The sequence below is a fragment of the Hyphomicrobium facile genome (genome assembly GCF_900116175.1).
GTDB classification, from domain to species: Bacteria; Pseudomonadota; Alphaproteobacteria; order Rhizobiales; family Hyphomicrobiaceae; genus Hyphomicrobium_B; species Hyphomicrobium_B facile.
The window spans coordinates 2,501-60,171 of the sequence record NZ_FPCH01000005.1; the positions used below are offsets into that span (position 1 = coordinate 2,501).

50 protein-coding genes, 1 tRNA gene, 2 rRNA genes and 1 pseudogene (1 of these 54 cut by a window edge) are annotated in these 57,671 nt (G+C 60.5%); 24 read left to right on the top strand and 30 right to left on the bottom strand.

Features of this window, described 5'->3' with window-relative positions; all coding sequences use genetic code 11:
* Nucleotides 1–184: 184 nt before the first annotated feature.
* The 4 genes from BM399_RS19545 to BM399_RS19560 all read left to right on the top strand — a co-directional run bounded on the left by BM399_RS19545 (nt 185) and on the right by BM399_RS19560 (nt 6,285).
* Nucleotides 185–2,977 (top strand): 23S ribosomal RNA (locus BM399_RS19545).
* Nucleotides 2,978–3,103: 126 nt separating this feature from the next.
* A 5S ribosomal RNA gene (rrf, locus tag BM399_RS19550) occupies nt 3,104–3,218 on the top strand.
* Between the two features lie 666 nt (nt 3,219–3,884).
* Entirely contained in the window at nt 3,885–4,769 is an 885-nt protein-coding gene (locus BM399_RS19555; RefSeq protein WP_092869488.1) for an AraC family transcriptional regulator, read from the top strand.
* A 349-nt stretch (nt 4,770–5,118) separates the two neighbouring features.
* Nucleotides 5,119–6,285 (top strand): alpha/beta hydrolase family protein, encoded by a 1,167-nt coding sequence (locus BM399_RS19560; protein WP_092869489.1) that lies wholly within the window; start codon nt 5,119–5,121, stop codon nt 6,283–6,285.
* A 90-nt stretch (nt 6,286–6,375) separates the two neighbouring features.
* Here the strand turns inward: BM399_RS19560 and BM399_RS19565 are convergent.
* The 3 genes and pseudogenes from BM399_RS19565 to BM399_RS19575 form a co-directional block, all read right to left on the bottom strand.
* Nucleotides 6,376–6,501, bottom strand: a pseudogene (locus BM399_RS19565) (3-isopropylmalate dehydratase small subunit); the annotation flags it as partial.
* Nucleotides 6,502–6,805: 304 nt separating this feature from the next.
* Nucleotides 6,806–8,878 carry a type II secretion system secretin GspD gene (gene gspD / locus BM399_RS19570; RefSeq protein WP_244531393.1) on the bottom strand — a complete coding sequence of 691 codons (2,073 nt, stop codon included), beginning with the start codon at nt 8,876–8,878 and terminating at the stop codon, nt 6,806–6,808.
* A gap of 696 nt (nt 8,879–9,574) precedes the next feature.
* On the bottom strand, nt 9,575–10,042 hold the full coding sequence (locus tag BM399_RS19575) for a DUF1801 domain-containing protein (RefSeq protein WP_092869491.1): 468 nt from the start codon (nt 10,040–10,042) through the stop codon (nt 9,575–9,577).
* 704 nt (nt 10,043–10,746) lie between these two features.
* Here BM399_RS19575 and BM399_RS19580 point away from each other — a divergent pair.
* On the top strand, nt 10,747–11,295 hold the full coding sequence (locus BM399_RS19580) for a Spy/CpxP family protein refolding chaperone (protein ID WP_143117877.1): 549 nt from the start codon (nt 10,747–10,749) through the stop codon (nt 11,293–11,295).
* 105 nt (nt 11,296–11,400) lie between these two features.
* On the opposite strand, the gene BM399_RS19585 is transcribed toward BM399_RS19580, so the two are convergent.
* Nucleotides 11,401–11,490: transfer RNA gene (locus BM399_RS19585), tRNA-Ser, on the bottom strand.
* 287 nt (nt 11,491–11,777) lie between these two features.
* Here BM399_RS19585 and BM399_RS19590 point away from each other — a divergent pair.
* The 7 genes from BM399_RS19590 (at nt 11,778) to BM399_RS19620 (ending at nt 19,248) form a co-directional block, all read left to right on the top strand.
* Entirely contained in the window at nt 11,778–12,917 is a 1,140-nt protein-coding gene (locus tag BM399_RS19590) for a septal ring lytic transglycosylase RlpA family protein (protein ID WP_244531394.1), read from the top strand.
* A gap of 115 nt (nt 12,918–13,032) precedes the next feature.
* Nucleotides 13,033–14,217, top strand: a complete 1,185-nt coding sequence (locus BM399_RS19595) for a D-alanyl-D-alanine carboxypeptidase family protein (protein WP_092869494.1) — start codon at nt 13,033–13,035, stop codon at nt 14,215–14,217.
* A 30-nt stretch (nt 14,218–14,247) separates the two neighbouring features.
* Complete coding sequence (gene tmk, locus BM399_RS19600) at nt 14,248–14,877, top strand: dTMP kinase (protein WP_092869495.1); 630 nt, start codon at nt 14,248–14,250, stop codon at nt 14,875–14,877.
* Entirely contained in the window at nt 14,877–15,998 is a 1,122-nt protein-coding gene (locus BM399_RS19605) for a DNA polymerase III subunit delta' (RefSeq protein WP_092869496.1), read from the top strand. The genes tmk and BM399_RS19605 overlap by 1 nt, the downstream gene beginning before the upstream one ends.
* 49 nt (nt 15,999–16,047) lie before the next feature.
* Nucleotides 16,048–17,586: a methionine--tRNA ligase gene (metG, locus tag BM399_RS19610; RefSeq protein WP_092869497.1), complete on the top strand. Its 1,539-nt coding sequence runs from the start codon at nt 16,048–16,050 to the stop codon at nt 17,584–17,586.
* Between the two features lie 52 nt (nt 17,587–17,638).
* Nucleotides 17,639–18,454: a TatD family hydrolase gene (locus BM399_RS19615; protein ID WP_092869498.1), complete on the top strand. Its 816-nt coding sequence runs from the start codon at nt 17,639–17,641 to the stop codon at nt 18,452–18,454.
* Nucleotides 18,451–19,248 (top strand): MBL fold metallo-hydrolase, encoded by a 798-nt coding sequence (locus tag BM399_RS19620; protein WP_092869499.1) that lies wholly within the window; start codon nt 18,451–18,453, stop codon nt 19,246–19,248. Before BM399_RS19615 ends, BM399_RS19620 begins: the two co-directional genes overlap by 4 nt.
* A gap of 14 nt (nt 19,249–19,262) precedes the next feature.
* On the opposite strand, the gene BM399_RS19625 is transcribed toward BM399_RS19620, so the two are convergent.
* From BM399_RS19625 to rpsF, 11 genes are all read right to left on the bottom strand, one after another.
* Entirely contained in the window at nt 19,263–19,655 is a 393-nt protein-coding gene (locus tag BM399_RS19625; protein ID WP_092869500.1) for a DUF930 domain-containing protein, read from the bottom strand.
* A gap of 214 nt (nt 19,656–19,869) precedes the next feature.
* Complete coding sequence (locus BM399_RS19630; RefSeq protein WP_092869501.1) at nt 19,870–20,646, bottom strand: SDR family NAD(P)-dependent oxidoreductase; 777 nt, start codon at nt 20,644–20,646, stop codon at nt 19,870–19,872.
* Nucleotides 20,647–20,688: 42 nt separating this feature from the next.
* Nucleotides 20,689–22,176: an amidophosphoribosyltransferase gene (gene purF / locus BM399_RS19635; protein WP_092869502.1), complete on the bottom strand. Its 1,488-nt coding sequence runs from the start codon at nt 22,174–22,176 to the stop codon at nt 20,689–20,691.
* A gap of 86 nt (nt 22,177–22,262) precedes the next feature.
* Nucleotides 22,263–22,898 (bottom strand): CvpA family protein, encoded by a 636-nt coding sequence (locus BM399_RS19640; RefSeq protein WP_092869503.1) that lies wholly within the window; start codon nt 22,896–22,898, stop codon nt 22,263–22,265.
* 55 nt (nt 22,899–22,953) lie between these two features.
* Complete coding sequence (gene radA, locus BM399_RS19645) at nt 22,954–24,333, bottom strand: DNA repair protein RadA (protein WP_092869504.1); 1,380 nt, start codon at nt 24,331–24,333, stop codon at nt 22,954–22,956.
* 4 nt (nt 24,334–24,337) lie between these two features.
* A complete protein-coding gene (alr, locus tag BM399_RS19650) occupies nt 24,338–25,480 on the bottom strand; it encodes an alanine racemase (protein ID WP_092869505.1) in 1,143 nt (380 codons plus the stop codon).
* A gap of 22 nt (nt 25,481–25,502) precedes the next feature.
* Nucleotides 25,503–27,014, bottom strand: a complete 1,512-nt coding sequence (locus tag BM399_RS19655; protein WP_092869506.1) for a replicative DNA helicase — start codon at nt 27,012–27,014, stop codon at nt 25,503–25,505.
* A 149-nt stretch (nt 27,015–27,163) separates the two neighbouring features.
* A complete protein-coding gene (gene rplI / locus BM399_RS19660) occupies nt 27,164–27,736 on the bottom strand; it encodes a 50S ribosomal protein L9 (protein WP_092869507.1) in 573 nt (190 codons plus the stop codon).
* A gap of 38 nt (nt 27,737–27,774) precedes the next feature.
* Complete coding sequence (locus BM399_RS19665) at nt 27,775–28,728, bottom strand: DUF2232 domain-containing protein (RefSeq protein ID WP_092869508.1); 954 nt, start codon at nt 28,726–28,728, stop codon at nt 27,775–27,777.
* Nucleotides 28,729–28,842: 114 nt separating this feature from the next.
* Nucleotides 28,843–29,097, bottom strand: a complete 255-nt coding sequence (rpsR, locus tag BM399_RS19670) for a 30S ribosomal protein S18 (RefSeq protein ID WP_045836217.1) — start codon at nt 29,095–29,097, stop codon at nt 28,843–28,845.
* A gap of 3 nt (nt 29,098–29,100) precedes the next feature.
* Entirely contained in the window at nt 29,101–29,658 is a 558-nt protein-coding gene (rpsF, locus tag BM399_RS19675) for a 30S ribosomal protein S6 (protein WP_092869509.1), read from the bottom strand.
* Nucleotides 29,659–30,026: 368 nt separating this feature from the next.
* On the opposite strand from rpsF, the gene BM399_RS19680 reads away from it, so the two are divergent.
* The 9 genes from BM399_RS19680 (at nt 30,027) to gmk (ending at nt 38,086) form a co-directional block, all read left to right on the top strand.
* Nucleotides 30,027–30,269 (top strand): hypothetical protein, encoded by a 243-nt coding sequence (locus tag BM399_RS19680; RefSeq protein ID WP_092869510.1) that lies wholly within the window; start codon nt 30,027–30,029, stop codon nt 30,267–30,269.
* Between the two features lie 150 nt (nt 30,270–30,419).
* Complete coding sequence (locus BM399_RS19685) at nt 30,420–30,932, top strand: VOC family protein (protein ID WP_092869511.1); 513 nt, start codon at nt 30,420–30,422, stop codon at nt 30,930–30,932.
* Between the two features lie 238 nt (nt 30,933–31,170).
* Nucleotides 31,171–32,118, top strand: a complete 948-nt coding sequence (gene fabD / locus BM399_RS19690; RefSeq protein WP_092869512.1) for an ACP S-malonyltransferase — start codon at nt 31,171–31,173, stop codon at nt 32,116–32,118.
* 10 nt (nt 32,119–32,128) lie between these two features.
* Nucleotides 32,129–32,875, top strand: a complete 747-nt coding sequence (gene fabG / locus BM399_RS19695) for a 3-oxoacyl-[acyl-carrier-protein] reductase (protein ID WP_092869513.1) — start codon at nt 32,129–32,131, stop codon at nt 32,873–32,875.
* 396 nt (nt 32,876–33,271) lie between these two features.
* Nucleotides 33,272–33,514, top strand: a complete 243-nt coding sequence (locus BM399_RS19700; protein WP_013215676.1) for an acyl carrier protein — start codon at nt 33,272–33,274, stop codon at nt 33,512–33,514.
* A 134-nt stretch (nt 33,515–33,648) separates the two neighbouring features.
* Nucleotides 33,649–34,911: a beta-ketoacyl-ACP synthase II gene (gene fabF / locus BM399_RS19705; RefSeq protein ID WP_092869514.1), complete on the top strand. Its 1,263-nt coding sequence runs from the start codon at nt 33,649–33,651 to the stop codon at nt 34,909–34,911.
* A gap of 281 nt (nt 34,912–35,192) precedes the next feature.
* Nucleotides 35,193–36,413 carry an endolytic transglycosylase MltG gene (mltG, locus tag BM399_RS19710; RefSeq protein WP_244531395.1) on the top strand — a complete coding sequence of 407 codons (1,221 nt, stop codon included), beginning with the start codon at nt 35,193–35,195 and terminating at the stop codon, nt 36,411–36,413.
* A 91-nt stretch (nt 36,414–36,504) separates the two neighbouring features.
* Nucleotides 36,505–37,395 (top strand): YicC/YloC family endoribonuclease, encoded by an 891-nt coding sequence (locus BM399_RS19715; protein ID WP_092869516.1) that lies wholly within the window; start codon nt 36,505–36,507, stop codon nt 37,393–37,395.
* Nucleotide 37,396: 1 nt separating this feature from the next.
* On the top strand, nt 37,397–38,086 hold the full coding sequence (gene gmk, locus BM399_RS19720; RefSeq protein ID WP_092869517.1) for a guanylate kinase: 690 nt from the start codon (nt 37,397–37,399) through the stop codon (nt 38,084–38,086).
* Here the strand turns inward: gmk and rsmA are convergent.
* From rsmA to lptF, 6 genes are all read right to left on the bottom strand, one after another.
* Complete coding sequence (rsmA, locus tag BM399_RS19725) at nt 38,083–38,970, bottom strand: 16S rRNA (adenine(1518)-N(6)/adenine(1519)-N(6))-dimethyltransferase RsmA (protein ID WP_092869518.1); 888 nt, start codon at nt 38,968–38,970, stop codon at nt 38,083–38,085. The genes gmk and rsmA overlap by 4 nt on opposite strands.
* Nucleotides 38,967–39,983 (bottom strand): 4-hydroxythreonine-4-phosphate dehydrogenase PdxA, encoded by a 1,017-nt coding sequence (gene pdxA / locus BM399_RS19730; RefSeq protein WP_244531418.1) that lies wholly within the window; start codon nt 39,981–39,983, stop codon nt 38,967–38,969. Before pdxA ends, rsmA begins: the two co-directional genes overlap by 4 nt.
* A gap of 102 nt (nt 39,984–40,085) precedes the next feature.
* On the bottom strand, nt 40,086–41,420 hold the full coding sequence (locus BM399_RS19735; RefSeq protein ID WP_092869520.1) for a peptidylprolyl isomerase family protein: 1,335 nt from the start codon (nt 41,418–41,420) through the stop codon (nt 40,086–40,088).
* 141 nt (nt 41,421–41,561) lie between these two features.
* The gene (locus tag BM399_RS19740; protein WP_092869708.1) at nt 41,562–44,099 is read right to left on the bottom strand and encodes an LPS-assembly protein LptD; all 2,538 of its coding nucleotides are present in this window, start codon (nt 44,097–44,099) and stop codon (nt 41,562–41,564) included.
* Nucleotides 44,100–44,102: 3 nt separating this feature from the next.
* Nucleotides 44,103–45,197, bottom strand: coding sequence for an LPS export ABC transporter permease LptG (lptG, locus tag BM399_RS19745; protein WP_092869521.1), 1,095 nt, complete (start codon nt 45,195–45,197; stop codon nt 44,103–44,105).
* Nucleotides 45,194–46,384: an LPS export ABC transporter permease LptF gene (gene lptF / locus BM399_RS19750; RefSeq protein ID WP_092869522.1), complete on the bottom strand. Its 1,191-nt coding sequence runs from the start codon at nt 46,382–46,384 to the stop codon at nt 45,194–45,196. Before lptF ends, lptG begins: the two co-directional genes overlap by 4 nt.
* Nucleotides 46,385–46,862: 478 nt before the next feature.
* Here lptF and BM399_RS19755 point away from each other — a divergent pair, with 478 nt between their 5' ends.
* Nucleotides 46,863–48,392, top strand: a complete 1,530-nt coding sequence (locus BM399_RS19755) for a leucyl aminopeptidase (protein WP_092869523.1) — start codon at nt 46,863–46,865, stop codon at nt 48,390–48,392.
* Between the two features lie 185 nt (nt 48,393–48,577).
* Here the strand turns inward: BM399_RS19755 and BM399_RS19760 are convergent, their stop codons facing one another.
* From BM399_RS19760 to BM399_RS19780, 5 genes are all read right to left on the bottom strand, one after another.
* Entirely contained in the window at nt 48,578–49,372 is a 795-nt protein-coding gene (locus BM399_RS19760) for a glycosyltransferase family 25 protein (RefSeq protein WP_092869524.1), read from the bottom strand.
* Nucleotides 49,373–49,536: 164 nt separating this feature from the next.
* Entirely contained in the window at nt 49,537–50,385 is an 849-nt protein-coding gene (locus tag BM399_RS19765; RefSeq protein WP_092869525.1) for a glycosyltransferase family 17 protein, read from the bottom strand.
* 286 nt (nt 50,386–50,671) lie between these two features.
* Complete coding sequence (locus tag BM399_RS19770; RefSeq protein ID WP_092869526.1) at nt 50,672–51,016, bottom strand: putative signal transducing protein; 345 nt, start codon at nt 51,014–51,016, stop codon at nt 50,672–50,674.
* Between the two features lie 20 nt (nt 51,017–51,036).
* The gene (locus BM399_RS19775; protein WP_092869709.1) at nt 51,037–51,765 is read right to left on the bottom strand and encodes a hypothetical protein; all 729 of its coding nucleotides are present in this window, start codon (nt 51,763–51,765) and stop codon (nt 51,037–51,039) included.
* A gap of 82 nt (nt 51,766–51,847) precedes the next feature.
* The gene (locus BM399_RS19780) at nt 51,848–52,441 is read right to left on the bottom strand and encodes a hypothetical protein (RefSeq protein ID WP_244531396.1); all 594 of its coding nucleotides are present in this window, start codon (nt 52,439–52,441) and stop codon (nt 51,848–51,850) included.
* Here BM399_RS19780 and BM399_RS19785 point away from each other — a divergent pair.
* Together BM399_RS19785 and mazG are read left to right on the top strand one after the other, a co-directional pair.
* A complete protein-coding gene (locus BM399_RS19785) occupies nt 52,419–53,024 on the top strand; it encodes a DUF2306 domain-containing protein (protein ID WP_244531397.1) in 606 nt (201 codons plus the stop codon). The genes BM399_RS19780 and BM399_RS19785 overlap by 23 nt on opposite strands.
* An 81-nt stretch (nt 53,025–53,105) precedes the next feature.
* Nucleotides 53,106–54,008, top strand: coding sequence for a nucleoside triphosphate pyrophosphohydrolase (gene mazG / locus BM399_RS19790; protein ID WP_092869527.1), 903 nt, complete (start codon nt 53,106–53,108; stop codon nt 54,006–54,008).
* Here the strand turns inward: mazG and BM399_RS19795 are convergent.
* The 4 genes from BM399_RS19795 to BM399_RS19810 form a co-directional block, all read right to left on the bottom strand.
* Nucleotides 54,005–55,231: an FAD-dependent oxidoreductase gene (locus BM399_RS19795; RefSeq protein ID WP_092869528.1), complete on the bottom strand. Its 1,227-nt coding sequence runs from the start codon at nt 55,229–55,231 to the stop codon at nt 54,005–54,007. The two genes, mazG and BM399_RS19795, sit on opposite strands and share 4 nt — an antisense overlap.
* 10 nt (nt 55,232–55,241) lie before the next feature.
* Complete coding sequence (gene hflX / locus BM399_RS19800) at nt 55,242–56,546, bottom strand: GTPase HflX (protein ID WP_177228232.1); 1,305 nt, start codon at nt 56,544–56,546, stop codon at nt 55,242–55,244.
* Between the two features lie 110 nt (nt 56,547–56,656).
* Nucleotides 56,657–56,905 (bottom strand): RNA chaperone Hfq, encoded by a 249-nt coding sequence (gene hfq / locus BM399_RS19805; RefSeq protein ID WP_092869530.1) that lies wholly within the window; start codon nt 56,903–56,905, stop codon nt 56,657–56,659.
* Nucleotides 56,906–57,090: 185 nt separating this feature from the next.
* Nucleotides 57,091–57,671 carry the 3' portion of a D-amino-acid transaminase gene (locus tag BM399_RS19810; protein ID WP_092869531.1) on the bottom strand. 280 nt of this gene lie beyond the right edge of the window, so 581 of the gene's 861 nt are visible here — the last part of the coding sequence; its start codon lies beyond the right edge, outside the window; it ends in the stop codon at nt 57,091–57,093.

Below are 57,671 nucleotides of genomic sequence, written 5' to 3' on the forward strand. Positions count from 1 at the left end.
TTAGTCTGATTGACTTCTAGGTTCGTTTGGGCGGACCGCATGCATTCTGTGTGTGTGGGCTCGCGCGAATGGACCTGGTCTTTCTGGTCAATGCTTACAGTCGAACATGCTTGGTGATTGGCACTCCTTCTTTGCCGAGGGATTGGTGTTGGAGCCTTGTGTGGTGAGCATTGCAAATGAGAGCGATCAAGTGACTTAAGGGCATCTGGTGGATGCCTTGGCGGTAAGAGGCGATGAAGGACGTGGTACGCTGCGATAAGCTTCGGGAAGGCGCGAACAGCCGTTGATCCGAAGATTTCCGAATGGGGAAACCCACCTTCGACATCTTGAAATTTGCACCTGTGAAAGCGGGTGCGGATTTCAGGGTGTCATCAGAAGGTATTTAGCCCTGAATACATAGGGGTTAAAAGCAAACCCAGGGAACTGAAACATCTCAGTACCTGGAGGAAAGGACATCAACCGAGACTCCGCGAGTAGTGGCGAGCGAAAGCGGACTAGGCCAGTGATAAAGCAATGACAACTGGAACCATCTGGAAAGGTGGGCCTCAGCGGGTGACAGCCCCGTACAGGTAATGCAGAGCTTTATCCTCGAGTAGAACGGGACACGTGCAATCCTGTTTGAACATGGGGGGATCACCCTCCAAGCCTAAGTACTCCTTACCGACCGATAGTGCACCAGTACCGTGAGGGAAAGGTGAAAAGCACCCCGACGAGGGGAGTGAAATAGTACCTGAAACCGGATGCCTACAAACAGTCGGAGCCCGCAAGGGTGACGACGTACCTTTTGTATAATGGGTCTGCGACTTAGTCTGACGAGCAAGCTTAAGGCGATAGCTGTAGGCGTAGCGAAAGCGAGTCTGAACAGGGCGTTCAGTTCGTCGGATTAGACCCGAAACCTGTCGATCTTGCCATGGTCAGGTTGAAAGTGGGGTAACACCCACTGGAGGACCGAACCGGTGTCTGTTGAAAAAGCCTCGGATGAACTGTGGCAAGGGGTGAAAGGCCAATCAAGGCAGGAAATAGCTGGTTCTCCGCGAAATCTATTTAGGTAGAGCCTCAGATGAATACTCCAGGGGGTAGAGCACTACATGGGCTAGGGGCCCCTACAGGGTTACCAAACCTAAGTAAACTCCGAATACCTGGAAGTACTATCTGGGAGACACACGGCGGGTGCTAACGTCCGTCGTGAAGAGGGAAACAACCCTGATCGCCGTCTAAGGTCCCTAAATCACTGCTAAGTGTGAAAGGATGTGGGAATCCCATAACAACCAGGATGTTGGCTTAGAAGCAGCCATCATTTAAAGAAAGCGTAACAGCTCACTGGTCTAAACAAGGGTTCCTGCGCCGAAAATGTAACGGGGCTAAAGCAGTGTACCGAAGACGCGGGTGTGCAGCAATGCACGCGGTAGCGGAGCGTTCCGTAAGCCTGTGAAGGGAGACCCGTGAGGGCTCCTGGAGGTATCGGAAGTGCGAATGCAGACATGAGTAACGAAAGAAGTGTGAGAAACACTTCCGCCGAAAGTCCAAGGGTTCCTGCGTAAAGTTAATCTGCGCAGGGTTAGCCGGCCCCTAAGGCGAGGGCGAAAGCCGTAGTCGATGGGAACCACGTTAATATTCGTGGGCCAGTGGGTGTGTGACGGATGCAGCAAGTTGTTGAGGCTTATTGGATTGCCGAGGCAGCGAATGTGTCCCTGGAAATAGCCCCCACGTAGACCGTACCCGAAACCGACACAGGTGGACTGGTAGAGAATACCAAGGCGCTTGAGCGAAGTGTGCTGAAGGAACTCGGCAAATTACCTGCGTAACTTCGGGAGAAGCAGGCTGTCTTTTCGGGCAACCGGAAGGGCAGGACACAAACTAGGGGGTGGCGACTGTTTACCTAAAACACAGGGCTATGCTAAGTCCAACGACGACGTATATGGCCTGACGCCTGCCCGGTGCTGGAAGGTTAAGAGGAGAGGTGCAAGCCTTGAATCGAAGCCCCAGTAAACGGCGGCCGTAACTATAACGGTCCTAAGGTAGCGAAATTCCTTGTCGGGTAAGTTCCGACCTGCACGAATGGCGTAACGACTTCCCCACTGTCTCCAGCACACACTCAGTGAAATTGAATTCCCCGTGAAGATGCGGGGTTCCTGCGGTTAGACGGAAAGACCCCGTGCACCTTTACTGCAACTTTGCACTGGCAATCGTGACTGCTTGTGTAGGATAGGTGGTAGGCTATGAAACCTGGGCGCTAGCTCGGGCGGAGCCGAAATGTGAAATACCACCCTAGTGATTATGGTTGTCTAACCGCGGTCCGTTATCCGGATCCGGGACAGCGCATGGTGGGCAGTTTGACTGGGGCGGTCGCCTCCTAAATCGTAACGGAGGCGTACGAAGGTTGGCTCAGATTGGTCGGAAATCAATCGTCGAGTGCAATGGCATAAGCCAGCCTGACTGCAAGACTGACAAGTCGAGCAGAGTCGAAAGACGGTCATAGTGATCCGGTGGTTCTTTGTGAGAGGGCCATCGCTCAACGGATAAAAGGTACGCCGGGGATAACAGGCTGATGACGCCCAAGAGTCCATATCGACGGCGTCGTTTGGCACCTCGATGTCGGCTCATCACATCCTGGGGCTGGAGCAGGTCCCAAGGGTATGGCTGTTCGCCATTTAAAGTGGTACGTGAGCTGGGTTCAGAACGTCGCGAGACAGTTCGGTCCCTATCTGCCGTAGGTGTAGGAGAATTGAGAGGATCTGTCCTTAGTACGAGAGGACCGGGATGGACGTACCTCTGGTGGACCTGTTGTCGTGCCAACGGCACAGCAGGGTAGCTATGTACGGACGGGATAACCGCTGAAAGCATCTAAGCGGGAAACCCACCTCAAAACGAGTTCTCCCTCGAGAGTCGTGGAAGACCACCACGTTGATAGGCCGGGTGTGGAAGCGCTGCAAGGCGTGTAGCTTACCGGTACTAATAACTCGATTGGCTTGATTGCTCTCATTTAGCAATGCTCATCGTTTTGCCTTCTTAGGCAGGCGCCGCTCTCACGAGCGCCGCGATGAGCGTAGGCATTTGCATCCAGAAAAGACCAGAAATAGAAGTCATATGACGTCTCCGCTGACCTGGTGATTATGGCGGGGTGGCTGCACCCGATCCCATTCCGAACTCGGCCGTGAAACGCCCCTGCGCCGATGGTACTTCGTCTTAAGACGCGGGAGAGTAGGTCGTTGCCAGGTCTGCCGAGACGTCATGTGAATTTCGAACAAACGAAGTCAATCACCTCTATCGATCGCTTTCAAACGCGTCGCCGTGCCTCGTGCCGGCGGCGCGTTTTTGTTTTTGCGACTTGTCGCGAACGTGTCCCGCGCGAACGAGACAGCGATGTCATGTCATCGACTGGCTACGACCTGCGGGCAGTTGGACCTTCCCAAACTTTGATTTCCTGCTCTGCACGTGGCCGGGTTGCGCACGTGGGGATGATGCCGATAGCGCCTGATCCTGCGCGCAGCGCTTCTTCATGCTGAGCGAAGGACCTCAAGAGCGAATGACCTCACGGTGCTCCGTCAAGGTTTTGCACCGGCGTGCGGATGGGAATTTCGTGTTGCGACAAACCCAAAGCCGGGTGTTCTTGCGGCTCCGACAATCCTAAGCAGGCGATCTTTGCCTTGAAGAAGAGCTATCGCGATTAGAGAGCACACGCCCTAATTTCGAGATGGGAGCGTTGGTGCAAAAATGATTAATTGTGCAGCGCACTCAGCTTAAGTGGCGCGCTGCGAAAGCGTTCTGTTCATTCACTGCCAATTGAGTTCTCGCAGCGCCAAGTCTCGCCGTTCATTTCCTGAAATTCTTCGGCATTCAAGCAAACGAGAAAACATCTCGGCCGTGCTGAACCGGGGAAGCATGTGACCACGTCACGCCTTCAAATGAATACAAATGGGCGTCGCGTTCCGTTCTTCGCGGACCCGGCGCTCAGCAGTGGCGATAGCCCATGGGCCGGCTACTATTTTGAGGAGGCAAACGGCCCTCCCGAGCCCCTTCCGAGCCATTCCTGGTCCAAGACGACGCTCCTGTATGTCACTGGTGGCGGCGGTTCCTTGAATTGGAAGCATCGGGGCATCTGGCACAACGATGCTGTTCGGCGCGGAACCATCTCTATCGTCCGGCGCGATGTGGAAATTCAATCCGCTGTGCCAAGCGATGCTACTCCGATGATGGTGCTCCAACTCGATAACTCCAAATTGCAGCACATCGCCCCCGACAATGTTGTCGCCATCGATAAATTTTTGGAGACAGCGCAGGTCACGAGCGACGCCCGTCTCGCCATGCTGTTGGCGACAATGTGCGAGGAAGTTCGCGAAGGATGCCCCTCCGGCAGACTATTTGGAGAGTCGATCTCGCTCGCCTTGCTCGCGTATCTGGCGGGCAGGTATGCCTCTGCCTCGCATGTAAACAATCGCGCGGCCAACCTATCGCCTGTGCAGAAAAGTTGTCTCGTGGGTTACATTCGAGAGCATCTACCAAGCAACATCTCAGTGACGGAGCTTGCAGGGCTAGTGCAGATGAGCCCTTCTCATTTCGCTCGCATGTTCAAGGCTGCGTTTGGCGTAACGCCCTATAGGTTCGTCATGCGTGAGCGGATTGAAGGGGCGAAGGGCATGCTCGCAACCACAAAGCTATCCGCGAGCCAAATCTCCTCAGCGTACGGCTTTTCGAGTCAGAGCCATTTTGCGAAGGTTTTCCGCGAGGTTACGGGCGTTACTCCCAAGCAATACAAAGCTGGCCTGTAGCTCGTTGCTCGATGAAGCTCGGCGCATGGATGCTCGAGTCCGGGTGACCGGCAAAGTGTTTCGCCGATACTCCCGTGTGATTGCAAAGCAGCATTGATGCCGGCATGAAAGCCGCCTGCGCGATGACGCTCAGGTCAGAGGTCGCGTCGCGGCGGCCACACGCGTATCGCTCGTTCAACATGTCGGCAAGTATTCGCTTCGAGGAGCAGGATTGTGCCGGAATGTGCAGGATCATTGTAGTTCGATTTTTCCTCCGCCTCTATCGTCCGTCTCGACGAGTGCACTTCAGTTTTCGACAAAGATCGAGATGCTCGTTTCAAAAACAAAAACGACGTAAACGGAGGAAGTAATGACAATAAACAAGAAACGATCTGTGCAGTTCAGGCGTGAAGGTTTGCGAAGTTATGGTCCGCTGGCGGCTCTCTTGCTTGTCGCTTCGAGTGGCGGCGCGATGGCCGGTAAAGATATTGTGCTGCAAAAGTCGGGTGGATTCATCATCGGCGGCAAGCACTTCAACGTCCCTCCCGCGTCCGGTCCGATCAACCCGAACCGGACGCTGTCCTGCGACCACGGATATGTCGAGTATTTCATCCCGAAGAAGCCCCGCAAGACGAGCATCGTCCTGTGGCACAGCTCGAGCGCGCAGGTGTGGCAGAACCGTTTTGACGGCGGCGAAGGCTACAAGGACAAGATGCTGCGCAACGACTATCCCACGTACATTTGGGACGGCCCGCGCGTAGGCCGCGCCAACTGGAGCTGCGAGACGATCACCTACACGCCCAGCAACCGGGATCAGGGCAACTTCACCGCCTGGAAATTCGGCCCCGCACAGCCAGTCGGACAAGTGCCGACGAAAGCCGAATTCTACAATCCCACGCAGTTCCCAGTCGACAGCCCGAATATGGAACAGTATTGGTGGGACGCGACCGGCGCTCGCTATGACGAGTTCGATAACGCTTACAATATCGAGCTCGAGACGGATGCTGCTGCCGTCGCGGCAGATTCCGGAAGACTCGGCAATCAGATCGTCTACCTGACGAACTCGGCGGGCGGCCTTCGCGCCGCGAAGACCACTGCGAAGACCACGAAGAACAACATCGCCGGCATCATCACCTACGAGAGCATCGGATACCTGTTCCCCATCGGTGACCCGGAGAGCCCGACGCTCTGCACAGCTCTCACGCCAGCCTGCGCGTTCGGTCCGCTCGGTGTTCCGCTGGAAGACTTCAAGAAGTTGGCGAAGCTCAAGAAGATCCAGTTCGTTTGGGGCGACAACCGTCCTGAAACCGAGCAGCAGGTCATTCTGTCCCGCCTCAGCGCCAAGCTCATCAACAAGTACGGCGGCAATGCCGAAGTTGTGAAGCTTGGCGATTTGGCCGGCTTCAAGGGGGCGACGCACATTCCCTTCATGGACATGTCCAACGACAAGCTCGCCGAGCTGCTCTTCCAGGTTTTCAAGAAGAACAAGCTCGACGAGTATGCGAAGAAAGAGAAAGCGGCTCCGAGCCGCAGATAATTCTGCTCATCGGAACGGTTAAATCTGAAGCTCTGCCCGCCTCGCGCGGGCAGAGTTTTTTTTGGCCGTGTGTGAAGGAAACAAGCGTTCGCGGTACTGCGGTTTGTTCAGGACGAAATCCGGAATTTCATTACCGGCCGTGGGATCGTAGCGCATTTCGTAGAAGAGCGACTTGCCGAGGCCCGTGCGCTTGATCGCTTTCAAGAACTGCTTCGGGCTCCGAAGCCCGTCGACATCGCTTCCGGAGCGAAATCTGGCGGCCTCGCAGCGGATGCAAATTACAAGTCGCCGGTGTAATGGCGATCGCGCGAGCCCAATTCATGCGCGTCTGAGTATTGCTTCTTACCGTGCTCTGCGCGGCTCATAAAATGCCGGCACTGGACGGGCGCGATGACGCCAGTGCCATTCTTCGGTGCTTTCTTCGGCTTGCCATCCGGTGGCGTTTGCGCACGCGCGTTCGTCGCGCGAGTGGAACTCAGTCACTTTGAGTTTTGATGACTAAGACCTAAGTGATCGCTTCTCACTTGATGACGGTTGGCCGGCGGCCGGCACCGCGTTCCTCGACTTCGACATCCCATGCCGTTGGCCTTGGCGCGAGCGATTGCATACCCGCACGCAGCGCTTCAGCAGCGTTGCTCGCATCTTCCGGATTGTGAATGACAGTCGGCCGGATAAAGACGATGAGCTCCGTTCTCACCTTGGAGTTGTTGGTCGCTCCACCGAGAACGTCGCCGATGTAGGGGATTTTGTTGAGCACGGGAATGCTGGATTTCGAGCGATCGACTTCTTCGCGAATGAGCCCGCCGAGGACAACCATCTGGCCGCTCTGGACCGCAATCGTGCTCGACACGCGACGCTGCGAAATCGTCGGCGTGAGCGTGGTCGAGGTCGCATTCGGACCTCCGGGGTTCACAACCGCGCTCACTTCCTGCTGAACCTCCATCGTCACGAGACCGTTGCTGTTGATACGCGGCGTTACATTCAGAATGACGCCGGTGTTCTTGAACGAGATTTCATTGACGGTCGGAGAGTCCGGATTGACCACGCTCTGGGCCTCGCGCGTGATGATCGGGACCTCGTCACCGACTTCCAATGTCGCCGGCTGGTTGTGAAGCACGACGACGGATGGCGATGAAACGACCCTGACGGCCGTCTCCTTTGCCAAAGCATCGAGGATTACGCGCGGATCAGTGCCGACGCTTCCAGCGATCAGATTGAGGCCGGGTGTGACGGGCGAGATGGCAAGCGCATCAGATGTGCTGAATCCGATCGCGCCGGCCTTGCCGTGGTTTTTCTGCAGGTAGAATTGTACGCCATAAGACAGGTTGTTGTTGAGCGTGACCTCAGCGAGCGTCGCGTTGATGAGCACCTGTAGCGGCGGCTGGTCAACGCGCTGGAGGATCTGGAGGATCTTCCGGTAGTTTCGCTCCGATGCCTTGATCAGCAGCTTGTTGTTTCGCTCGTCCGGTGTGATCCGTACCTGGTCGGATGATGAGGAAGAGCCACTGCTGAAGGACTCCGAGCTGTCCTCGCTTGACGAGTCGTCGGGCGCCGACATCGGTGGCGCACTCTTCAACGGACCGCTGCTGTTGCTGCCAGTGGAACTGCCCGGTGTATCGTTGTTAGAAAAACCGGACCCTGTGCCGGCCGAACTGTTGTTGGCGAAGCTGCTTCCGAAGCTACTTCCGCTGCCCCCGCCGGACCCCATCCGGGAAGCGCCGGAAGTCGGTACAACTTCTTTCTCTTCCGCGCCGCGGATGGAACCGCCGCCCGATCCAGAAAACGCCGCCATCAGCAGTCGCGCGAGATCTTTCGCGCGGCCGTTTTCAACCCGATAAACGTAAAAGTTGTTGTCGTCGGCGCCGCCGCGGTCGAGCCGCGATATCCATTCCGCTGCCTTGTCGATCATTTGCGACTTCGGCGCGAGCACGAGGACGGCGTTCAGGCGCGCGATCGGCTGAAACTTGACCAGGCCCTTGCCTTGCCGCTCCGTCTGGAAAACCTGATTCAGTTCCCGGATGACGTCATCGGGCGCTGCGTTGTTGAGCTTGAAGAGCCCCGCGGACTGACCCTTCATCCAATCGACGTCAAACATCGAAACGATGTCGACCACCGATTGGCGGACCTGGCCGGAACCGCGGACGAAGAGAAGGTTGTTGTAAACGCTTGCGCGCAGATCGTCCTGCTTGACCAACAAACCGTCGAGCATGCGCATCATCGCAGCGGTCGACACGTATTTCAGAGCGAAGATGGAGACCCCATAGCCGGGGCCAACCTCGCGGCTTTCCTTGACGTAGTCGAATGCAGTGATGCCCTGCTGGTGCGCGTCGGCTTCCGGAATCACACGGTAGACGTTGTCTTCAATGAGGAGGGCCGCTTTATAGGTCGCGAGCACGCTCTCCAGGATCGAAATGAGCTCGGCGCGCGACACCGGGCCGCCCGTCGACAGGGTGACGCGACCTTCCACGTGCGAATCGAAGACGTACGTAAGTCCGAGCGTATCTTTCAGAACGACTTTTACGAACTCGGATAGCTCGGCATCGTTGAAGTTCAGCTCGTATCCGGCTTTGCTTTGGCTAACTCCTGGGGTCAATTGCCGGGGGGCGCCTGCTACGCGGTCAACGCCGGGATATTTCGCTGAAATAGTCCGCGGATTACCATTGGAATCATACTGGGGTTGGCGATTTGCGGGCCGAGCCGGACCGAGATCTGCGTTCGAAAGCTTTGCCATTTCATCGGGCGGTTCGATAAGCGGCTTATCGAGAGATGAACAGCCTGAAATGCCAAGCGACGCACACAATGCGACGGCTCGAACGAAGCAGCGAAACATAAATGGCCTTCCCCCAGAGATCTCAACTGTACGTCGTTGTTCTTATTTAGACTTTCCGCGTACAGCTGCGGCGAAAGCCAGTTTGTCGTCGGTTTCCCCGCGTCCTCCTGCCGGCAAGATCCAATTTTTGAATCACGTGACAATAACCGATGATCTAGGCCGTAATAATCTTTCGACGCACATTATGTCGTTGAATCTGCACCTGTTGCCGAGACGTAACTTATACTCTTGTCCATCCTCGTGGAGATTTGCATGGGGTGAACTGAATTGGACAAGAGTGCACTTGCTCGTTGCCATTCACTATGTCGGCTGCGTGCCGATGACGGTATCTGTCGCAAAAGGAGATTCGCACCCGTCGGGAAGATCGAAATTCGGGAGCGCACCCCCGAGCCGATGTGGGAGAGCAGGTCGACGCTAGGGGGAACGTGCCACGCTTGCTCCATCCCTGCGAGACGCGTGTCAGGGGCTCTTGGGTTTCTTCGGAGAACGGGCGGGACGGGCGCTAGAGCGAGCCGACGTGTTCAGTTCGACGGCGGCGCGAATGAGCGCCTTCAATGCCTTTTCATCAATCTCGTCGCCTTCGTGGATATCGATGGCGCGCCTCGTGCTGCCTTCGAGGCTGGCGTTGAAGAGGCCTGAAGGGTCGTACAACGCGGCGCCCTTGGCGAAGGTCAACTTCACGACGCTTTTATACGTCTCGCCCGTGCAGATGATGCCGGCGTGTGACCAAACCGGAACCCCTCTCCACTTCCACTCCTCGACGACTTCGGGGTCGGCCTGCTTGATCAGAGTCCGAACTCGAGCAAGCGTCTCACCCCGCCAGTCACTCAGGGTCTTGATTCTCGCATCGATGAGCCGAGAGGGAGAGTCTTCTTGCTCTCCTTTCTTCGGGCGGCGTTGTTCCATCGTGGTTATCGCTTTCTTCATCGCCGTGGCCGGTGGTCTTTTTTGCGACACGCAATTTTGACGACTACGTCTCTACTCTGCGAGGGCGGATGGTTCTCAACGTCTTGCGCGATGGCAACAAACGGGACCCGATGCGCGGTGCATGCTTAAAGAGTTGCGTGCCTTCCGAACGCCGGCCGTATCAATCGCGCCACCGCAGAGCACTTCTAGACATTACACAAACTATTATGCATGTTTGCATTGAACCAACTCTGCACGCCATCAGCAATCTTCGGACGCTCCGAACCGGGCAGTCGTCGCAATTGACCCGAGAGATGGCATGTTGGATAGTGCGCAACAATGCATTGGCCTGATGATACTACGCAGGTCTGATGGGACTAACCGCCATTTCAGTATTTTGGGCGGGCCCAAGGTAACGCAATAAAAATGGACGATAACGCGTGGTTGTCCTCCGTGAGCGCGACCGACATTTAAGATCAGCTCTGCGATCATAAACGACTGCTGACGGCACCTCGCCCGAGGCAAGACTCCAGAACTTCGATATCGATCTATGAAGACGACGCATCGGCCAACCTGCAGCCGGCTTACTCATAGCTTCTAACAATCGCGATAGGAACAGGGAGTTCAACATGTCGAGATTTATCGCGTACGGCTTTGCGGCACTCCTAACCGCCGCTCCATCACTCGCCATTGCGCAAACAGCCCAGCCAATGCAAGGCCAGCCAATGCAAGGCCAGCCGATGCAGGGCATGCCAATGCAAGGAATGCAGGGCATGCAGCCGATGCAAGGGATGCAACGGATGCAGGGAATGCAGGGAATGCAAGGAGGGCGAATCGGTTCCAGGGATGATGTCACCGATAATCGGGTCGACATTGTGAAGGCCGCTCTGCAACTCCGGCCCGATCAGATGCAGTACTGGCCCGCAGTCGAGGAGGCTATCCGTGCACGGGCGGAAGGACGCCGCCAAAGAATTGAGAACATGATGTCTCACATGGAAGAAGGTCAATTGGACCGGAATTTCGTGCAGGTCTTGCAAAATCGAGCTGAAAATCTTTCCGAGCGCGGTGCTGAGCTCAAAAAGCTCGCTGACGCATGGGAACCCCTTTATTCGACTCTAGACAACGCTCAGAAGCGGCGGATGCGCATTCTTGGCGTGCTCGTTCTTCATAGAATGAGAGAAGGCTTGGAAGCCCGACGCGATCAGATGGACGAAGAAGGTGCGGGAGCCATGATGGGCGCCAGTACAGGCGAGGGCGGCATGGGCCGCGAATAGACTCGCTGCGCGTGACGGAAGGCCGGACGTAGAAACGCTTCCGGCTTTCCGAGCCGCTTTTTGGAGAGCGCGGGAACAGCTCGGACGATTTCAAATAAGGGCCGGTGGCGGAAGGGGTGGGATTCGAACCCACGGTGGACTTGCGCCCACGCCGGTTTTCAAGACCGGTGCCTTAAACCACTCGGCCACCCTTCCGGAACTTGGCCGCCAAGACGGCTCCATACAACGTGGAGCGTCAACGGGCTCGGTCCGGAGGCTTCTCCTAGCCGGTTCGGCTTTCGGTCTCAAGGTCCCTAGAGCTTAACCTGATCCTAAGTCGCATTTGCCATCATTCCAGCAAGCTTCGGCCCACCTTTGCGCGCTTGATGGTTCGCGAGGGTGCGCTTGGGCGGGCGTAGCGTATCAAGTGAGTTTGCGTAATGGAGAGGCGTTTCTTCGGCTCGCTGGGGGCGTGCCGACTGATGCTCGCTGCGAGTGCAGGGGTGCTTACAACTGCCTGTTCATCGAATAATCCGTCGCCGGGGTCGCTGACCGGCGTCTCGCGCCCGGCCTTCTCGGAAGACGAATACGGCGTCAAAAGCAGCCCGCGCGTAGTCTCCTCCGATAACGTCCCGAAAGGCGGCGGACATTTCAAGCTCGGTTCGCCATACAAGGTCGCCGGGCGATGGTACGTCCCCCGCGAAGATCCCAATTATCAAGCATCCGGTGTGGCGTCGTGGTACGGCGCAGATTTTCACGGCCGGAGAACCGCTAACGGCGAAGTCTTCGACTCGAAAGCGTTGACTGCGGCCCATCCGACGTTGCCGCTTCCGAGCTATGCCTATGTCACCAATCTCGATAACGGGAAGACGGTGCTCGTCCGGGTGAACGACCGCGGGCCGTACGTGAACGACCGGCTTATCGACATGTCGTACGCCGCAGCAAAACATCTCGGATACATCAACAACGGACGGGCCCGGGTGCAGGTTCGTTTTGCCGGGTTGGCGCCGCTCAGCGGCGACGACAGCCGTGAACGGCAGTTTCTAGCTTCCCAAGAGTCCGGGCAGCGGCCGGGCAATTGGGCACCGCCACCGCCCAAGCGCGCGTATGCTTCGGCCGAGCCCAGATATGAGTCGGACTACCAGTCTGGCTACCAGTCTGGAAATCGGGCCGGGTACCAAGCATTGCCTGCCGACTCATCGGATCGCTGGTCGGCGACGAGCTACCGCGCCGCGCTTGCGGGCAAGCCGGATCGGGCACCGCCTGCCACGTCGCAATTCCAACCGTTCGTCCAGAGGGCAAGTCTGTCCACGCCTTCACGGGGCGATGGCCGCATGTCGCTTTCCTCTTCTTCCTCTCCGCAGCCCTTCGACAAGCCGTTCGACCCGGGTGCCGCTCCGCAGCCTTTCGATAGCGGCCGGACGTACGTCCAGGTCGGCATTTTTCGCGACCGGTCCAACGCCGAGAGATTGCGCCGCGAGCTTGGATCGCTCGGACCGGTGGAAGTGGCGCCGCTACAAGTCGGAACGGGGGCGGAAGCCTACCGTGTGCGCGTCGGGCCATTCTCGGGGGCCGATGCGTCGCGCGCCCAAAGCCGAATTGCGACATATGGCGTCGCCAATACCGCGATCGTCAACGATTGAGACGTAACGGCCGTTAACCTTGCGTTGACCCTGTTACAATGTGACCGGATACTCCTATCTTCATGAGGGAGTGCCCCGCTCTCGAGGCGGCGCTGGGCGAAGCGTGGTTCGATCGATGTCGAAGAAGACTTGCAGCGTGTGGTTCGCGGCGGCCGTTTTGGTCGCGGTATCGCTTTGGGCGCCGTTCGGCGGAGCTATTGCGGCGGAGTCTGCTTTTGCGACGAAAGCACCGCGCGCCATCCTCATGGATGCGGCGACCGGCGCGACCTTGTTCCAACAGAATGCCGATGAACTGGCTCCGCCTGCGAGCATGAGCAAGCTCATGACGCTTGCCGTGCTGTTCAGAGCGATCAAGGAAGGCCGCATCAACAAGACCGACGAATTCGTCATGAGCGTCAACGCGTGGCGGAATGGCGGTGCGCCGTCGGGCACGTCGGCGATGATGGTGCCGGTCAACACCAAGGCGACGGTGGATGAACTCATTCAAGGCGTCGCTGTGCAGTCGGGCAATGACGCGGCCATGTGTATTGCGGAGAGCATGGCCGGCACGGAGGCCGCCTTCGCTCGCATGATGACCGATGAGGCGCGTCGCATCGGTCTTGTCAAATCGACGTTCGCGAATGCAACGGGTCTCGAAGCTCCGAACCATTTGATGACAGCGCGCGAGCTCGCCATGCTCGCGCGTTACCTCGTCAACGAATATCCGGAATTCTACCCGGTCTTCGGCCAAAAAGAATTTCTCTACCGCAAACACAGGTTCATCAATCGCAACCCGCTCTTGTTTCTGAACATCGGCGCCGACGGATTGAAGACGGGGCACACCGCCGCCGCGCGCTATGGCCTCGTCGGGTCTGCGGTGCAGGATGGCAAGCGCCTGATCGTCGTCGTCAGTGGGCTCGAGAAAGCGGACCAGCGCAAGGACGAGGCCGCGAAACTTCTGGACTGGGGTTTCCGGTCGTTCAGCGAAGTCAAAATCTTCGACGATGGTGAAATCGTCGGCAAGGCGCGCGTGTGGGGCGGCAAGGAATGGTACGTGCCGCTTGCTCCCAAGGGCGACGTGATGTTCACGTTGCCGAAATATCCGGCCAACCAAAAACTCTCGGCGGAAATCGTCTATAAGGCGCCGCTGAAACCTCCGGTAAAAAAAGGCGATCAAGTTGCGGTACTTAAAATTACAAGTACCAGCAGCGCTTCGGTCGAAGTGCCGCTCTATGCGTCGGAGGACGTCCTCAACGGCGGGATCGTGCGGCAAGGCGTCGATTCACTTGTTCTGATGGCCTTGCGCCGCTTGGCGCTCTAGATTACGCCCGCCGGCAATAGAGGCGAGCCAATGAAACGCGGAAAATTCATCACATTCGAAGGCGGGGAAGGGGCTGGAAAGTCGACCCAGGCCAAGCGTCTCGCAGAACGCCTGGAGCGCACGGGCATCAGCGTCATCGTCACGCGCGAGCCTGGCGGTACTCCGGTCGGCGAAGACGTGCGCGAACTCATCATGCGCGATCATCCGACAGATCCCGTGACGGAGCTGTTGCTTTTCGCTGCGGCGAGGGCCGAGCACGTGACGTCCGTCATCCGGCCTGCACTGGATGACGGTACGTGGGTCATCTCGGACCGCTTCATGGATTCCACGCGCGTCTATCAGGGCAAGCTCTATGGCCTGGAGCCCGAGTTCATCGCTCAGCTCGAGCGCTTCACGGTTGCGCCCGATTATCCCGATCTCACGTTGATCCTCGACCTGCCGGCGAGCGCCGGTATCGAGCGTGCACAGCTTCGCGGCACGCTTTCGCGCTATGACGCGGAACGCATCGAAACGCACGAGACCCTGCGCGAGGGATTTCTCGAGATTGCCGACGCCGAACCGTTACGCTGTGTGCTGATCGATGCGAGCCTGACGGTATCGAGTGTCGAGACGGCGGTTTGGCAGGCCGTGTCGTCTCACCTGCTTGCCGAGGCCGATTGATGGCGCGGGCGCCGCTTGTCGCGGATGCTGAAGTCCTTCCCGAGGCCGATCGGCTGGACGATTTTCCGCATCCGAGAGAGACCCGGGCGCTCTACGGCCAGGAAGGGCCGCAATCGGTTTTCGCCGAAGCACTCGCGGGCGAGCGCATGCATCATGCGTGGCTGCTTTCGGGACCGGCGGGGACCGGCAAGGCGACACTCGCTTATCAGGTCGCGCGTGCGGCTCTTGCGCAGCCGGAGGAGCGCGACCTTTTCGGCCAGGGCCTCGCGATCGAACCCGACTCGCGAACGGACCGGCAAGTTCGGGCGCTCTCGCATCCGTCGCTGTTGGTGATCAGGCGCCCTTACGACCAAAAGACGAAGCGCTTCCCGCAGTCCATTCCGGTCGACGAGGTCCGCAAGCTCAAAAACTTTCTGTCGCTCAGCTCGATCGGGCAGGGACGGCGCGTCGTCATCGTCGACACGGCCGAAGAGCTCAATCAGAACGCGGCGAATGCGCTGCTCAAATCGCTGGAGGAGCCGCCGGAGCGCACGATCTTCCTGATGATGACATCGTCGCCGGGCCGGTTGCTCGCGACCATCCGGTCGCGGTGCCGGACGATCGCGATGGGGCCGCTTGCCGAGAGCGATGTGAAGCGGGCGGCGGCGCAGGCTCTCACAACGGCCGGGAAAGCCGTGCCGGAAGCCCACGAATGGGAAACGCTCACGCCTCTCGCCGAGGGGAGCGTCGGCCGGGCGCTCGTGCTGCTCGGCGGCGGGGGGCTTGCCCTTCAGTCCCGGATCGATCAGGTGCTGGCGGGCCTTCCGCGGCTGGATCTCAAGACGGTGCATGCACTATCTGACGAGCTGCAGCCCTTGGCGCAGGATCGTAAATTCCAGCTATTCATGGATCTCCTGCAAACGTCGCTGGCGCGGCTGATTTCCGCAGCCGCGACGGGAAAAGGGGCAGAACGGGACGTTAGCCTCGCGAAGCGTCTTATCGGCGACGGCCGCCTTGCCACTTTTGCCGAGCTATGGGAAACACTGGCCCGCGACAAGGCTGATGTCGTTTCCCTCAACCTTGATCGCAAATCGCTCATCCTCGGAACTTTCGCGCGCCTCGAGGCCGCGAGCCGCGGTTGAGGCGAGCGTGGCCGCATCCTGCGACCGGCGATAACGAAAGATACCGAGAGTGGCGGAAAAATATTACATCACGACGCCGATTTTTTACCCCAACGGAAAGCCGCATATCGGTCACGCCTACACGGTGATCGCAAGCGATGCGCTGGCGCGGTTTGCCCGCCTCGACGGGAAGGACGTCTTCTTTCTCTCTGGGACCGACGAGCACGGCCTCAAGATGCAACAGACCGCCGAGAAAGAGGGTGTGCCGACGATCGAGCTGGCAGACCGGAATTCGGCAATCTTCCGCTCGATGATCGAAACGCTCGGCGGCTCGAACGACGAATTCATCCGCACGACGGAGCCGCGCCACTATGCGGCCTGCCAAGCCATCTGGGAGCGGATGGCAGCGAACGGCGACATTTATCTCGCGCGCTACGGCGGCTGGTATTCGGTGCGTCAGGAAGCCTATTTCGACGAGAAGGAAACGACCGTCGGCGAGGATGGCGTGCGCCGCGAGCCGCTCGGCTCGCCGGTCGAATGGAACGAGGAAGAGAGCTACTTCTTCCGCTTGTCGGCGTATCAAGACAAGCTGCTCGCGCTCTATGAAAGCAATCCCGAGTTCGTCGGCCCCGGCGAGCGGCGGAACGAAGTCGCGAGCTTCGTGAAATCGGGTCTCAAGGATCTTTCGATTTCGCGTTCGACGCTTAAGTGGGGCGTGCCTGTTCCCGGCGACGACAAACACGTGATGTACGTGTGGGTCGATGCGTTGACGAACTACATCACCGCTGCGGGCTACCCCGATACGAATGGCGCGAAATGGAAGTATTGGCCTGCCGACGTTCACGTCATCGGCAAGGACATCGTGCGGTTTCACGGCGTCTACTGGCCAGCCTTCCTAATGTCCGCCGGCATCGAGCTTCCGAAGCGCGTTTTCGCGCACGGGTTTTTGTTCAGCCGCGGTGAGAAGATGTCGAAATCGGTCGGCAACGTCGTCGATCCGTTCGATCTCGTGAAGGCCTACGGGCGGGACGCCGTGCGCTATTTCTTCCTGCGCGAAGTGATGTTCGGGCAGGACGGAAACTATTCGTCGGAAGTAATCGTCAATCGGATCAATGCCGATCTCGCCAACAACCTCGGCAATCTCGCGCAGCGCTCGCTGTCGATGATCTTCAAGAATTGCGACGGCGCTATTCCGGCTCCGGCGCAGCTCAGCGAGGCAGATCAGGCAATCCTGTCGGCGACGGACAGTCTCTACGTGATTGCGCGTGCGGAGGTGGAGCGGCAAGCCGTCACCAAGTATCTCGATGCCGTGTGGGCCGTGATCGCCGACGCAAACCGCTATTTTGCGGCGGAAGAGCCGTGGGCGAAAAAGAAGACCGATCCGGCGCGCATGGCGACGATCCTTTACGTGACGGCGGAGGCCGTCCGGCAATTCGCTATTCTCGCTCAGCCGGTGATGCCGGAAAGTGCTGCAAAGCTGCTCGATCTTCTCGGCGTTCCTGAGGACGAACGAACGTTTGCGTACCTTGGCGAAAAGGGCCGTTTGAAGCCGGGCGAGCGCATCCCCGAACCGCAGGGCGTCTTTCCGCGTTACGTGGAACCCGAGTAAGCGGACAACGCGCCGCACCGCCGGAACGAGCCTCTGGAGAGTAAAAGACCTGATGCTTGTCGATCATCATTGTCATCTCGATTTTCCGGAGTTCGCGCCGGAGCTTGATCAGATCGTGGCGCGCGCTCGCGAGGCCGGCGTCGGCACGCTCGTGACGATCTCGACGCGCATTCGCAAGTTCGACGATGTGAAGGCCGTCGCCGAACGGTTCGACGATGTCTTTTGCTCGGTCGGCACGCATCCGCACAACGCGCATGAGGAACTCGACATCCCTGTCGAACGGATCGTCGAACTTTCGCGGCATCCGAAAGTCGTCGCGATCGGCGAAGCCGGACTTGATTATCACTACAAGCATTCGACGCCCGAGGCGCAGGCTGAGGGTTTCCGCCGCCACATTGCGGCCGCGCGCGAAACGGGGCTGCCGCTTGAAATTCACACGCGCGAAGCTGACGCCGATACGATCGCCATTCTCGAGGCCGAACACGCGAAGGGCGCATTTCCGGCCGTGCTCCATTGCTTCACGGGCGGACGAGAACTCGCGATGCGTGCTCTCGATCTCGGCCTCTACGTTTCCTTCAGCGGTGTGATCACCTTCAAGAACTCGGAAGCATTACGCGAGATCGCACGCAACGTGCCGCTCGACCGCGTTCTCGTCGAAACGGATGCGCCGTTCCTGGCGCCCATGCCGTTCCGCGGAAAACGCAACGAGCCTGCGTTCGTCGTTCGCACGGCTGCGGCGCTTGCGTCGATCAAGGGCGTCACTGGCGATGAGATCGCACGAGCGACGACCGAGAATTTCTTCAGGCTCTGCAGCAAAGCGAAGCGGCCGCTCCAGGCCGCCGCAGCCGGCGGGTCCGCCGCGGCATGAGCTACCGGTGCACGATATTGGGATGCGGCTCGTCGGGCGGTGTGCCGCGCATCGGAATGAACTGGGGTTCCTGCGATCCCGACAATCCGAAAAACCGGCGGCTCAGATGTTCCGCGCTCATCGAGCGCACGGGTTCCGGCGGCAGAACGTCCGTGCTGATCGATACGTCGCCCGATTTCCGCGAACAGATTTTGTCGACACGGCTGACGGCCCTCGACGGCGTTTTGTACACGCACGATCATGCCGATCACACGCACGGCATCGACGACCTGCGCATGGTTGCGTTCGCGATGAAGAAGCGCGTGGACGTCTACTTCAACAAGGAAACGGGCGACAGCCTGAAGGCGCGCTTCAAATACTGCTTCGAAACGCCCGCGGGCTCACCCTATATGCCCATGCTCAACGGCTATGAGATCGACGGCCTCAAGCCGATCGCGATCGCGGGCGGCGGCGGCACGATTTCAGCTCAGCCCGTGATCCAATGGCATGGATCGATTCAGTCGCTCGGCTACCGCGTTTCGAACCTCGCGTATTCGCCGGACATCAACGACATCCCACCAGAGTCGATACCGTTGCTCGAGGGGCTGGACGTTTGGATCGTCGACGCCTTGCGTCATACGCCGCATGAGAGCCACTTCAGCGTCAAGCAGGCTCTCGCGTGGGTCGAGCGCTTGAAGCCGAAGCGCACGATCCTGACACATATGACGAGCGAGCTCGATTATGAAACGCTCGTGCGGCAACTGCCCGAGGGTGTCGAGCCGGCATACGACGGCATGATGATTTCGTTCACCTGAGTCCGTGTACGGCCTCATTTCCAGAGGCCGAAATCTTCCCATTTGTTCTCGGGTATTTCGCCGCCGAGTTTGTAATCGAACGAGGTCGCTTTCATCTGGTCGGCACTCACCGCGCAGGTGAAATCCAAAAAGTACCAGTGATTTTTCGCACGCACCGCGCCGCCTTTGGCGATGACGACGTTGTTCTTGAAAATCGCGGGCTTCTGAAGCGTGGTGGTGACGCGATCGACGCCCTTCAGGTGGCTGCCTTTGCGGACCGCATCGAGTCCGCGCAAATTGCAGACTTGATGGGCGCGTTCTTCCGGTTCGAGCTCTTTGAGCACGCGATCCATCGATGCATCGGCCAAAGCCGTCTGCGTGCTGCCCGCCAGAATGAGCAGCAAGACAAGACTTCTCGTTGAGCGCATTCTGTTGTGTTCCCCAAGTCTGCTTGGCCGGCTTCCGCCGGACCAGAACGGCCCCCCGGCCGCGATCGTCAAAGCGCGCGAGGTTGTGTCCGTATTGAGGCGAGGTTGGGGCCAGCAGTTCTCCGCTGCCGTGCGGGAATGGCTGTGTACGCCGTTTCCGAGGCTGGTTTTGTGTCGTGGAACTGTCGTGGCCGGTCTGACGACCGACGGACCGTCAGTTCGTTGAGGCGTCGGACGCCGATCGGATGGACGCGTCTTTCGCAGCCTGCTGTTCGCGCCACTCGCGGAAATTCACCGTTTCGCCGTTTCGTTCGCAAGCGGGCGATGCAAGTTCGACGAAGAGAGGAGCGAGGGCCTCAGGCGGCGGCAGGGTTGCCGCATCTTCGCCCGGGAATGCCTTGGCGCGCATTTGCGTGCGCGTTGCGCCGGGGTTGAGGAGGTTCGCCTTGACCGGAGTATTCACGAGTTCGGCGGCCCAGGTTTTGACCAGGGCTTCGAGGCCTGCCTTGGACGCGGCGTAGGCGCCCCAGTAGGCATATTTGCCGCTCGACGCCCCCGACGTCACAAAGATGGCTCTGCCGGCGTCGGAGCGCTTCAGAAGCGGGTCGAGCGTGCGTATCAGCCGCCAATTGGCGATGAGGTTGATGTCGATCGTCGAGACGAAGCCGTCGTCCGTCGTATGGCCGAGCGGGGAGAGGGGGCCAAGAATGCCGGCGTTGGCCACAAGGATATCGAGACGCTGCCAGCGCTGAAAGATCGTCGGGCCGACCTGGTCGACACGGTCGCCCTTTTTCAGATCGAGCTGGAGGAGGGTCGCGGCGCCGCCGATTGCCTGAATCTCATCATCGAGGGATTCGAGCGCTCCGACGGAGCGGGCGGCGATGATGACGTGCGCGCCGGCTTTCGCGAGGCCCAGCGCGGCGGCACGGCCAATGCCGCGCGACGCGCCCGTCACAAGAGCTATGCGACCGGAAAGAGGGCTGTCGGTCATGTGTCACTTACGAATCTAAGAGGCGGCCATCAGAGGCCTGGATCAGCCCACTTCGGCCAAGAGGGAAAGCTGCCGGGGTACCGCCTCGCCGCCGTAATCGGTCAGGTTCGTCGGGTAGTCGCCGGTGAAGCAGTGGTCGGTGAACTGCGGTGCGCGGTCGTCGCGGCGATCGAGTCCGATGGCGCGATAGATGCCGTCGACCGAGAGGAAAGCCAAGCTGTCGGCGCCCATGTATTCGCGCATTTCCTCGAGCGTCATGTTGGCCGCGAGCAGATCCTTTTTGCTCGGCGTGTCGATGCCGTAGAAATCGGGGTGCGTGATCGGGGGGGAGGAAATACGCATGTGGACTTCGGCGGCGCCCGCATCGCGGATCAGCTGCACGATCTTCTTCGATGTCGTGCCGCGGACGACGCTGTCATCGATCAGAACGACGCGGTTGTTGCGGATCACGCCGGAATTCGCCGAATGCTTCAGCTTGACGCCGAGCTGGCGGATGCGCTGCTCCGGTTCAATGAAGGTCCGGCCGACGTAGTGGTTACGGATGATACCGAGCTCGAAGGGAATGCCGCTCTGCTGGCTGAAGCCAATTGCGGCGGGAACGCCGGAGTCGGGAATGGGAACGATGACATCGGCGGCGGTCGGTGTTTCACGGGCCAATTCGATGCCCATCCGCTTTCGGATGTCATAGACGGTCTGACCGCCGACGTGAGAATCCGGCCGCGCGAAGTAGATGTATTCGAAGATGCACGGCCGTGCCGGGCGGATCGGGAAGGGCCGGTGGCTTTCGAGACCTTCGTCAGTGATGACGACGACCTCGCCGTTATCGACCTCGCGCAAAAATTCGGCGCCCACCATGTCGAGCGCACACGTCTCGGAAGCAAGAACGTAGGATGTGCCGAGACGGCCGATAACCAGGGGCCGGATGCCGATCGGATCGCGTACGCCGATCATCATATCGTTCGTCAGGCAAACGAGGGCGTAAGAGCCTTCGATCTGGCGGATTGCGTCGACCAGGCGTTCGACGATGCGGCGCTTCTTCGAGCGGGAGAGGAGATGGAGGATGACTTCGGTGTCGGAGGTCGACTGGCAGATGGCGCCGGAGGAGATGAGCTCGCGCCGTAGCGTCAGAGCGTTCGTGAGGTTGCCGTTGTGGGCTACGGCAAAGCCGCCAGTATCAATGTCTGCGAAGAGGGGTTGGACGTTTCGGATAAGGGCTTCGCCCGTCGTCGAGTATCGATCGTGCCCTATGGCCATTCGGCCTTTAAGGCGGGCGAGAACATCTGGCTTGGAGAAGTTATCACCGACGAGGCCCATGCGGCGCTCGGAGTGAAAGTTGCGGCCGTCGTAGGAGCAGATGCCTGCTGCTTCCTGGCCGCGGTGCTGGAGTGCGTGGAGGCCCAGCGCGGTTATGGCTGCGGCATCGGGATGGTCGAAGATCCCGAATACCCCGCATTCCTCCCGGAGGCGATCGTCGCCGTAGCGGGTAAAGGTCAGACCGTCGATTGTGGTCACGCCGCCTTGCTGTGCCATAAGGCACCCTCCCGCGATTGAGCTGGCCTACTACGCCCGATACGCCGGTTAACCTTCGAACATTCCGCTATGTTCGACGCCGGTCGTCACGCGACGGTCATATAGTACCGCTTGCCGCCAATGACCAGCGCGACTGAACGACCCTTTTGTTCATTAAAGCCTTGTTGTCCAGGCTGTTCGTTCGGCGAGGGCGGCGGGGGCGTCGTCGATGGCTGTGGAATAACCTGCAGCAGAACGTTCCGGATCGCTTCGCCCGTCGATTTCACGTAGTCGCGAAAATAAGCGTCGCGAACAAGGGGATGCTGTTTGTCCTTGTCCGGCGAGATGAATGCCTCATACGCCATATAAGGGATAACGAAGAGCAGGAAGCCGCGGAGCACGCCGAAGATGAAGCCGAGGACCCGGTCGATCATCCCGACCTGCGAGTCGAGAATCGCATCCGATATGCGGGCCGTGATCAGGTGCACGATGATCAACACGATCAATGCAACCACGACCGCCACGGCCACTGTCGCAATTTGAGGCGGAAGGCTTGTTTGCGCCGCGATATCCGCGGTCATTTCCTTCTTGGTCGCGAAGATCCAATAGCCGACGCCGGCTGCGGCAATCCACGACACGATTGAAAGAAGTTCGCGGGCGAACCCCCGGTACATCGCTAGAAGACCGGAAATGAACGCAACGGCGATCAACGCCAGGTCCAAGTAGGTGAACGGACCGATCATGGCCGGAATCCCTCTCTGATCGACAGCTCCCCGAGCGTCAGACTCGCTCGGAAATTCAGTCGCATGGCGTCATGGCCTCTGCAAGCGACTTGAGATGCGAGATGCGCGAAAGCGACAACTTCATCCCATGAACATCGATCTCGCCACTTTCAGGCAGAAATGCGCGTCCAAACCCGAGTTTTGAGGCTTCTTTCAGCCGCGAGGTCATCATGGTGGCGGCGCGGACGGCGCCGGATAGGGAAACTTCGCCGAAATACACGGCGTCGCGGGGTAGAACGATGCCCGAAAGCGACGACAGAAGCGCCGCAGCCGCCGCCAAATCCGCTGCGGGCTCAGTGATTTTGAGGCCTCCGGCGACGTTCAGATAGACGTCGTGGCTACTGAATGAGACGCCGCAGCGGGCGTCGAGCACGGCCAGCAGCATCGCAAGCCGGTTGCTGTCCCAGCCGACAACGGCCCGGCGTGGGGTTCCAAGACCTGACGGTGCGACGAGGGCCTGAATTTCGACGAGCAGGGGGCGCGTACCTTCGACGCCTGCAAAGATCGAGGCTCCGGGGCTGCGGCTGTCGCGGTCGCCGAGGAAAAGCTCGGAGGGGTTCACGACCTCCTGCAGGCCGCCGCTAACCATTTCGAACACGCCGATTTCGTCGCTCGGCCCGAAGCGGTTTTTGACGGCGCGAAGGATACGATACGTCAGGCCACGATCACCTTCGAAGTACAACACGGTGTCGACCATGTGCTCGATGACCTTGGGTCCGGCGATCTGGCCATCCTTGGTGACGTGGCCGACGAGGAGCAGGGCGGCGCCCGCCATCTTCGCATAGCGGATGAGCGAGAGAGCCGCGGCGCGCACCTGGCTGACCGTGCCGGGGGCCGCGTCGAGCGTGTCCGCCCAAAGTGTCTGAATCGAATCGATGATGATGAGATCGGGCGGCCGGTCCTCTCCGAGCGTCGCCAGAATGTTCGAGAGATTGGTTTCGGAGGCGAGCCCGACTTGAGCGTCGGCAAGGCCCAACCGCCCAGCGCGCAGGCGGACCTGTGCGACGGCTTCTTCGCCGGAGAAATAGACCGCGCGTCCGCCACGCCGCGCCACGTGGGCTGCGACTTGGAGCAAGAGCGTCGACTTTCCTATTCCTGGTTCGCCACCGATCAGGATCGCGGACCCCGGCACCACGCCACCGCCGGTCACGCGATCGAGTTCGGCGATCCCGGTCGAGAAGCGCGGTGCTTCCTCAGCGTCGCCTTTCAGCGTTTCGAGTTTGACTACGCGTCCCTTGCTTTGCCGCGTGACGCCGGCGCCGGGCGGCGGCCCGGCGTCCGTCTCTTCGACGAGCGCATTCCACTCGCCGCAAGCGGTACATTTGCCCGCCCAGCGCGTGGAGGTCGCTCCGCAGGACTGGCAGACGTAGAGCGACGATCGAGAGGCTTTTGCCATGTTGTTATGGGGTGTCGTCGAGGTAGAGGCGCGTGAAGCGATGCCCGAGCCGCGTCAGGATCTCATAGCCGATCGTGCCTGCCGCGAAGCCCGCGTCTTCGATCGTCAGCCCTTCGGCGACGAGCTTGGCGAATTCGCCGGGCATTGCGGCGCCTTCCGGTAGATCGGTGACGTCGACGGTGATGAGGTCCATCGAAACGCGCCCGACAATGGGTGCGAGATGGCCGCTGATGAGAACGTGACCTCCGGGCCGGCCATCGGGAGCGCTGGCACTGCGTGGTATCCCATCGGCGTAACCCGCAGCGATGGTCGCAATCCGGCTCGGGCGTCTCGCGCGCCATGTTGCCGAGTATCCGACGGTTTCGCCGGGAACGACATCGGCGACGGCGAGGATGCGCGCTGCCACCGTCACCGCAGGCTTCACCGGGGCCGGCGAGCTTTGCGATGCCTGGCCGCCATAGAGCGCGTAACCGGGCCTCACGAGATCGAAATGATAAGCGGCTCCGAGCATCAGTCCGTCGGACGCGGCGAGACTTCGCGGAACGCCGGGGAACAGCGCCGAGAGCGTTTCGAACGCCAGAAGCTGGTCGCGATTTTTCGGATCGCGCGGATTGTCGGCGGAGGCGAGATGGCTCATCACGAGCTTGAGTTCGACGCCCGCCATCATGGTGGGTTCGGCTGCAAGACGACGAACGTCGCGCACGGGGAGCCCCAGCCGGTTGAGGCCCGTGTCGATATGGAGGGCCGCCGGCAATTTCGCGCCGCGCGACCTGCTCAGCGCGGACCAGGCGACGACGTCGTCGAGGGTCGACAGGACCGGCGTAACCGAGAGCCGGTCGAATGCCGCAGCTGAATTTCCGACGAGGCCGTCCAAAGCAAAGATGCAGGCCTGCGGCGCCAGCTTGCGCGCTAGCTCGGCTTCGTCGGGCGTCGCGATGAAAAAGGCGCTGCAACCCGCTCGCGCCAGCGCGGCGATGACGCGCTCGGCTCCGAGGCCATAGGCATCGGCTTTCACGACGGCAGCGCACTGGGCCGGCGCGACCTTGTTTGCGAGCGCCCGCCAGTTCGTCACGATCTGCGCGAGGTCAACCGTGATCGTACCGGTGGCGCTGGCTAGGCTTTCCGGCATGCGCATATTGACCGTCATCTTGCCGTTTCCACCCGATCTCTTAACGCTCGGGCACCATATAGTCCCGAGCCAAATTGCCAAAGCGCGTGTATTGGCCTTCGAAGGCCAGTTCGACCGTGCCGACGGGACCGTGACGCTGTTTGCCGATAATCACCTCGGCCTTGCCCGACACCATGCTCATCTTGGTCATCCAATCGGCAAATTCGGGCGTTCCTTCGGCAGGCTTCGTGCGCTCGACGTAATATTCTTCGCGGAAGACGAACATGACGACGTCGGCGTCCTGCTCGATCGAGCCCGATTCACGAAGGTCGGAAAGCTGCGGCCGCTTGTCTTCGCGCTGCTCGACCTGACGAGACAGCTGCGAGAGCGCGATGATCGGTACGACCAGTTCTTTCGCGAGCGCCTTGAGGCCCGTCGTGATTTCGGTGATTTCCTGCACGCGGTTGGCGCTGCTGCTCGCTTTCGATCCGGCAAGAAGCTGGAGGTAGTCGACGACGAGTAGATCGAGGCCGTGCTGGCGCTTCAGCTTTCGCGCCCGCGCCGAGAGCTGCGCGATCGTGATGCCGCCCGTCTGGTCGATGAAGAGCGGGATACGCGACATTTCGGACGCGACTTCGGAGAGCTTGCGGAACTCGTTCTCGTCGATCATGCCGCGGCGGATCTTTTCCGAGCTGATTTCCGCCTGCTCGGCAAGGATACGCGTCGCGAGCTGCTCGGACGACATTTCGAGTGAGAAGAAGCCGACGACGCCGCCGTCCATCGTCTTCATCGTGCCGTCCGCTTGCCGTTCGCCGCGATAGGCCTTGGCGACGTTGTAGGCGATGTTCGTTACGAGCGCGGTCTTACCCATCGACGGACGGCCCGCGAGGATGATGAGATCCGACCGCTGCAATCCGCCGAGCTTGTTGTCGAGATCGGAAAGGCCGGTCGACGCGCCCGATAGATGTCCTGCGCGCTGGAAAGCACTGTTCGCCATCTCGACGGCGGTGATGAGCGCGGATTTGAAGGACTCGAATCCTTTGCCGTACTTGTTCTGCTCGGCGAGCGAATAGAGGCGGCTTTCGGCTTCCTCGATCTGTGAGCGGGGCGGGTGGTCGACGGCGCTATCGTAGGCCGTGTTGACCAGATCTTCGCCGATGATGATCAACGAGCGGCGCGTCGAGAGATCGTAGATCGTGCGGCCGTATTCGGCGGCGTTGATGATCGTCGTTGCGTTGGCTGCGAGACGGCCGAGGTATTGCGGCACGGTCATGTTCGCGTCGATCGGCTCGACGTTCTCGAAGAATGTTTTGACGGTGATCGGCGTCGCCGTTTTGCCGGCATGAATGAGCGTCGCCAGCGTTTCGTAGATTCGCCCATGGAGCGGATCAAAGAAATGTTCGGGAGACAGAAAGCCGGAAACGCGGTCGAGCGCCTCGTTGTTGACGAGGATCGCACCGAGGAGCGCCTGTTCGGCTTCGAGATTGTGAGGCGGTTGACGGAAGGTCAGCGCCTCGTCCGCCGAGGATACTTGCTTGAGCTTCTCGGTGTTGAGGAATGCGGGATTTGCCATGCGGGGAGGCTTAGCAGATTCCGCGTCGCATTCGCGGGGTGGGGACATGCAACCCGTAAAGCATCCCCGATATCAACATGGCGTTCTGGAAGTGCTTGGCCGTGGGATTCGCGCCACGACCAAGCAACCCAGTATTTATGCGGCTACGCTCAGGCTGATTCGTCGTCCGGGCCAGCGCCGGCTTCGAATGCCGAGTCGGGATTGAAGGTTTCGAGCTCGAGCGCTTCTTCCTTCACGACGGCAACGTTTTCGCCGCGAGCCTGCTTGTCGGCTTCGTCCTGCGAACGAGCGATGTTCAGATCGATGCTGGCGACGACTTCAGGGTGCAGCTGAACTCTGGCCGGCGTCAGGCCAAGCGCCTTGATCGGCTTGTCGAGGACGATCTGGTTGCGGTCGACGGTGAAGCCGCCTTCGGTGATCACTGCCGCGATGTCGCGCGTCGAGACCGAACCGTAGAGCTGGCCCGTATCGCCGGCCGCGCGGATGAGGACGAACGACTTCCCCGAGAGCTTGGCCGAAACGGCTTCGGCTTCCGATTTGTGTGCGAGGTTGTCGGCTTCGAGCTGTGCGCGGCGGCCCTCGAAGACCTTCTTGTTGTCGTCAGTTGCGCGGAGCGCCTTCTTCTGCGGGAGCAGGTAGTTGCGGGCGTAGCCGTCCTTGACGTTGACGATGTCGCCCATCTGGCCGAGGCGGCCGATACGCTGGAGGAGAATGACTTGCATAGTTTGGAGCTCCTGTTGGATGCGTTGAAGTCGGATTGTCAGGTGGAAGGTGTTTCAGGTGGCCGACCGGCCGTTCGATAGTGAAAGACGGTTTCCGCCAAACCGGTGACTGCGAGCAGCAGGCCGATGTAGGGGAGGAACACTAGGCCGGTGTAGAGAGCTGTCAGAATGAAGGTCCGCCATGGCGAGCCGCGCGTCAGTGAATGAACGACAGCAAGGCCGACGAGAGCGAATGCGAACGTGAACGGCGCGGCGACTGCGCCCGCGAAGAGTCCTGCGATCCCATCGACGAACGACAGCGCGATCGCGATCAGCAGCACGAACACCGCGGACGCCGGCATCGCGAATTCCGCAAGATCCGGCCATGGACGCTGAAGGCGCCCCGAGGCGAGCGTAATCCGTCCGGCGAGCCACAGGTTCAGCAGGATCGTTCCCATGGAGAGAAGGCCCAGCGCCCACGGCAACGATGACAGCGTCGAACGCGTGATGGAATCGATCTCGCTCGGGCCGATTGCCGGAGCGCCCGGCACTTGCGCGAGTTCGGTTTTGACGAAACTCTCGACGACGGTGCGCAACAATTTCGTCAGCGTTTCGAGGTCGCCGCCCATCAGCATGAGGGCGAGCATCGCAAAGACTGCCGAGAATATCGCGGCGGCAACGACGACACGGCCGATCGGATACCATTGGCGTTCGTCTCCCTCCTCGCGGCTGAGGAGAGCGAGACGCGTGCAAACAACGGCGGGAGCCGCCGTGCTGATGGCGTAGACGAGGGCGGCGAGCGGATTGGCGATCAGCAGTACGATGGCGGTCGCGGTGATCGCAGCGATGCCGGCTGCGGCAGGGCCGAGGCCGAGGCCCGTCAGATAGATCGGCAGCGGCGTCAGTAGAAAGAGAATGATGCGGAGCAGAAAAGCGCCGGTCGTCGCTGACGCGAAGACGACCGCCGAGATCAATCCGGCGGCGAGGGCGAGTATGAAAGCTTTCGACTGCATTCGTTTGCTGTCCCGCGATCTGTGCGGTTAGAGCCAGATCCGGTCACCCGTTCCGACCCAACGTATTGAGAGAAAGAGAGGCGGAGCGACACTCGGGCCGCTCCGCCTTCGGTATTACTTGATCACGTAAGGCAGCAGGCCGAGGAAGCGTGCGCGCTTGATCGCGCGTGCCAGCTCGCGTTGCTTCTTTGCCGATACGGCCGTGATGCGGCTCGGAACGATCTTGCCGCGCTCGGAGATATAACGACCGAGCGTGCGGACGTCCTTGTAATCGATCTTCGGTGCGCCGGCGCCCGAGAACGGGCAGGTCTTGCGGCGACGTTGGAACGGACGGCGGGCTCCGCCGCCTGATGAGGCGATTTCAGCCATTGGTTAGCCCTCCGAGCCAGGTGTGGAATCACGACGGGGTGCGCGGGGCGCTTCGCCTTCACGCGGGGGACGCGGACCGCGATCGCCAGGGGCGCCGCCTTCACGGGGAGGACGCGAGCGGAACGTGGAGCCGCCTTCGCGACCGCCGCCGCCGAATCCGCGATCACCGCGGGGCGGGCCGCCGCGGCCGCCACCGGGGCCGCCGAAGCCACGATCGCGATCACCGCGCTCGTCGCGATCCTGCTTGCGCATCTGGATGCTCGGCTCGGTCTCGAGCTCTTCGACGCGGACGGTCATGAAACGCATGACGTCCGTGTTGATGCCCATGCGCCGCTCCATTTCAGCAACGGCTGCAGGCGGGGAATCGATGTTGAAGAAGGCGTAATGCGCCTTGCGGTTCTTCTTGATCTTGAACGCGAGGTTCTTCAGACCCCAGTATTCTTGCTTGGTGATCTTGCCCTGGCCTTCTTCGATGATGCCCTGGAATTCCTTCATGAGGGCTTCAACTTGGGCCTGGGTAATGTCCTGGCGCGCCAGGAATGTATGCTCATAGAGCGGCATACGGTTGGCCTTTCGGTTTGAGTTTCAACGTCTTTCGACGTCAGCTTTTCCGCCGGCGCAAAGCCCCAAAAGGCCGAGAAAGGCCAATCTGGTACCAAATAGGAGAAGACACTGGGGGACAGCGCGCGAAGCGCCCCTCGGGCTCGACCGGCCGTTTAGCTGGTACAACCTAAGCCCCCGTTCAGCCTCCTGCCGACGGGAAAGCGGGCTTATACAGGAATTTGGGCCGAGGGCAACCCGGTCAGCGCCCCGCCGCCTTGTCTATTTCTGCTCAATAGCCGCGTAACTGTCACCCGCCCAGCGCTGGAATCATGGCCTAGATGGGGTGCCGGGGGACGGTCCCGGCGCGTGAAGGGAGACGAGAAGACATGAAGTTTGCAGCCTATACCGAAGAAACGATCTGGGCGGTCGAGGACGACGAGGCGACCGCCAAAAGCGAAGGCGAGGCGTCGATGCAGGAGAATGGTGCATCGGATGTCGCAGCCCTCAAGGTGGCGCCGATCGATGACAGCCTCGTGGAAGCTCTGGCCCAAGCCGAAGCATCGGGCACCGATGTTCTCTTCGACCTGATCGATGGAGAGCTTTGCGAAGTCGAAACCGTCGAAGGCTGAACGAAGCCACTCTGCAATCCGCCTTCACATGGGCGCCGCGGTCTCGCGGCGCTTTTTTTTTGCGCTGGGAGCGCGCTAACGCCAAGTCTTGCCTTCGACCAGGCTCCCGCCCATTTCCTGGCTCAGGATAATTTGGGAGCTTTACCCTCGATGGATGAGCCTCGTACGACAGCTGTTGCGCCTTCGCCGATCGACAAAGGCGTCAGAATTGGTCACGTCCATCTCAAGGTCGCCGATCTTCAGCGGGCGCTCGATTTCTACTGCGGCGTGCTTGGTTTCGAGCTGATGCAGCGTTTAGGGAGCCAAGCGGCCTTCATTTCCGCGGGCGGATATCATCATCACATCGGGCTCAATACCTGGGAAAGCCGCGGGGGTAGTGCGCCGCCTCCGGGTACGACCGGTCTCTACCATGTCGCCGTTCTTTACCCGACGAGGGCGGCGCTCGCCGATGCGTTGCGACGCCTGATCTCCGCAGGCGTCCGGCTTTCCGGCGCCAGCGATCATGGTGTGAGCCAGGCTCTCTACCTCGATGATCCGGACGGGAATGGGGTGGAACTCTATTGGGACCGCCCGGAATCCGAGTGGCCGCGAGACTCTGCTGGAAATATCGCGATGTTCACCCGGGCCTTGGACCTGGACCATCTCCTGCGCGAGCCGGTCTAGCTTTTTTGTTGCGCGCTTTTTGTTTGCGCCCGGCGACTCCCCTGCGGGGAGCCGGCCGCCGGGCGCGGGCGTTAGTTTGCGCCCGACGTCTCCCCGAGAGGGGAGCCGGCTGCCGGGCGCGTGCGCGGGCGATACCCTGCGTCTCTTGACACCGGGATGGGTCAGGTGGACTAAGGCCGCCAAATCTCGCCGTGGGGGGTGCTTCCCGGCAATCCAGCACAAGGTATTTTTCCAAACGATGGCACGCGCATTCGTTTTTCCAGGGCAGGGCAGCCAGGACGTCGGCATGGGCAAGGCGCTAGCGGATGCTTTTCCGGCGGCGCGCGCCGTCTTCGAAGAGGTCGACGATGCGCTGGGTGAAAAGCTGTCGGCGATCATCTGGGAGGGGCCGAAAGAGACCCTCACGCTGACAGAAAATGCGCAACCCGCGTTGATGGCCGTCTCTGTCGCAGTCATGCGGGTTCTCGAGAAGGAGCGCGGCTTCTCTCTTGCGGACAACGTGAAGTTCGTCGCCGGGCATTCGCTCGGGGAATATTCGGCGCTGGCCGCCGCAGGCGCGTTCTCGCTGGCAGACGCCGCTCGGCTCCTTCGCCTCCGCGGGCTCGCCATGCAGAAGGCCGTTCCGGTCGGCGTCGGCGCGATGGCGGCGCTTCTCGGCGTCGGGATCGATGTGGCCGAGAAAGTTGCAGCCGAGGCCGCGCAAGGTGACGTTTGCCAGGTCGCCAACGACAACGAGCCGACACAGGTCGTGCTCTCCGGCCACAAGACGGCGATCGACCGCGTGATGGAGATCGGGAAGGCGTTCGGTGTCCGGCGCGCGGTGCCGCTTCCGGTCTCGGCGCCCTTCCATTGCAAGCTTATGCAACCTGCCGCCGACGCGATGGCCGAAGCCTTGGCGTCGGTTACGGTTCGCGCTCCTCTGGTGCCCGTCGTTGCAAACGTTCTGGCAGAGCCCATTTCCGATCCGGACGACATTAAAAAGCGCCTCGTCGAGCAGGTTACGGGCACGGTTCGCTGGCGCGAATGCGTCGCTGCGATGGCTCAGGCCGGGGTGACGGATTTCTACGAGATCGGCGCAGGCAAGGTTCTGGCCGGGCTCGTCAAGCGCACAGCGCCAAGTGCCAACGCGATGAGTGTTGGGACACCGGCCGATATCGATGCGGCGATCGCCGCACTCACTCAATAAGGAGATCTGAATGTTCGATTTGACCGGCAAGACTGCGCTCGTGACGGGCGCCACCGGCGGACTTGGCGCAGAGATTGCGCGCGTACTGCATAAGGCGGGCGCTTCCGTCGCGATTTCCGGACGTAAGGTCGAGGCGCTCGACGCTTTGGCCAAGGAACTCGGCGACAGGGTTCACGTCGTTCCGTGCGACCTCGCCGATCGTGCAAGCGTCGGCAAGCTGGTCGACGAGGCCGTTAAGGCGCTCGGCGGACGGCTGGATATCCTGGTGAACAATGCCGGTCTCACCAAGGATAATCTCTTCATGGTGATGAAGGACGATCAGTGGGATGACGTCATCGCGGTCAACCTGACGTCGACCTTCATGCTCTGCCGCGCCGCCTCGCGCCACATGATGCGGTCCAAGACCGGGTACGGGCGCATCATCAACATCGCATCGGTTTCGGGCGTTTTCGGCAATCCGGGCCAGGGCAACTATGCAGCGTCCAAAGCCGGTATGATCGGCATGACCAAATCGCTCGCACGTGAAGTCGCGTCACGCGGGATCACGGCAAACTGTATCGCGCCCGGCTTTATCAAGACGGCGATGACGGATGTTCTGACTGAAAAGCAGAAGGGTGAGATCGCTCAAATCATTCCGGCGCAACGCTTTGGCGAGCCGCTGGATGTGGCAGCAGGCTGTTTATATCTCGCCTCGAACGAAGGCGGCTATATCACCGGCCAAACGCTCCATATCAACGGCGGCATGGCGATGGTTTGATGCAGCCTTCTGCATTGGTAAACGCCCAGAATGCCTGATTTATTGGCCTCGAGCCTGTTGGGCATTCTGATGCTGAACGGTGCGTCACCACGTGCTTTGCATTGCTCCTGAAGTGTGTTAACGACACCACGGTTTTGAGGCGTCGAAATCACGTCATCGGGACTGTGCGAAGCTGGGGACAACTCAGCGCCGTGCAAGTTGGAGACGGTGCCGAGCGTTGAGACTCACGCTACGGCGACTAACGAAAAAAGACTTCTGAACGGGGCGAACCCCTATCCGAACAGGCTAAACTTCCCGTAAGTTGATATCCTGTCATGCGGCTTATAGCGGGTTCTGCAGGGCGAACAGGCGAGCAATAAAAGGCCGCCAAAAATTAGAAAGACACGAGGATTGACGATGAGCGATGTCGCAGAGCGCGTGAAGAAAATTGTCGTAGAGCATCTTGGGGTCGAGGCCGACAAGGTCACCGACAATGCAAGCTTCATCGACGACCTTGGTGCAGACAGCTTGGATACTGTTGAGCTCGTGATGGCATTCGAAGAGGAATTCGGCTGCGAAATTCCGGACGATGCTGCCGAGCACATCCTGACGGTCGGCGACGCCGTCAAGTTCCTCGAAAAGAACGCAAGCGCCGCTTAATAGCGTCGCCGTTTCTTTTCGTCCTTGGCGCAGTTGCGTCTATCGGACAGAATTAAGAGGGGGCTGGGCAACCGGCCCCCTCTACGCGCCCAGCGCCGATCGCAATCACTGCAACGGGAAATAAGAAAAAATCGATGCGCCGTGTCGTCATTACAGGATTGGGTCTCGTCACTCCCGTCGGATGCGGTGTCGAGGCCTCATGGTCCAACCTTCTCGCGGGCCAAAGCGGTGCACGGCGTATCGAGGAATTCGAAGTTTCCGACATAACTTGTCAGATCGCGAACTTCATTCCGCGGGGCGCCACGTCAGAGGGCAAGTTCAATCCCGATGACTGGATGGAGCCGAAAGAGCAGCGCAAGGTCGATGATTTCATCATCTATGCGGTCGCTGCCGCCGATCAGGCTATCGCGGATTCCGGCCTGAAGTTCGATACCTCCGATGCGCAGGAGCGCGCAGGCGTTCTCATCGGCTCGGGCATCGGCGGGCTATCTGGAATTGCGGATACGTCCATCCTGCTCAAGGAGAAGGGCCCGCGCCGCGTCTCGCCATTCTTCATTCCCGGCCGCCTCATCAATCTCGCCGGCGGGTACGTTTCGATCAAGCATCACTTGCGCGGTCCGAACAACGCGGTCGTCACGGCCTGCGCGACCGGCACGCATGCGATCGGCGACGCTGCCCGCATCATCGCGCTCGACGATGCCGATGTCATGGTTGCGGGCGGTACGGAGAGCCCGATCTGCCGTATCGCGATGGCGGGCTTTGCCGCTTGCCGCGCGCTCTCGACGGGCTTCAACGATGATCCCACAAGAGGTTCGCGGCCGTACGACAAAGACCGCGACGGCTTCGTGATGGGCGAGGGTGCCGGCATCGTCATCCTCGAAAGCTATGAGCACGCCAAGGCTCGCGGCGCTAAGATTTACGCCGAGGTCATCGGTTACGGCATGTCAGCGGACGCCTATCACATCACTGCGCCTGCCGAAGATGGCGACGGCGGCTACCGCTGCATGAAGGCCGCTCTTGCCCGGGCGGGTGTCGCGCCGAGCGAGATCGACTACGTCAACGCGCACGGCACCTCGACGCCGATGGGCGACGAGATTGAACTCAAAGCTGTTGAACGGCTGTTCGGTAACAGCGCGGGCAAGCTTGCGATGTCGTCGACGAAGTCGGCCATCGGCCATCTGCTCGGTGCAGCCGGGGCGGTCGAGGCGATATTCTCCGTTCTCGCGATCCGCGATAACGTTGCTCCGCCGACGCTCAACCTCGACAATCCGTCCGTCGAGACGGCGATCGATCTTGTGCCTCACAAGGCACAAAAGCGTGATATCAATACCGCGCTCTCGAATTCGTTTGGCTTCGGTGGGACGAATGCGTCGCTCGTTCTCCGCCGCGTCGCGTGAAAGCTGCGGCGGGTACGGGTTTTTGCCACATTTTACGTTGAGCGTCCCTCGCGGGTGGGGGATGGAGCAGCGCAATTCGGGGCGATAAATCTCGTACGCAGCGCTCTTTCAATGACGGTGCTCGCGGTATCATGAGTCAAAACAGAAAGCGGCCGGACGGGAACAGAACGTCTCGGACTGCTGGCGCTCGAAGCCCCGCCGAACGGTTGGAGCCGGGTCGTGCGCCGGGCCGTCCGCGCGGCATTCAAGCCCGTGAGCCATCGCGCGCCTTGAGCGGCTTCGTGCGCGTCATCAGCAGCGTCCTGACCGTATCTCTCATCGTGATGGTGCTCGTCGGCGGAACGGCGTTCGCCATTTTCAATCAGTTCGAAAGCCCCGGCCCACTCGGTGCGCCGCGCACCGTCGTGATCCCCAAGGGCGAAGGCCGGATCGCGATCGCCGAGCGCTTGGAAAAAGAAGGCGTCATCACGAATCGATGGACCTTCGTCGGCGGCTATCTGCTGCAAGGCTTCCTCGGCAGCCGAAAGACGACCGAGCTTCGCGCGGGCGAATACGAAATCAAGGAACACGCCTCCATGCGGGAGGTGATCGATACGCTCGCCGAGGGCAAGTCGATCCTCTACAAGACCACCTTACCTGAAGGCCTGACGAGCGAGCAGATCGTCGAGCGGCTCAAGGCCGAGCCGAACCTCAGCGGCGAGATCACGAGCATTCCAGCCGAAGGTACGCTGCTTCCCGATACATATTATTTTTCGAAGGGCGCTTCGCGACACGAGATCCTGGACCGGATGCGGGACGGGATGGAGAAGACCTTGGCGGAACTCTGGGAGCAGCGCGATCCCGATCTCCCGGTCAGATCTCCTGAAGAGCTGGTGACGTTCGCCTCGATCGTCGAGAAGGAAACGGGCCGTCAGGACGAGCGCGATCGTGTGGCGGCCGTTTTCTACAATCGGCTGCGGAAGGGGATGCGGCTGCAGTCCGATCCAACGATCATTTACGGCATCGTCGGGGGCCAGGGTGTTCTGGGCCGCAGCATCACGAGAACCGATATCGATACCAAGTCGCCGTATAACACGTACCAGATCAACGGCTTGCCGCCGGGGCCGATCTGCAACCCGGGCAAATCCACAATCGAGGCGGCGCTGCATCCGGCGAAAACGTCCGATCTCTATTTCGTCGCCGATGGTACTGGCGGCCATACGTTCTCGGAAACGTTGAAAGATCACAACTCGGCTGTCCAGAAATGGCGGCAGGTCGAGAAGCAGGCGAAAGCCAAGCAGGGGGCAGCCGACGCGGCCGATCCGGACACGGGCACCGTTCCAATCCCTCAGGGGCCCGATTCCGCTCCGAAAAGCCCGGTCGTGACGAAGGGGCAGAAAGCCGCGAAGACGCAGACTCCGGCGACCTCGGCCAACGGCGCCGACGATGGCTCGGCGGCTCCGGTTTCCTCGGCCAATTCGACGGACGTTCCCTTGCCCGTCCGGAAGCCGAAGAAGCAATAGATCGCACCTGATCACAACTCCTGTTGGCGGGGGCGGCGCGACCCGTTAAGTTGCGCGCCGCTAGCTCACCCCGTCGACGAGACCTTTCCCTATGACAATTTCCAGCATGACGGGATTTGCCCGTGTCGATGGCTCGGCCGATGGCCTGGCGTGGACGTGGGAAGCGCGCAGCGTCAACGGCCGCGGCCTCGACGTTCGGCTGCGCCTGCCGCCCGGCTATGAGGGCCTCGAAGTTGCCGCGCGCGACGCCGTTTCAAAGCGGTTTGCCCGTGGGAGCATTGCCCTGTCGCTCGCGCTCGAACGGCAGCAGGGCAACGGCTCCGTGCGTTTGAATGAACTGGTGCTCGCCGATGTCATGAAGGCCGCCGACCGGGTATCGGCGTTATCGGGCGCAGCGAAGCCCGATGCAGCGCAGTTTCTCATGATCAAAGGCGTGCTCGAGACTGCGGATCAAGCGGTCGAGGACAGCGAAGCGCGTGCGGCGCGCGAAAGCGCGGTCTTGCGCAGCCTCGAGGCCACGCTCGACAAGCTTGCCGAAGCGCGGCGCGCCGAGGGCACGCGCCTCGCGGAAATCGTTCGCGATCAGCTCGCCCAGATCGAACGGCTGGCGGGAGAGGTGCGTGCGTCGCCTTCCCGGTCGCCGGAAGCGATTGTCGCGCGGTTGAAGGATGCGATGGCTCGCCTCTTCGAGACGACGGCGGCACTCGATCAAGATCGGCTCTATCAGGAAGCCATGCTCATGGCGACGCGTGCTGACGTCGAGGAAGAACTGCAGCGCCTTGCCGCCCACGTTTCCGGCGCGCGCGATATCATCAGCGAACCTGGGGCCGTCGGGCGGAAGCTCGATTTTCTGGCGCAGGAATTCAACCGCGAAGCCAACACGCTTTGCTCGAAAGCGAACGCGGTCGACGTTACCCGGCTCGGCCTGCAGTTGAAGACGGTCATCGACCAGCTTCGTGAACAAGTGCAAAATGTCGAATAGAATGACCAAAAACACCGCGGACAATTCGAACGGCAATCCAAACAACAAGGACGTTGCGCGGCCTAGCATCGCGCGCCGGGGATTGCTCTACATCGTGTCGTCGCCGTCGGGCGCGGGGAAAACGACGCTTGCCCGACGCGTGCTCGCGGCCGACGACAACATCGAGATGTCGGTTTCGGTTACGACGCGCCAACCACGGCCCGGCGAAACGGATGGTGTCGACTATCATTTCGTCGACCACGCGACATTCGAAGGCATGAAGGAGCGGGGCGAGCTTCTCGAATGGGCGCGCGTCTTCGACAATTTTTACGGCACGCCGCACGCGCCCGTCGAAAATGCCATTCGCCAGGGCAAGGACGTTCTGTTCGATATCGACTGGCAGGGCGCACAGCAGTTGTCGGGCAAGATGCCGGGAGACGTCGTGCGGGTGTTCGTTCTCCCGCCGTCGGGCGACGTGCTCGAGGGCCGGTTGAAATCGCGTGCACAGGATCCGGCGGACGTCGTTGCGAAACGCATGGCGGCGGCATCTTCCGAGATCAGCCACTGGCCGGAATACGATTATGTAATCGTCAACTCCGAGATCGAGCAGAGCACCGCTGCGGCGCTGGCGATCCTCTCAGCGGAACGGTTGAAGCGGGCGCGGCTCTTGGGGCTATCCGACTTCGTTCGCAAATTGCAATCGGCGCTTTAATCGTTCGCCGCGCCGGCCTCGTCCAGAACCACCGCGAGACGAGCGAAGTCCGAAACGGAGAGTTCTTCCGCGCGCTTTTCGGGCGAGAGGCCTGCGCGCTGGAGAAGAAGCTCAGGAAACGGCGTCAATTGCTTCAGGCTCGAACGCAGCATCTTCCGGCGTTGACCGAAGGCGGCGCCCGTCACGCGCGCTAGCGTCGCAACGCGGCAGGCGGGTTCCGGCTTTGCCCGCGGGCGAAACTCGACAATGGCTGATGCAACTTTCGGCGGCGGCGTGAAAGCCTCCGGCGGCAGATTGAGGACGATCTTCGCTTCGGTTCGCCACTGCGCCAGAACGGAGAGCCGGCCGTAAGCCTTGGACTTCGGCGTGGCGACGATGCGTTCGGCAACCTCGCGCTGGAACATCAGCACCATGCGGTCGTACCACGGCGGCCAGGGCTCGGTTTCGAGCCAGTTCACGAGAAGCAGCGAGGCGATGCCGTAGGGAAGGTTCGCCGCGACCGTTACGGGGCCGGCGCCTTCCAGCAGTTTCGGCCAATCGACTTCGAGGGCATCGTCCGCGTGGACGTCCAACCGTCCCGGGAAGCGCGCCGAAATATCGGCAAGCGCTGGGAGACAGCGATCGTCGCGTTCGATTGCGATGACGCGTTTCGCGCCTTCGATCAGAAGCGCGCGGGTCAGGCCGCCGGGTCCAGGGCCGACTTCGACAACGGTGCGGTCGCTCAAATTGCCGGCGAGGCGCGCGATCTTGCGCGTCAGATTGAGGTCGAGCAGAAAATTCTGGCCAAGAGATTTCTTGGCGCTGAGGCCATAGCGTTCGATGACCTCGCGGAGTGGCGGCAGTCCATCGGGGCCTTCACGGTGAACGGGCGCGGGGGCTTTCATGATGCGGACGCGAGAGATCTGCGTGCGCTCATCTCGCCAGCGAGTTTCAAAGCGGCTTTGAGGCTTGCCGCCGAAGCGAGCCCTTTGCCGGCGATTGCAAATGCCGTCCCGTGATCGGGTGAGGTGCGGACGAACGGGAGGCCGATCGTGGCGTTGACCCCTTCGTCGAAGCTGAGCGTCTTGATCGGGATCAATCCTTGATCGTGATACATGGCGAGCGCTGCATCATAGGTCTTTCGCGCCGCCTCGTGAAACATCGTATCGGCGGCGTGGGGGCCCGTCACGTCAAGCCCCTCCGCTCTCAGGGCTTCGACAGCCGGCCGTATGATCTCGGCATCTTCGGAACCGAGTGCGCCGTCTTCGCCCGCGTGCGGGTTAAGCCCCGCAACGGCGATGCGGGGATTGGGGATGCCGAAGTCGCGTTTGAGCGATGCCGCCATGATCCGTGCGGTTTCGACGATTTTATCGAATGTCAGAAGGGAAGGGACGTCCTTCAGGGGCACGTGAATCGTCAACGGGACCACGCGCAACTCAGACGAGGCGAGCATCATCACGGGGGCGGACGGCTCTCCCGGCCAGAATTCTGCCGCGAGCGCGCCCAGATACTCGGTATGTCCGGGAAACTCGAAGCCTGCGCCGTAGAGCACCGACTTCGCGATCGGGTTTGTCACGACCGCGGACGCGCGTCCCGCGGCGACATCGGCGACGGCGCGGCGGATGGCGAGGATCGTTGCGGGGCCATTGGCGACAGTGGGCGCACCGGGCGTTGCGGGTTCTGCGAGCGGAATTGGGATGACGGGCAGCGCGTCGTCGAAAACCTTGGCGGCGGCCAACGCGTCTGTCACGGGCACGATGAGGCTTCCGTCGACGCCGGCCGAGCGAGCGACGGCGCGCATCATATCGACGTCAGCGTAGAGTACGAACTTAGGTAATCGATCGTGGAAACGGTCTTTCCAGGCCTGGAGGGCGAGTTCGGGGCCGATGCCTGCGGCGTCGCCCATCGTCAGTGCCATAGGCAGTGTGTGGGGCGACAGTTTCGGGGGCGCCCGGTTCTGGGGCGCCGGTGATTTGGGCGTCAGTGTCATGTGGCGTGTACCAGGTTCGCGCTCGTCCCCTTAGCGGGAGCCGACATTTATCCGGTACTCGATGTGGGCGTCCTCGCGAAGGTCTTTGAGATAGCGCTTGGCCATCAGCTCGAACTCCTTCTGCTTGAGTTCGCCTTCGGCCTGGTTGCGCTTTTCGTCCACTGCCTTCACCACGGTGCGTCCGCAAACGACCCAAAGCTCGATCGCCCCTTCGCTCACGTTCGGCGGCAGCATCTCACCGTCGGCCGCGTTGACGAGAAGCGTGCGGGTCGGTTCAGAAATGGTGGACGGCCGGCGTTTTCCAAGATCCTCGAACGTGGCACCGGGGACGCCGGTCGCCGCTGCTGCCGTCGTCTGGCAGCCGGAGAATTTCGAGCGAAGCTTATCGGCCTGCTGAATGCGTTCGGCGACGCCCTTTTCATCGATCTTGACGGGCATCGCTATCTTGACGCGCTGGACCTGCAGTTCGACGTCGTCGTTGCCGGCGACGGAGGTGGCCGCGACGAGCTTATCGACGTCTCTGTTGGTGACGTTGATCAGCGGACCAAAGCGGCGGCGAACGACTTCATTCCAAGAGAGCGTGGCCCGGATGCGGGACTTGATCGGGTCGAGGGTGCCGCCCATCTGCTTCGCGAATTGGTCGACCGTCATTTTATTTCGTTCTGCAATGCCGGAAATGATCCGGTCGACCTCGGCATCTTCGATCGTGACGCTCTGCTTTTTCGCTTCCTGCATCTTCAGCCGTTCATCGATGAGTTCTTCGACGGCCTGCTTCTTCATCGCGGGCAGAGCTGAATTCCTGGCGCTTTCGAAAGCCTGCTTCTGCAGGCTCATGCCAAAGTCTTTTTTGCGGCGCTCGAAAATTGCGATGATCTCGTCGCGCGATTTTCCCTCGTTCGCCTTCACCGTTTCCTGAAGCAGCGCCTTGAGGCGCTCGGACGTCTTCGGGTTTTTGATGATGGCTTCGAAGTTGGCTTTGGCCTGGTTCTGAATATTCGTGCCGCTCAGCATCATCGCGCGTTGCTCGATCTCGTAGCCGGTGATCGGCTCGTCGTTCACGAGAGCGGCGATCGCGCGCTGGTCGCTCGAGGGGGGCGTGGAATCATGGCCGACCGCCTCTCTGGCCGCGGCCGTTGGCGACTTCTTCTTCTGATTTTTGCCTTTGCCCTGCGGATCGGTAGATCCTCCGGTGGCCGTGTCACCTACAGCCGGCTTCGGTAGAGACGACGTGCCGTCGCCGGTTACCGCAACTGTGCCGCCCTGCGCCGCGACGGCGAACGAAAAGGCGACGCTCGCGAGGCCCGCGAGGCCGCATCGCCCAGCTAGCGAGGGAAGTTGAGCGGCAATGGTCCGTGGCGAGGGCATGCTTTTACGACATCCATAAGTCCGAATCGGCGCGGACGTCAGGATACCGCAGCCACGCCCGATGCCCGGGCCTTATCCACATCAAGAGTGGCCAAAATCCGGTTCCCCTTGGGTTCGAAGGCCGGAACGCGGGCGGCCGGATCAGTTCGTACGCTGGTCGCCGCCCATGTTGAAGTCGAGATTGCCGGTCGTCGCTGCAAAATCCCCGAGATGCTTAAATTCGAACCGCAGCATGACGGTCTGGTCCGGCTCGATCGAGAGATCCTGGTAGTTCGACTGGATATACGACGCGGTCAGCACGAAGCATTCGTCGGCATATTTGATGCTGACGCTATCGTAGCGGAAATTGCCGGTCTCGAGGTCGTACCGCGTCGAGCCACCGAGGCTCCAACGGTTGGTCAGCTGCAAGGTCGCCGCGCCCAGGATTTCCTCGAGGCGCGTCGGAGTTGCGATCACGTCGGGATCATCCGGGTTCGTGAACAACGCGGCGGCGTCATATGAATAGCCGGTCTGAACCGACAACGGCCCGTATTTGGCGACCGCGGCAAGATCCTGGCGTCTCAAAGCGAGCGTGGATTGGTTGAACCGGCTCTGCGAAATGATCCTGAAATCGCCGATGGGGGCGAAATAGGCGCCGAGGACGTAGTCGGAGTTCCGCGTCTCAAGGCCGTTGGCGGGATTAAAGGTGAAGTTGCCGTCGTCGGTCCGGCCCGGGAACAAATAGGCGTTGTCGCCCGACAGCTGATAGCTCTGGCCCGCCAAGAACCGCGCATAACCACCGTCGTTGGACTGGAAAGTGTACTGCAGACCGGCATTGACGCGCGTACCCGTTTCAATGCGGTCGTAGCCCGAAAACTTCGAGGTCGCGAACAGGTTGGTGTCGTCGAAAACGAGGCTCTGGGCGTCTTCGTTGGGCAGCCGGCGTTGCGGAAGGCTTTCCTGGTGCACGACAACTTGCCCGATGGGCTCGATGATGTGCGATCCGCGCGGTTCGTTGGCCACCCAGGGATACGATACGAGGACACCGCCGTCGACGATGCCGCGCGTGACCGTCGACGAGAATTGCTGGGACGATGCAACCTCGGTGCCATCAGCGTTGAGCACGACCGATTGAGGGTTCGTAACGTTATCATAGCCATAGATATCGCCGCGGACGTCGGCGAACGGCGTGTAGCTGATGCCGATCGAGTCGGTCAGGCGGCGGCGCCATTTGAGCTCGGTGATGACCCGATTGATGTTCTGGTCGGTCTTGCGGGGATTGGTCAGAGGATCAGCGATCGTACCGTCCGCGCGGGTGAAGCTCAGGACGTTGGTATTCCATTTGAGTTCGCCACCGGCAACCGGGTCGGCGAACACGTAATTGTAGTCGATGATGGGATGCGTGTAGCTTTCGGTTCTCGGCGTGTCGTCCGTCAACAGGCCGCCGAACTGATAAAGCCTGGCGCTGAAGTAGTTCCGATCCGACAGCCCTGTCAGGTAGACCTGATTGACGCGATCGGTCACGAGAACGCTGTCGAGTTTATAGAAGCGGCGGAACTGATCGTCGCTTTCGATGATCGCATCCCAGCCGAATTTCCACCAGCTCGACAACGAGAACAGGCCGTGCGTCTCGACGCTGCCGCGGAAGCCGTCGAGTTTCTCATTGGCTGCCTGGTCGCCAGGCAGATCTTTGAAGTTCTGATCGATGCCCGCGAGTTTGACGGTGTACTCGCCGTTGGCCAGACGATGGCGCCACTCGCCCTTCAGGAAGAGGCCCTGGTCGCTCATGTAGAGCGGCTCGAACGTGACGTCGTAGTTCGGCGCGAGATTCCAGAAATAGGGAATACCGGTGATGTAGCCGAGCGTCGACGAGTGGCCATAGTCAGGCGTCAAGAACCCGGACTTGCGCTTCACCGACGGGTCGGGGCTCTGGAAGTACGGCAGATAGAAGATCGGCTGTCCGTAGATCTGGAAATAGGCGTCCTGGTAGGTGAGGGTCGCGGCTTCCTGATCGTGAATGATGCGCGCGGCGCTGATGCACCAAAGGGGAGGCGTGTTGCCGTCGCTTTGGCACGGCGTGAATTTGCCGTTCTCGAATTCGGTGATGTTGCCTTCGCGGCGCGTCGCGCGGTCGGCTGAGATGTGGGACTTGTCGGCCGAGACGATCGACAGCGCCGACACGAAACCGTCGCGGAAGTCATCGGTCAGGGTGTAGCGGTCGGCGTGGACGATGTTGCCCTGAGGTTCTTTCAGCGTGACGTTGCCGACAGCCGTCAGCGTGCCGCCGCTCTGGTCGTAGACGACTTCGTCAGCGGTCAGGATGTAGTTGTTGTAGAAGATTTCGACGTTGCCGCGCGAAATTACGCGATCGCCGGATTTGTCATAGATCAGCTGGTCGCCCTGCAAGCGCATGGGCTGGGCGCGATCGATATTCGTGTTGACCTTGCCGAAGATCGTGCCGGGCGAATTTGCGGCCCCGAACGACGACTTGTTTTTCTTCTTCTGCAGTCCGTTGCCGTTGGTGCCCAGGTCGCTGTCTTGAGCGTAGGCAAGTTGGGCGTGACCAAGGTTCGCGACGGCCGCAATGCAGGTGATGGCGAGGACGCGCAGAAGCGCACGAGCGGCCCTGCGCGCCTGACGGCCGCTGGAACCCTCGCTTAACGGCCCGCAACCCTCTTGCGGTATCCGCCCTTCACGCATCACTCAACCGTCCTCCTGGTGCAACAGCACCGTGGTTGCGATGATTAAAACCAGGGCAACGGGCAACCATGCCGCGGCCCACGCCGGCGCCAAACCTGCGATGCCAATTTGTCTCGCGATTTCCGAGAGCAAGAAGAACCCGACCCCACCGACCATTCCAGTCGTAACCATAGTCTGGATGCCACCTGAGCGGAATGACCGCAATGACACAGTTGCCGCCAAAAGGACCATTGCCACACAGAGCAAAGGACGAACCAGAAGGGACTCGTACTGCACCCTGAGCCGCTCGGTCGAAAGTTTCGCCTTATCAGCAGCTTCTATCAGCTCCGGCAAATCCCAGAAGGAGACCGAGAAAACCGTGCCGAGAGCCTCCTGGACCCGGTCGGGCGTGAGGTAGGTCGAGACGAGGTAGGACGTGAATTTTTCGGGCTGCTGGCCGAGGCGGGAAACCCAGGCATCCGTCAGCTGCCAATAGCCGTCTTTGAGTTCGGCCTGGGTCGCGTCCACCCGCTCGGAGAAATGCCCTTCGCGATCATAAGCAAATATCATGACGCCGGTGAGGGTCAGTCCCCGGTTCGATGCGGCGGCTGCACCCAAAACCGATTCCCCGTCGACACCGTTCTGCGTGATCCAGGAGCCGCCACCTTGGGCGCGCAAGAGATTGGTATCGTTGCCGAAAGCCTTGGCGAACACCTGTTCGGATTTCGCCCGGCCGCGGGCGGCAAGCGGGTTGTAGACGGTCACGGCGAAGACCCCGACAAGAAGTCCGACGGTCAACCCAGGCGCCAGGAATTGCCAAACGGACATGCCGCCGGCGCGCATGACGGCGAGTTCGCTTTTGCGGTTGAGGTAGAGGAGGGCGCTGATCGTGCCGACGAGGACTGCGAAGCCGATCAGAAATTCGACGTAGGCGCTGAGGCGGAGCAGGGCAATTCCGACGAGCGTTCCAACGGGAACGTTGCCGTACTTGCTCGATTGGCGAAGCAACTCGACGAAGTCGATCATGAAGATCAGGAGCGCGCAAACGGCGAGGGTGGATGCAATCGCAACGAAGAACAACCGGGCGATGTAGCGCGAGAGTGTGAAGGAGCGGATCATGGCGCCACCTTCCGGCGCGGCACGACGAGACGAAGAACGGTTTCAAACGTACCCGTCATCGCATCGGCCACGCGTCCAAAGATCGAGACGCCCGATCTCTGCCGGTCGGAGCGCTTGATGATGATCAGCGACAGAACGATGGCTCCGATCGGGACCCCGTAGAGGGCGACGAGCATCGAGGCGTCCCGCGTCACGGCACTGTTCAATGCCAACCCGGCCATTCGGCAGGTGGCGGCGAAAAGGAATGTCAGGACAAGGCTTTGCATCCGGCTCGAGCGGGTGGATCTCGCCTGGCCCACGAAGGCGACGATGATGAACACAAACGCGATCGGATACAGCGGTCCGACCAGCCGCTCGTGAATTTCGGAGCGGAACTGACCGGGGGAATTCCTGAATATCTTCGAGTCCGGGCTCGGGTGCACGAGTTCATCCCAATACCGCTCACGGGGCTTTTTTTCGCCCGAGCCGTCGTCCTGGGATTCGAACCGGTCGAGGTCAACGACGTATTTGTCGAACGCCACGATCTGCGGCGGGGCGTCGGCATCCGTCCGCCGGAGGATGTGGCCGGTCGACATGACGAGATAGGCCGTTCCGTCCTGCTTCACGATCGTTCCGCGCTCGGCGAGATAGCTCTGAGACTGCGACTTGTCGCGGGTATCGTGCATGACAAGCCCGAGCAGTTCGCCATCTGCCGAGCGGTCGCGAATATGGAACATCAGGTCGGGCTCGGGACTGGAAAAGCGCCCGGGCTGGATGACTTGGGTCAGCAGGTCGCTTCTGACCTGCACCAGATAATCGCTCAACAGCCGCATGCTCCACGGCTGCGCGAGGTGGCCGACGAACGCGAGAAAGATGCTGACGAGCAAAGCCAGCAGGATCAACGGCCGAGCCACTGTCCAGACTTTGGAACCTGCCGCCGAGAGGACGATGAGCTCGCTATCGGTATTCAGGCGATTGAGCGTGTGAAGGGCTGCGATCAAAAACGAAAACGGCGCGATGATCGCCATGAGATTCGGGACGGCGAGGGACGTCATCTTGACGAGCATCCAGGTGTCCTGACCCTGGCTGGTCACGACGTTGAACTGGCGCAGCGCCAGCGCAATCCAGACGATCCCCGTCAACGACGCGAGGATGAGCGCAAAAGAGCCCGCGGCTTGCCGGAAGACATATCTCGAAAAAATTCGCATGCGTTAGCCGCTCTCCCCCCTCCGGCCACCCCGCCGAAGCAACCTCCCCATCACCGGCTCCTGTGGGGATACGTCCGGCTCCCATAGCACAGTGGCGGAATTTCGGCTGTTCGCCGTTTCCTGGCCGTTCGGCCGATAGCAAAAATCGTTCTTTCGGCACAATTGCTTAGATCGCGAAAGCGCCTTGGAGGGAAGGGCGTTTACAAAGGCTCGCTTGCCACGCATTCGTGAACGACTAAGTTGTGCCGCCTAACCACCGGTGCTTGCCCCTTCTGTCGCTGCCGTGACAGGGTGGGAAAACCCGCGGATCGGCGTCCGCGTCCCGGTATCCTATCTTCATCCCCGGCCTTCAATCCCGGCCTCGAATCTCAGATCTCAAATCCCTCGTCTCAAGTCTCTGTCCCCTAATCCTTGGCCCCTAATCCCTGGTCCCGAATCCCTGGCCCCGATCACCTCTTAACCTGGAGTTGCTTTGAAAATGTCCGACCGCCTCGAAGTCACGTTCGCGCCGCTCAACGCCGAGACTGAATCTGTCACCGTCGCATTGGCGGGCGATGGCTTGGTTCTTGGCTCCCGGGCTCGTGAGCTCGAGACGAAATCCGCAAGCGCGCTGAGCAAGGCTGCAGCTGCCGCAGATTTCAAAGGCAAATACAAGTCGACGATCGAGATTCTGGCGCCGGCCAAGCTTGGCATCGACAGGCTGATCATCGGCGGTCTCGGAAAGTCCGCGACGCTCACCGATCTGCAACTCGTCGATCTCGGCGGCGCGATCTTGGGTGCCATTCAAAATCGCAAGACGTCGGCGGCCAGCGTGATCGTCGACGCGGAAACCGCGGGCAATGTCTCCGCCGATGAAGCGGGCGCGCTGATTGCTCAGGGCGCTCTTCTTCGTCACTACAACTTCAAAAAGTACCTGACGAAGAAATCCGGGGAAGACGGCGCGGACAAGGACGGCTTGAAGAAGCTCGTCATTCACGTGCCGCATCCCGACAAGGCGAAAGCGGCATTCCAGCCGCTGAAGGCTGTCGCCAACGGCGTCAACGTGGCTCGCGATCTCGTCAATGAGCCCGCAAATATTCTCGGACCGGTCGAACTCGCCGAGAAGACAAAATCACTCGAAAAGCTCGGTGTCAGCGTCGAGATCCTCGACGTCAAGGACATGGAAAAGCTCGGCATGGGCTCGCTTCTTTGCGTGGGTCAGGGAAGCGTCAGGCCGTCTCGCCTTGCCGTCATGGTTTGGAACGGCGCCAAGGGCAACAAGAAGCAGAAGCCGGTTTGCTTTGTCGGCAAGGGCGTCGTCTTCGACACCGGCGGCATATCGATCAAGCCTGCCGCCGGCATGGAGGACATGAAGGGCGACATGGGCGGCGCGGCCGCCGTGATCGGAACGATGCACGCTCTCGCGGAGCGCAAGGCGAACGTCAACGCCGTGGGGCTCATTGGCTGCGTCGAGAACATGCCGTCCGGCAACGCGGTTCGTCCGGGCGACATCGTGAAGTCCATGTCGGGCCAGACGATCGAAGTCATCAACACCGATGCCGAAGGCCGCCTCGTGCTCGCCGACGTCCTCTGGTACGCGCAGGAACAGTTCAAGCCGAAGGTCGTCATCGATCTCGCCACGCTGACCGGCGCCATCATGGTCGCTCTCGGCAAAGAGTATGCGGGCCTGTTCTCGAACGATGACAAGCTTGCGGACGAGTTGCTGTCGGCATCACGCGCGACCGGCGAGAAAGTCTGGCGCATGCCGCTCGACAAGGCATTCGACAAGATGATGGATTCCAAGAACGCCGACATGAAGAACGCCGGCGGGCGCTGGGCGGGTGCTGCAACCGCCGCAGCCTTCCTGCAGCGCTTCGTGCAGAAGGACACGGCCTGGAGCCACATCGATCTCGCCGGTACCGCGATGGACGGCAGCCGCAACGACACGAACCAGAGCTGGGGCGCCGGCTGGGGTGTGAGGCTACTCAATGCCTTCGTCGCGGAGCATCACGAGAAAGCCGAGAAGTAGGTTCGGTCACGCCGGGATCTTGGCTGGGCTGATCTCAGTTTTTGGAAATTGCAGCTTGGTGGATTCGTCGTATCGTATTGATACATATGGCGGTTCACCACTTTGTTTCCATAATATATATTATGCGAAATTGAGATGCGCCGATCATGCAGCTTCTGACGGAATCCGGAGATCATCGAATTATCTTAGCGACGCCCGATGACGGACACACGAGCCACGCCTGTTGCATGCTTGCGCAGCGAATTGACGGTATCGAGCGCCACGGCCTTTAGATAGGTGGCCGTACCGATCTCCCGCATCGTCCAGAACATTCCGTAAGCCATCGAGAAAAATGACGGCACCTGCCGACGCGGGGATTTGCGACCGATGGTCGGGATTATCGTCGAGACAACCCCTCCGCGCTCTGCGGCGATGGCGGGAAACACGCCGTAGACCTTCAAGTCCTGCAGCCACGCAAATCGATTGTCCAAATCGATAGCGCGTGCGCGCTGCATTGGCGCAAGCCATTTCCGCGCTCCGGAGTTCGAAAGAACATAAGCAGTCGTTCTCGAGGGCGCTAACGGATAGCGGACGAGGCTATGCTTTCTGTCGATATCGGCAACCCTGACGACGGTCTTTTTGAAGCGCGTACACAAATGCAAGTAGTCCCAATCTGCAGGCATACTCGCGACAGCCTCAGAGGCGACCGCACAGAAATCGGCAGATAGTTCGGCATCGTCCTCGAGCACGATCGCGCAAGGCAGATCGTTGGCAACAATCGTGCGCGCAGCCACCAAGTGGCTCGCATAACAGCCGACTTGCCCATCACTCATGCGCACGCTACCGGCGAATTCGTTCCGGAGCCATTCCGGGACGTTCCGCCCCTCCACAGCACGAATGCGCTCCATTTGAAAGCCAAGCTCAACTGACTGCCTTTGCATATATGCCAGCCGCTCTTCAGAGCGGTCGAGATTGATCAGAAATATAGGTATCGGCATCATCAGTACGCCCCGCTTATTACTCCGGATACGCCATATCAAATTAAACGCATGCTGAGAATAAGAATAAGAGAGCGCAATTTTGGTAATTGCCCAATATCCGCAGGCGCGGTTAGCGCTGGGTGGAGGCGATCGGAGCGGATATATCGTGCGACCTTGAGCGGCGCCTAGGCTAGGCTGAATCTGCCGGGGTTCTGGCGGATGAAATCCGGCAGCTCGGCAAGGCCTACGATGTCGGTGTCTTTGTTGAGATACTTCGCGTACTCATCCGGGCACTGGAAGCTCCCCATCGATCTATGTTCCGAATGGGCGTACGACTCGACCTTACGACGCCAAGCCTCCCAATCCCCCAAGCTTGTCATGTGCCAACCGGCATCCGGGATGACGCGCACCGGAGCCGAGATGCCGGTGTTGATCCAATTCCAAGTTCTGGCGTGAAGGCGCTCAAGCGCCGTGCCTCTGAACCGGTTCGACGCACAGATCTTGGTCAGGCGAAGACGTTGCGCACCCGGAAATAGCCGGTACTCGATGAGACGTGGTCCCTTATCCCACACGAGGCTCCTCACCCGGCGATTGGCGGAGCCGCGGTAGACCGGCATCTCGAAGATCGTCAGCTCTCCCGGCTTGCGCTCGTTGAGTGCGCGTCTCAACGCCGTCGCGTTCAGGATTTCATCGACGTCCGACACGATGATCAAATCGTTTGCCGTGGCTTTGGCTAATCCCTTGGCAATCTGATTGCGCTGATAGTGCTCACGTGCCCAATTCGCATCGAGCGGCTTCGTATCCAATCCATAGGCGTCGGACGTCTCCGGAAAGTCGACGACGATGGGGATGATCTTGTTGGAATAGCTTCGGAAGCGATCGGCATTCTCAGCGTAATAGAGCGGTTTCGGCTCTCCCTGAAATGTCCGGCGCGCTTCGACGAGCACAAAATAATCGACGAGCGGGTGAAGCTCGTGCAGCCGCACATCGAGCAAATCGAGCTCGTTGAAAAAGCTGAAGCAATCGAAGAGCATCACGATTACCCGTCATTCTCGATGCGGACTTCTCGTAATTGCGTGATTTCAAAAGGGCAGGCCCGCCGCCCAAGCCGGTGATACTCCCCCGAGCCACGAGGCTATCACCCAGGCCGAATTCTTGAAAGATGAAACAAGATGCATGCTGAGGACAATGCACTGCTAGCGTTGCATATAATCGTCCTGCAGATGATTGCCCGGCTATTATGGCTCCCGGCGTCCGGGCGTTTGCATGCCTTTGGCGATCAAGAGCATCACCGTCTTGCCTAGCAATTAATTCGCTGCGCTACGCGAGCCCCGCTCTTCGGTACCAGAACGGAAATGGGGCCCCCATGATCAGGACGAGGAACGTAAGCACCGCGTTGCGGATGGGGTGTTTCTCGAAGCCGTCACTTTCGATGGATTTGTAGCCCGGGACGTCGCGGGTATCCGCAATCAACGTTCGAGCATTTTCAAAATCGTCCTCCTCGACGAGGATCGAAATTCCGCCAAAGTGCACCGCGAAGTGCGGGCATTGCGTGACGATATCCTTACCCGCCGTCACGAAGCGAATGCCGTGTGCCCCGAGCAGACTCTCGATGACGAGGATCTCCGGAAGCATCAAGCTGGTGTGAGCGATCACATGCGGCATCTCTCGGCCTCAAGGTCAAATCACGGTTCGCGGCGTTCGAGTGTCCTGATGCCTTCCGCGATCAACACGGCGTAGAGCGCTATGACAAAGCCCGACAGCATGTTGACCGACACGACGGCTCCGATCGCCTGCGCCAGCGCCGGATCGAACACCCAGGACAGCATACGGACGACGATCTCGTCGAAGCTCTGTTTCAGCAGGAAGAGAAACTCGCTCGCCTGCTCCATCGTCGGCTTCGTCGGAAGATCGAACGCGGCGCGCTTTGCAAGCTCGGTGATGCCGGGCGCCGGCAGGAATGTCAGGCCAGCGGAAAACAACAATCCGAGTGGCGCCGCGAGCCGGAAATAGCCCCAGCGCATCGGACGGGCCTTCAGCCGGTCCATCAGGAACCGGACGGCCTGCACGCCGAGAAAGAGCGAGATGGCGAAAATCACGGCAACGAACTTCAGCCGCTCCTGATCGGTGCCGAGAAATGTCAGAAGCCCGACGACGCCCGCAAGCACGGCCTTCGTTATCGCCTCCAGCGCCCCGACCGTCACGATGACGATCATCGAGCGACCCGGCGGCCGGTCGAAATAGAACGGGAATTCGTATCTGAGGCGGGCGATCTCCAGTGCCGCGCCGACGCCGAGCGCCAACAGCGCCGTGCCGGCTGCGAAGACCAACGGCGCCGTGAAGCCCGTCCAGGCGACGGCGAAAATTGCCGCCAGCTCGAGCGCCATCATCAGGCCGTTGAAGATTATGTGCATCTGTCCCCGCTCCGCCATCGAGACTAGCAGAGCCGCGCGGCTCGGCAACGGGAGTTGCGAGTCCGGGGACGCGCCGGTGCCCTCAGCTCGTCGCCTTATCCGCTTTGCAAGTTGCATCGCCTGCCCGTGCGAAGTTCGCCTCGAACGGATAGGACCGGCGGAACAGCAGAAGCTCAGGGCCGGTATCGCCGAGGAGATGCAGCTGGCCGATTTTACTTTCCTCGTCGGTTCTGTACCAGGCTTCGATCGCATAGGGCGCAGCGCCTTTCGCGAGTTCGAGCTTGCCCTTGAAGGCGCCCTCGCCTTGGGCAGCGTCGGTCGCGAGATGGACGGCGACCTCTCCACAAGAGTTGTCGTCCTTGATTGCGATCCCGCACCAGCCGTCCTTGCACGCAACGATATCGTACGTCAGGGCGCAGCCATCTTCGCCGCAGTCTTGCGCGTCGCCGTTCCGGCCGTAGCCGTAATAGTGGCCGCTCCATCTGCCGGCGAGCGATACCGGCGCGATTTCTTCGACTTTTGTCGCCGCTTCATCGCCGGCCGCCGCAGAGCCGCCAAAACCGCAGACGATGATGACCGCGATGACCGATATGGCGACGACAACTCCTGCGGCTGCAAGCGTTACGGCGCCCACCACTTCGGGCCCCGGCGAATTGTCGAGGCTCGTTCTTCGCATCGCGATTTTTTCGATCATCGGCTTCCTCATAATTCCCGTTGGAGCGGTCGCGATCGGTTCAGGTACCGGCCTCATCGCGTTGCCCTATGAAATGTTCGTACTCGCCGGTCGCGCGCCGTTTCTATTTCCTGCGCACATGCTGTCGTCGGCAATGGCGTTGCTGATCGCGCCTATCGTCATCGCGTGTCGACATCGGCCCGAGCTTCACAGACCGCTTGGCCGGCTGTTGGGCGTATTTGTGGTGATTGGGGGGCTTACGTCGTTACCTGTCGCCATCATGAGCCATTCGCCGGCGTTGGCGCGGGCTGGATTTTTCGTGCAAGGTCTCGTCTGGCTTTACCTGTTCGGATCGGCCTTCATCGCGATCCGCCAGCGGAACATTCCCCGCCACGCGCATTTTGTGATGGCGATGGTTGCAGTGACGACCGGCGCCGTCTGGTTCCGCGTGATTACGGGGGCTTCGATTGTGCTCCGCCTGCCGTTCGACCCTGTCTATGCGCTCGCGGCATGGATCGGCTGGATGGTTCCCTTGGGAATAGTCCTGAGCAATCCGCGGTTCATTTCGGCCAGTTTGGCTCGATAGCCGGGCGACATAGCCGCAGGACCGGCTCTCGTCGATCCTTTCGTGGTCGTCTACTGTCCGCCCGATCCAAAGAGGACGGACATGGCGGCACCACTCAAACCATCGCGCGACATTGCTCGGCTGATCGAAATCATGGCGGCGCTCAGGACGCCCAAAACGGGCTGCCCTTGGGATCTCGAGCAGACCTTCGAGACGATTGCGCCCTACACGATCGAGGAGGCTTACGAAGTTGCCGATGCGATCGCGCGCAAGGATCTGGTCGATCTCAAGGACGAGCTTGGGGATCTCCTTTTGCAGGTCGTCTATCATTCGCGCATCGCAGAGGAGCAGGGCTCGTTCGCATTCGGCGACGTCGTCGAGTCCTCCACGAAGAAGATGATCCGGCGGCATCCTCATGTCTTCGGCGATGGCGCGGCGCGGGACCCGTCTCAGGTCAAAGCGACGTGGGAGGAGATCAAAGCGGCTGAGCGCGCCGAGAAAGCTGCGGAGCGATCGCGCATGGCGGACGCGGGCTCGCAGGTTGCGCACAAGTCCGCAACGCTGGCCGACGTTCCGGTTGGGCTTCCGGCTTTGACGCGCGCGGTCAAGTTGCAGGACAAAGCCGCGCGGGTTGGTTTCGACTGGGCGAACCTTCAGCCGGTGTTTGAAAAGCTGAAAGAAGAAGTCGCCGAGCTCGAAGAAGTGGCGTTACCTGCGGACCCGAGAAGGGAGTTTTCGGTTGCGTCCGGCGACCGGCACCCCGACGTGGAGTTGCCGGAGGCGGTCAAAGAAGAATTCGGCGATATGCTTTTTGTGATGGCGAACATCGCGCGGCATCTGAAGCTCGATCCCGAGGCTGCGTTGCGCGGTGCCAACGACAAGTTCGTCCGGCGGTTCGCTCATATCGAAAAGGCGCTCGCCGAGCGCGGCAAATCCCCGTCGCAGTCTTCGCTCGACGAAATGGATGCGCTTTGGGATGAGGCGAAAGCGCTTGAGAAACGCTAGGCCCCCTTCGCGTTTCTTATAGCTTCGGTAACGTGCTCGGGGCGAAATCCGAGGCCCAAAAGGCGCGCCGGGATCCGGGAAACAAACGGCAGCCGCGTCAATAGCCGTATGATCAGCGGCGGCGTTATCGGGCCGCTGGCGCTCAGCGTCTTTGCGATCACCGCGTTCTGGACTGCGAGTTGCAGACGCTGCGTCGCGCGCGTCGGGAACTCGCGGCGCTTCTGCACGGCTTCCAGATCTTCGAACGTCAAGCGGCCCGTCTTGAGCGGCTGCCACAGGAGATTTGCGGCGGCGACGGCGTCCTGAACAGCGAGGTTGATGCCGACACCGCCGACGGGGCTCATTGCGTGCGCGGCGTCACCTATGCAGAGGAAACCGGGGCGAGCCCACGTCTTCAGCCGATCGACGACGACCGTCAGAAGCTTGACGTGGTCCCAGTCGGGAATGGCATCGGCGCGCTTGGCGTCGAACGGCAGAAGGGCGCCGACCGATTTGCGGAAAGCGGCGAGGCCGGCGGCACGCACTCTCGCATCGCCGCCTTTCGGGATGACGTAGGCGCACTGCCAGTAATCTCCCCGCTGCAGCATAACGAAGATGTGCCCGGCATCGAAGCGGCCTTGCGTTTCCTCGGTGTCGGGTGGGAGCCTCGGCAGACGGAACCACATCACGTCCATCGGCGCGCCGAAGTCCTCGCTTACGAGGCCGGCGGCACCGCGCAGAACGGATGAGCGTCCGTCGGCTGCGACCACGAGATCGGCATTGATGGTCACGGCGCCTTCCGGCGTCTTGACCTTCACACCGGATACACGATCACCGTCGAAAACGAGGCCCCTTGCTTCGGCGTTCATCCACAGGCTGAATTTCGGATAGGCGCGGCCCTTCTCAGCGAGAAAGTTCAAGAAATCCCATTGCGGCATCAGCGCGATGAATTTCGTCGTGATCGGGAGATGCGAGAAGTTCGCCATCTCGAGACGCGTGTCACCGAACTGCCCGTAGATGCTCTTCGCTTCCTGGTGCGGAAGCTTCAGAAAATCGTCGAGCCAGCCGAGTTCTTCCATCAGCTGCAGCGTTGACGGATGAATTGTATCGCCACGAAAATCGCGAAGAAAGTCTTTGTGTTTCTCGAGCACGGTCACGGCAACGCCGGCGCGCGCCAGAAGCACACCCAGCATCATCCCCGCGGGACCGCCGCCCGCAATGCAACATGTGACGCGCTCATCCACGGGGACGAGCTTAGACCGATATCCCCGCCTTGCGAAGATGCCCGATTACGCGCGCCTTCTTTTCGCTCGGCACACGGAGACGCAATTCGATGCTGCCATCCTTGCGCGCTTCCCTTGCGAGAACATCGCATGTCTCGTGAAGCCAATGGAGAAGCGCGCCATTGCTTCCCGGCAGGATCACGTCGAGAATTTCGTCGAAGGCGCCGAGGCGCTCATCGATCGTATGCAGCAACGGCGCCATGCCCTCGCCCGTCTGCGCCGAGACGAGCACGGGCGGGCGGGCGTTGCGGTGCACTTCGTGTTGCAGCTCCGCCCGACGCTCCGCAGGCAGAAGATCGATCTTGTTCCAGACTTCGAGAAGGTGACTATCCACGGGCAAGGTATCGATACCGAGATCGGCCAGCACCTTCTCGACGTCCTGCGCCTGCGCTTCGGTTTCTTCGTGTGCGATGTCGCGCACGTGAAGAATGAGATCGGCTTCAACGACTTCTTCGAGCGTCGCGCGGAAGGCGGCGACCAGCATGGTCGGGAGATCAGAGATGAAACCGACCGTGTCGGACAGGATGATCCGCCGGGCGCTGGGAAGCTTCACTTCGCGCATCGTGGGGTCGAGCGTCGCGAAAACCTGATCCATCGCGACGACGCCGGCGCCGGTGATTTTATTGAAGAGCGTCGACTTCCCCGCGTTCGTATAGCCAACGATCGCGACGATGGGATACGGGACTTTACGCCGTCCTTTGCGATGCAGATCACGCGTTTTTACAACGTCGGCCAAGTCGCGCTTGATCGCATCGATGCGGTCCTGGAGCATACGGCGATCGAGTTCGATCTGGGCTTCGCCGGGGCCGCCGAGAAAGCCGCCGCCGCCGCGCTGGCGTTCCAAATGGGTCCAGGCGCGAACGAGGCGGCCTTTTTGATAGGTCAAATGCGCGAGTTCGACCTGCAGCACGCCTTCGCGTGTTCTGGCGCGGGCGCCGAATATTTCGAGGATCAGTCCGGTGCGATCGAGAACTTTGGCGTTCCACGCCTTCTCGAGATTGCGCTGCTGCACCGGCGTGATGTTGTAATCGATGACGACGAGACCGATTTCGAGTTCCGCGACGAGATCCTTGATCTCTTCGACCTTGCCCGATCCGAGCAATGTCGACGGCCGGGGTTCGGAGACCGGCACGATCGTCGAGTCGATGATGTCGAGTTCGATGGCTCGGGCCAGGCCGACGGCTTCGGCCAGGCGATTTTCCGGCGTGTGTATCTGTGCGGAAGATTTGGCCGGCTGCGCGGTCTTGGGCTTCGGCTGCCGCTTCCATGCGGGCACGACAACGAGCGTTCGCGTCCTCGGCGCTCTCGTCTCCTTCGAGACACGCCGACGTTCGCGATTTCGTCCGCCTTCGCTCTTTTCGCCCTCGCCGTCTTTAGAGCGCGAGGTCAACCGGCTGGGCTTTCGTCCTGGTCGTTCAGATTGACTGGGCCGCCAGGCATGATCGTGGAGATTGCGTGCTTGTAGACCAGCTGGGAGTGACCATCGCGGCGCAGGAGAACGCAGAAATTATCAAACCAGCTGACGATGCCTTGGAGTTTCACGCCATTGATGAGGAAGATCGTTAGTGGCGTTTTGTTTTTGCGAACATAATTTAAAAATGTGTCCTGCAGATTCTGAGGTTTTTCAGCCGCCATTTTTTTTGTCCGTTTTTTATCTCGACGTCTTGTTCTAGCGTCTTCTCGTACTCGATCGGCGCTGTTGCGGTGGAAAGCAACGAAGAACCGATGCAGCGGTCACCAGGAAATGCGGTGATGATCGAAGCGAGCCGCACTCTACATCCATTGTTGCCTCGCACAATGCGGCAACGTTCGCACCTGCCTTATGCCGAAAATTCAGCAACCTGATGAAATCTCAATCGCAGCTGGCGGGCAAGCGGCCCCGGCCGCCCATCCCCAATTGCAGCTCCATCTATTTTAACAACCGGCATGACTATATTGGTTGCCGATGTCACAAATGCCTCGCGGGCTTTCAAGACTTCTTCCCGGGTAAAGGTCCGCTGTTCAATTTTTATTCCCTCCCCTTTCGCAACATCCATCACGGTCGCCCGGGTTACACCGGGCAGAATGTGATGGTCGAGCGGATGGGTGACGAGCGAACCGTTGGAGGCGACGATCCAGGCATTGCTGGAGGCGCCCTCGGTGACGTTGCCGGCGGCGTCCACGAACCAGGCCTCCCGGGCTCCGGCCCGGCGTGCTTCGTCCTTCGCCAGAACGGCGGGCAGCAGCATCACCGTTTTGATATCGCAGCGCGCCCACCGATTGTCCGGGGTGGTCTTCACACTGATACCCGTTTCGGCGAGTTCGGCCGCCCATCCCCGCCGCTGGGTGCGTGCGAGCACGACGAGCGTCGGCGGGGTTTCCGGAGACGGAAGTGCGAAGTCCCTCGGCCCAGCGCCGCGCG

Excerpts from the sequence above, each read along its gene's own strand:
- BM399_RS19700 (WP_013215676.1), top strand. The coding sequence starts at position 33,272 with ATGAGCGATGTCGCAGAGCGCGTGAAGAAAATTGTCGTAGAGCATCTT.
- fabD (WP_092869512.1), top strand. The coding sequence starts at position 31,171 with ATGGCACGCGCATTCGTTTTTCCAGGGCAGGGCAGCCAGGACGTCGGC.
- BM399_RS19680 (WP_092869510.1), top strand. The coding sequence starts at position 30,027 with ATGAAGTTTGCAGCCTATACCGAAGAAACGATCTGGGCGGTCGAGGAC.
- rpsR (WP_045836217.1), bottom strand. The coding sequence starts at position 29,097 with ATGGCTGAAATCGCCTCATCAGGCGGCGGAGCCCGCCGTCCGTTCCAA.
- BM399_RS19715 (WP_092869516.1), top strand. The coding sequence starts at position 36,505 with ATGACAATTTCCAGCATGACGGGATTTGCCCGTGTCGATGGCTCGGCC.
- mazG (WP_092869527.1), top strand. The coding sequence starts at position 53,106 with ATGGCGGCACCACTCAAACCATCGCGCGACATTGCTCGGCTGATCGAA.
- alr (WP_092869505.1), bottom strand. The coding sequence starts at position 25,480 with ATGACGGTCAATATGCGCATGCCGGAAAGCCTAGCCAGCGCCACCGGT.
- BM399_RS19620 (WP_092869499.1), top strand. The coding sequence starts at position 18,451 with ATGAGCTACCGGTGCACGATATTGGGATGCGGCTCGTCGGGCGGTGTG.
- BM399_RS19665 (WP_092869508.1), bottom strand. The coding sequence starts at position 28,728 with ATGCAGTCGAAAGCTTTCATACTCGCCCTCGCCGCCGGATTGATCTCG.
- tmk (WP_092869495.1), top strand. The coding sequence starts at position 14,248 with ATGAAACGCGGAAAATTCATCACATTCGAAGGCGGGGAAGGGGCTGGA.
- BM399_RS19760 (WP_092869524.1), bottom strand. The coding sequence starts at position 49,372 with ATGATGCCGATACCTATATTTCTGATCAATCTCGACCGCTCTGAAGAG.
- BM399_RS19605 (WP_092869496.1), top strand. The coding sequence starts at position 14,877 with ATGGCGCGGGCGCCGCTTGTCGCGGATGCTGAAGTCCTTCCCGAGGCC.
- rsmA (WP_092869518.1), bottom strand. The coding sequence starts at position 38,970 with ATGAAAGCCCCCGCGCCCGTTCACCGTGAAGGCCCCGATGGACTGCCG.
- fabF (WP_092869514.1), top strand. The coding sequence starts at position 33,649 with ATGCGCCGTGTCGTCATTACAGGATTGGGTCTCGTCACTCCCGTCGGA.
- BM399_RS19735 (WP_092869520.1), bottom strand. The coding sequence starts at position 41,420 with ATGCCCTCGCCACGGACCATTGCCGCTCAACTTCCCTCGCTAGCTGGG.
- BM399_RS19640 (WP_092869503.1), bottom strand. The coding sequence starts at position 22,898 with ATGATCGGTCCGTTCACCTACTTGGACCTGGCGTTGATCGCCGTTGCG.
- rpsF (WP_092869509.1), bottom strand. The coding sequence starts at position 29,658 with ATGCCGCTCTATGAGCATACATTCCTGGCGCGCCAGGACATTACCCAG.
- purF (WP_092869502.1), bottom strand. The coding sequence starts at position 22,176 with ATGGCACAGCAAGGCGGCGTGACCACAATCGACGGTCTGACCTTTACC.
- BM399_RS19625 (WP_092869500.1), bottom strand. The coding sequence starts at position 19,655 with ATGCGCTCAACGAGAAGTCTTGTCTTGCTGCTCATTCTGGCGGGCAGC.
- lptF (WP_092869522.1), bottom strand. The coding sequence starts at position 46,384 with ATGCGAATTTTTTCGAGATATGTCTTCCGGCAAGCCGCGGGCTCTTTT.
- BM399_RS19765 (WP_092869525.1), bottom strand. The coding sequence starts at position 50,385 with ATGCTCTTCGATTGCTTCAGCTTTTTCAACGAGCTCGATTTGCTCGAT.
- lptG (WP_092869521.1), bottom strand. The coding sequence starts at position 45,197 with ATGATCCGCTCCTTCACACTCTCGCGCTACATCGCCCGGTTGTTCTTC.
- radA (WP_092869504.1), bottom strand. The coding sequence starts at position 24,333 with ATGGCAAAAGCCTCTCGATCGTCGCTCTACGTCTGCCAGTCCTGCGGA.
- fabG (WP_092869513.1), top strand. The coding sequence starts at position 32,129 with ATGTTCGATTTGACCGGCAAGACTGCGCTCGTGACGGGCGCCACCGGC.
- gmk (WP_092869517.1), top strand. The coding sequence starts at position 37,397 with ATGACCAAAAACACCGCGGACAATTCGAACGGCAATCCAAACAACAAG.
- BM399_RS19755 (WP_092869523.1), top strand. The coding sequence starts at position 46,863 with ATGTCCGACCGCCTCGAAGTCACGTTCGCGCCGCTCAACGCCGAGACT.
- BM399_RS19575 (WP_092869491.1), bottom strand. The coding sequence starts at position 10,042 with ATGAAGAAAGCGATAACCACGATGGAACAACGCCGCCCGAAGAAAGGA.
- rplI (WP_092869507.1), bottom strand. The coding sequence starts at position 27,736 with ATGCAAGTCATTCTCCTCCAGCGTATCGGCCGCCTCGGCCAGATGGGC.
- BM399_RS19560 (WP_092869489.1), top strand. The coding sequence starts at position 5,119 with ATGACAATAAACAAGAAACGATCTGTGCAGTTCAGGCGTGAAGGTTTG.
- BM399_RS19685 (WP_092869511.1), top strand. The coding sequence starts at position 30,420 with ATGGATGAGCCTCGTACGACAGCTGTTGCGCCTTCGCCGATCGACAAA.
- pdxA (WP_244531418.1), bottom strand. The coding sequence starts at position 39,983 with ATGGCACTGACGATGGGCGACGCCGCAGGCATCGGCCCCGAACTCGCC.
- BM399_RS19740 (WP_092869708.1), bottom strand. The coding sequence starts at position 44,099 with ATGCGTGAAGGGCGGATACCGCAAGAGGGTTGCGGGCCGTTAAGCGAG.
- hfq (WP_092869530.1), bottom strand. The coding sequence starts at position 56,905 with ATGGCGGCTGAAAAACCTCAGAATCTGCAGGACACATTTTTAAATTAT.
- BM399_RS19580 (WP_143117877.1), top strand. The coding sequence starts at position 10,747 with ATGCAAGGCCAGCCGATGCAGGGCATGCCAATGCAAGGAATGCAGGGC.
- BM399_RS19770 (WP_092869526.1), bottom strand. The coding sequence starts at position 51,016 with ATGCCGCATGTGATCGCTCACACCAGCTTGATGCTTCCGGAGATCCTC.
- BM399_RS19630 (WP_092869501.1), bottom strand. The coding sequence starts at position 20,646 with ATGACCGACAGCCCTCTTTCCGGTCGCATAGCTCTTGTGACGGGCGCG.
- BM399_RS19775 (WP_092869709.1), bottom strand. The coding sequence starts at position 51,765 with ATGCACATAATCTTCAACGGCCTGATGATGGCGCTCGAGCTGGCGGCA.
- BM399_RS19655 (WP_092869506.1), bottom strand. The coding sequence starts at position 27,014 with ATGGCAAATCCCGCATTCCTCAACACCGAGAAGCTCAAGCAAGTATCC.
- BM399_RS19615 (WP_092869498.1), top strand. The coding sequence starts at position 17,639 with ATGCTTGTCGATCATCATTGTCATCTCGATTTTCCGGAGTTCGCGCCG.
- BM399_RS19780 (WP_244531396.1), bottom strand. The coding sequence starts at position 52,441 with ATGCGAAGAACGAGCCTCGACAATTCGCCGGGGCCCGAAGTGGTGGGC.
- BM399_RS19595 (WP_092869494.1), top strand. The coding sequence starts at position 13,033 with ATGTCGAAGAAGACTTGCAGCGTGTGGTTCGCGGCGGCCGTTTTGGTC.